Below are 47,053 nucleotides of genomic sequence, written 5' to 3'. Positions count from 1 at the left end.
ACGCCCGGTCCCATTCCGAACCCGGAAGCTAAGCCTGACTGCGCCGATGGTACTGCAACCGAAGGGTTGTGGGAGAGTAGGACACCGCCGAACACCCTTTCCGTAGGGCCCGTTAGGATAGCCGATTGGCTCGCCTAACGGGCCCTACGTGTGTCTGATGAAGATTTTTCATGGCAGGAGGCCAGGTGTCCGAGTTCGGTCGACGTGACTCAGAGGATGATGGCGCGTCCGGCCGGTCGGGACGGCGGGACCACGGGTCCCGCGCTGGCCGGTCCGGGGCGCCGCAGGGCGATCGGCGTGGCGGCAGGCCGGATCGCGGCGGCCGCGACGGTGGTTATCAGGGCCGTCCGCGGCGGGACGACCGAGGCTCTCGCGGGGCGGGCGGCTACGCGGGTAAGCCATCGCGTGGTGACAGCCCCCGTGAGCAGCGCCGCGACTTCGGCGGGAAGCGCTCCAACGAGGGCGAACGCGGCGGTCGCTGGGAGGACCGCTCGGGCGAGCGGCGTAGTGGCGGTGACCGGTCCGACAGCCGTGGCGACCGGCGATTCGGCGGCAGGCCGGACGAGCGCTCGGGCGGCCGCTACGAGAAGCGGTCCGAGGGCGGGAGCGGTGGGCGCTTCGACGATCGTCGTTCGGGCTCGGGTCGTCCGCAGGGCAAATCGTCCTACGGCGGCCGGCCGGATGGTCCGCGGAAATGGGAGGACCGTCCTCGCCGGGACGACGATCGTGGCGGCTACAAGGGCCGTGATGACCGCGGTCGTTCCGGTGGCGGCTCCGATCGCCCCCGTCGTGACGACGATCGTGGTGGTTATCAGAAGCGTGACGACCGCGGCGGCTATCGGGGTCGCGACGACCGCGGCGGTTCGAGCGGTGGCTTCGACAGGGGCCGTCGCGACGACAACCGCGGTTACCAGAAGCGCGACGACCGCAGTGGCTTCGACCGGCCTCGCCGGGACGACGACCGCGGCGGCTACAAGGGCCGCGATGACCGCGGCCGTTCCGGCGGCTTCGACCGCTCTCGCCGTGACGATGACCGTGGTGGTTACCAGAAGCGCGACGATCGGGGCGGCTCGCGCGGTGGCTACGACAAGCCGCGCCGTGACGACGACCGTGGCGGCTACAAGGGCCGCGATGACCGCGGCGGTTCGAGCGGTGGCTTCGACAGGGGCCGTCGCGACGACAACCGCGGCTATCAGAAGCGCGACGACCGTGGCAGCTACGAGCGCAAGGACGAGCGTCGCGACGATCGCGGGCAGGGCCCGCGACGCGAGGACCGTCCGGCTCGCGAGCGTCAGCCGCGTCGCGACCCGAGGCCCGCGTACTCCGCCAGGTCCGACGCGCCGCTCGACGACGAGGCGATGGCCCGCGAACTGCTCGAAGCCCCCGAACTGCCGGAGGACATCGAGTACTCCGACCTCGACGAGGAAGCCCGTCGCGAACTCCGCACGCTGCCGAAGGGACTCGCCGAGACCGTCGGGAAGCACCTGGTGGCTGCCGGCGGGCTGATCGACAGCGATCCCGAAGCCGCGCTGGAGCACGCGAAGTACGCGAAGGCCAAGGCGTCGCGGGTGCCGATCGTGCGGGAGGCCCTCGGCCTCGTCGCCTATCACGCTGGCAAGTGGGCGGAGGCACTCTCCGAACTGCGCGCGGTGCGGCGGATGACGCGCAGCGACGAGCACATCGCCATCATCGCCGACGCCGAGCGCGCGCTGGGCAGGCCCGAGCGTGCGCTGGACCTGGCGAAGGAGGCCGACAGCTCGAAGCTCGCGAAGGGCACGCAGGTCGAGCTCGCCATCGTCGCCGCGGGTGCGCGCCGCGACCTCGGGCAGCTCGACGCGGCGGTGGTTTCGCTGCAGGGCGACGATCTCCAGCCCGGCAAACGCGACCCGTGGAGCGCGCGGCTTTTCTACGCCTACGCGGACAATCTCGTCGCGGCAGGGCGGCAGGAGGAGGCGCTGCGCTGGTTCCTGAACGCCGCCGAGGCCGACGAGGACGACGAGACCGGCGCAGCCGAGCGTGCTGCGGAACTCGCGAACGAGGCGAACGAGCCGAAACAGTCGAACGAGCCGAACGAGTCCGATGAGTGACGCGCTGCTCGCGGCCTATGACGCGGTGCTGTTCGACCTCGACGGCACGGTCTACCACGGCACGCGGGTCATCCCAGGCGCGCCGGAGACGCTGAAGGCGGTGCGGGATCACGGCACCGCCGTCCGGTTCGTCACGAACAACGCCTCGAAGGCGCCGGAGGACGTGGTCGCGCACCTCGCCGGCCTCGGCATGCCCGCCGAAGCCGGCGAGGTGCACACCAGCGCCCAGGCCGCGGCGGTCCTGCTGAAGGAGCGTCTGGAGCAGGGGGCCGCGGTCCTGGTCGTCGGCACGGAGTCGCTCGCGGCACTGGTCGCCTCGGCCGGGCTGCGGCCGGTGCGCAGGATCGCCGACGCCGACGGCATCGCCGGCGTGGTGCAGGGGCATTCCCCGGACAACACGTGGGCGGACCTCGCCGAGGCGTGTCTCGCGATCCGCGCGGGCGCGCTGTGGGTGGCCAGCAACGTCGACGTGACGCTGCCGTCGGAACGGGGTCTGCTGCCCGGGAACGGGTCCATGGTGGCCGCGTTGCGTGCCGCCACCGACGTCGAGCCGCTCGTCGCGGGCAAACCGGCGCCGCTGCTGTTCGACACGGCGGCGCGGACGGCGGGGGCGAGCAGGCCCCTGGTCGTCGGCGACCGGCTCGACACGGACATCGCGGGCGCGGTCGCGGCGGGTGCCGACTCGCTCGCGGTGCTGTCCGGGGTGACCGTCCCGGCGACTTTGCTCGCCGCGAGCGCGGCCGAGCGGCCGACCTACGTCGCCGCCGATCTGAGCGCGCTGGAGCAGCGTGCCGACCTGCTCGCGGTCGGGCCGCAATCCGGCTGGCAGGTCACCCACAGTGATGACGTGCTTGCGGTGTCCGGCGAGGGTGATCCGCTTGCTCTCCTGCGTGCGTTGTGCCCGGTGGCCTGGGCGTCCGGTACGACCACCGTGCGCGGGGAGACCGACACGGCGCGTGCGGCGCTCGCGGAACTCGGACTGGCCTAACCGGCTTCCCGGCGGTATGGGCGCCAGGGGGTATTTTGAGTGCGTGCAGGATTACCCCAACAACCCCGTCCCGCGGCCCGTTCCGGGTCCGCCGCCCGGCCCCGGCCAGTCGGTGCCGCAGGAGATCGACCCGCGGGCCGGTATCGACGAGGCCGTGGCCGGTCTCGACGGCCTCGACGCGCTTCCGCTGGTCGAGCACGTCGATCGCTTCGACGCCGTGCATACCGAGCTGACTGTCGCGTTGTCCAGCATCGACAGGGTCTGACCGGGTGGCGAAACGGGCCCGCCTCGACGCGGAGCTGGTGCGGCGCGGCCTCGCGCGATCACGGGAGCAGGCTTCCGCGCTGATCGCGGACGGCAAGGTCACGGTGCGTGGCATGGTGGCCACCAAACCCGCCACCGGCGTCGAGTCGGGCGCACCGATCGTCGTCCGCGACGAGGACGACCCCGGCTGGGCCTCGCGCGGCGCGCACAAGCTGCTCGGCGCCCTCGCGGCGTTCACCCCGCTCGGGCTCTCCGTGGACGGCAAACGCTGCCTGGACGCCGGCGCGTCGACCGGGGGCTTCACCGACGTGCTGCTCCGCAACGGCGCCAAGACGGTCGTGGCGGCCGACGTCGGCCGCGGGCTGCTGGACTGGCGGCTGCGCACCGACGACCGGGTCGTCGTGTTGGACAAGACCAATGTGCGGAATCTGACCACCGAACAGCTCGGCGGGCAGGTCGACCTCGTCGTGGGCGACCTCTCGTTCATCTCGCTCGAGCTCGTCCTGCCCGCGCTCGCGGAGTGCGCGCGTGAGGGCGCCGATCTGGTGCCGATGGTGAAACCGCAGTTCGAGGTCGGCAAGGACCGGCTGGGCAGCGGTGGCGTCGTGCGCGATCCCGGCCTGCGGGCCGAGTCGGTGCTCGAGGTCATCGGGCACGCCACCGGGCTCGGCCTCGAACTGCGCGGAGTCGTCGCGAGCCCGCTCCCCGGGCCCTCGGGCAACGTCGAGTACTTCGTCTGGCTGCGCAAGGCAGTGGCCGGGTCCACAGTGGACGGGGTAGACAGGGCGGAGGCCGAGCGGCTCGTCCGAACCGCGGTCCAGGAAGGGCCTCAATGACCACCGAACGTGAGGTGCTGCTCGTCGTGCACCCGGACCGGGACGCCACCCGGGAGGCCGCGCGCGAGGTGTCCGCGCGGCTGGCCAAGGCGGGGATCCGGCTGCGGGTCATCGAGGAGGACGTGCGGCATCTGATCGACCCGGACGGCGGCGTCGGCTCGATGTGCACCGTGCTGGCCCCCGAGGGCGACCCGGCCGCGGGCACCGAGCTGGTGCTGGTGCTCGGCGGCGACGGCACGTTGCTGCGGGCCGCCGAGCTCGCCCGGCCCGCGGGGGTGCCCGTCCTCGGGATGAACCTCGGCAGGGTCGGCTTCCTCGCCGAGGCCGATTCCGACGCGCTCGCGGACACCGTGCAGCGCGTGGTCGACCGCGACTACCACGTCGAAGAGCGGATGACCGTGGACGTCTCGGTGACCGTGCACGGCGTCGAAGTCGCCCGCACCTGGGCGCTGAACGAGGCCAGCGTGGAGAAAAGCACCCGGGAGCGGGTGCTGGACGCGCTCATCGAGGTCGACGGCAGGCCGGTGTCGGCCTTCGGCTGCGACGGTGTGTTGTGCGCGACACCCACCGGCTCGACCGCGTACGCGTTCTCGGCGGGCGGCCCGATCATCTGGCCGGACGTCGAGGCGCTGCTGGTCGTGCCGAGCAACGCGCACGCGATGTTCGCCCGCCCGCTGGTGGTTTCGCGGGATTCGGTGATCACCGTCGGCATCGACCCCGACGGCTCCTCGGCCGTGCTGACCTGCGACGGGACCCGGCATCTCGATCTGCCGCCCGGGGCGCGGGTGACGGTCGTGTGCGGGCGGGTCCCGGTGCGGCTGGTGCGGCTGTGGGACGGCCCGTTCACCGACCGGCTGGTGCACAAGTTCTCCCTGCCGGTCAAGAGCTGGCGGGAACGCCACGACCGCTGACTCCGCCGCTCGCGGCGCGCGAACGGAGTTTTCCCCGCTTTTTTCGCAAGGAATTCGCCGTTCATGGCGAGCGAGCGCGCACGTGGCCGGTGCGTGCCGCTACGGTAGGCGTCGTGCTGGCCGAGATGCGCATCCAGGGCCTCGGAGTGATCGAGGACGCCCTGCTGGAACTGCACCCGGGCTTCACCGTCGTCACCGGTGAGACGGGTGCGGGCAAGACCATGGTGGTGACCGGGCTGCACCTGCTCTCCGGCGGCCGGGCCGAGGTCTCGAAGGTGCGGACGGGCACGCTCAAGGCGTTCGTGGAGGGCAGGTTCACCCTCACCGGCGCCGAGGCGGCGAGCCGGATCGTGACCGACGCCGGTGCCGACATCGACGAGGACGGCAGCGTCATCGCGCTGCGGTCGGTCGCGGTCGACGGGCGCTCCCGCGCCCACCTCGGCGGGCGGTCGGTGCCGGTCGGGGTGCTCGCGGACCTGTCCGAGCAGGTGATCGCCGTGCACGGGCAGAACGACCAGCTCCGGCTGCTGCGCCCGGCCGAGCAGCGCGCGGTGATCGACCGGTTCGCCGGGGACGCCGTCGCCGAACCGCTCCAGACCTACCGGGAGATCCGGGACGAGTGGCTCGCGGTGATCACCGAGCTGGCGGAGCGGTCGAGCCGGTCGCGGGAGCTGGCGCAGCAGGCCGACCTGCTCCGCCACGGGCTCACCGAGATCGACGCCGTCGCGCCGGAGCCGGGGGAGGACGTCGAGCTCACCGAGCAGATCAAGCGGCTGGCCGCGGTCGACGAACTCCGCGCGTCGGCCACCGAAGCACACAACGCGGTGTCGGGCTCGGCGGACGGCGATCCGGACGCGCCCGGTGCGCTCGGGCTGGTGGGCGAGGCGGTCCGCCGCCTGTCCACGGCCGAGGACGCGGTACTGCGCGACCTGGTGCCGCGGCTCGAAGAGGCATCGGTGCTGCTGTCCGACGCCGGGGCCGAGCTGGGTGGCTACATCGAGTCGCTCGACGCCGATCCGGCGTTGCTGGAGAAGGTGCTCGCCCGGCAGGCCGACCTCAAACGGCTCACCCGCAAGTACGCCGCGGACGTCGACGGCGTGCTCGCCTGGGCCGAGGACGCCCGGCTGCGGCTGTCCACGATGGACACTTCGGAGGAGGCGCTGGCCGAACTGGCCGCCCGCCGGGACGAACTGGCCCAGAAACTGACGGGATACGCGGCGGAGGTGTCCGCCGCGCGCGGCAAGGCGGCGGCCGAACTCGCCACCGCCATCACCGCCGAACTGTCCGGCCTCGCGATGGGCCAGGCCGAGATCGAGGTGACCGTCGAGCAGCGTCCCGCCGAGCACGGCGACCGCCAGGCACTGACGCTCGACGGCCGCGCGGTGCACGCCGGGCCCGATGGCATCGACGACGTCGAGCTGCTGCTGCGCGCGCACGACGGTGCTCCGGCGCTGCCGGTGCACAAGGCGGCGTCCGGCGGCGAGCTGTCCCGGGTCATGCTCGCCATCGAGGTGGTGCTCGCGCACGCGGACACCGTGCAGACGCTGGTGTTCGACGAGGTCGACGCCGGGGTCGGCGGCCGCGCCGCGGTCGAGATCGGCCGCAGGCTCGCCCGGCTCGCGCGGACCCACCAGGTCCTCGTGGTCACGCACCTGCCGCAGGTCGCGGCCTACGCCGATCAGCACCTGGTCGTCGACAAGGGCACCAGTGGCGGCGTCACCCGCAGCGGGGTGAAAACGCTCGAGCAGCCCGAGCGGGTCCGGGAACTGGCGCGGATGCTCGCCGGAATGGACGGGACCGAGACCGGCCGCGCCCACGCGGAGGAACTCCTCGCGGCCGCGGAATCCGATAAGAAGGCACCGGTGAAACGGCCGAAGCGCGGCGGAAAGAAGAACAAAACGAACGGGTGACCCAGCCCCGCCTGGGGCTTTCGTTTGCTGAAGAAGTTGCCATCCTCACCGCAATGAGTCATGCCTGTTACGGCGTGGCGTGCGACGTCTCACGCGCAAATTTGTCACCATCGGCAACATGAAGCTCACCGGTCTGCTCACGCGGAACAACGAGGCCCTTCCCGGGATCACCGGCGTCGCACGGGTCGACCGCCGCACCCGGGAGCTGCTGCGCCGGATCAGCCCCGGCGACATCGTCGTGCTCGACCAGCTCGACCTCGACCGCGCGACGGCCGACGCGCTGGTGGAGGCCGAGGTCGCCGGTGTGGTCAACGCCTCGCCCTCGATCTCCGGCAGGTTCCCCAACCTCGGCCCGGAGATCCTGCTCGGCGCGGGGATCCCGCTCATCGACTCCGTCGGTGGCGATCTGCTGCGCTCGGTCAAGGACGGCACCAAGCTCCGGCTGCACGACGGCGTCGTCTACATCGGCGAGCGCCAGGTGGCCTCCGGGATCGAGCAGACGGCGGAAAGCGTCGCCGATCAGATGATCGAGGCCAAGGCCGGGATGTCGACGCAACTGGAAGCGTTTTCGGCGAACACCATCGAGTTCCTGCGCCGCGAACGCACCCTGATCCTGGACGGCGTGGGCGTCCCGGAGCTGCAGGTGCCGCTGCGCGACCGGCACGTCCTGGTGGTGGCGGGCGGCACCGGGCACGCCGAGGACCTCAAGCACCTCAAGAAGTACATCGCCGAGCACCGGCCCGCGCTGATCGGCGTCGACGCGGGGGCGGACACGCTGCGCGCGCAGGGCTACAAGCCGGACGTCATCGTCGGCGACCCGCACGGCATCGGCGCGGAAACGCTGCGCACCGGCGGCGAGGTCGTCGTGCCCGCGCAGCCGGACGGGCACGCTCCCGGCGTCGAGCGCATCCAGGATCTCGGCATCGGCGCGGTGACCTTCCCGGCGTCGGGCAATTCCGAGGATCTCGCGCTGCTGCTGGCCGACGCGCACGGCGCGAGTCTGGTCGTCACCGTGGGATTCCAGGCCACGCTGCGGGAATTCCTCGACCACGGCCGCTCGGGGTCCAACCCGTCGACGTTCCTCACCCGGCTCAAGCTGGGCACGAAACTGGTGGACGGCAAGGCGGTCGCCACCCTGCACCGCAGCCGGGTCTCGGTCGGGGCCATCGCGCTGCTCGTCCTCGCGGCCGTCGTGGTGGTGATCGCGGCGCTGCTCGTCTCCGATGTGGGCTCGGTCTACCTGGACTGGATCCGCCACACCTGGAACTCGTTCATCGGCTGGGTCAAGGGGCTCTTCACGTGATTTCGCTGCGGTACCACGTCGTTTCCATCGCCGCCTGCTTCCTGGCACTGGCCGTCGGGGTGGTGCTCGGTTCCACGGCGCTCAACGGCAGCCTGCTGTCGGGGCTTTCGGACCAGAAGCAGGATCTCGGCAAGCAGGTCTCCGACCTCGAGGCACAGCGCAACGCGCTCAACGCGCGGCTGGCCGACGCGGACGCGTTCGCGGGCGCGACCGGTGCGAAGGTCGTCGCCGGGGCGCTGGACAAGCGATCCGTGGTCCTGGTGACCACAGAGGACGCTCGTCCCGCCGACCGCGACGCGCTCAAGAAGCTCATCGGGGAGTCCGGCGCCTCGGTCACCGGCGAGGTCCAGCTGACCGGGATGTTCACCGACCCGGCGAAGACCGATCAGCTGCGCGACGTCGTCACGCGGCTGCAGCCGGCGGGCTCGAAGTTCCCGACCGCGGGCGACTCCGGCACGCTCGCCGGCGCCCTGCTCGGTTCGACGCTGCTGCTCGACAAGGCCAGCGCCAAGCCGCAGTCGACGCCCGCCGAACTGGCGGCCGCGCTCGGCGGGCTCACCGACGGCGGTTTCGTGAAGCCCAGCCAGGACGTCAAACCCGCTCAGCTCGCGGTGGTGCTCACCGGGGCGCAGGCCTCCGGCGACGGCGCGGGTGACCGCGCGGCCACGATCGCCCGTTTCGCCGCGCAGCTCGACCGTTCCGGCGCGGGCACGGTGCTGGCGGGCAACCCGGGGTCGGCCGAGGGCGCGGGCGCGCTCGGTGTCGCCAGGGCCGACACCGCCATCACGTCGATCCTGTCCACAGTGGACAACGCGGACTCGGCGGCGGGCCGGATCAGCACGATTCTCGCGCTGAAGGAACAGCTCGACGGCGGTTCCGGCCGGTACGGCATCGCGGGCAACGCCCAGGCACCCGCGCCCGGCGTGGGCAACGCCAGCGGCAACTAGGACTCCTTCACAGGAAAGTGGAAAGGCCGTCGAGAAGCCGGTCGACGTCGTCGGTGTTGTTGTACGGCGCCAACCCGACCCGCAATGCGGGAGCGGACAGCTTCAGCGCGGCGAAAGCTTCGGGCGAGTAGAACGACCCTGCCACGGCGATGACATTTCGCTCGGCGAGGTGCAGTTGCGCTGCCCGCTCGCGGCCGCCGAGGCCCATCAGGATGGTCGGGGTGCGGTCGTCCGCCTTCGAATGGACGGTGACCGCTCCTTCCCAGCCGCGGAGCGCTTTTTCCACCCTGGCACGTAGTTCGAGTTCGTGGTCGTGCACCGAGCGCAGCGAATGGGCCAGTCGTTCCCTCCGCGATCCGCCCGTGCCGGGGTCGATCCCGGCGAGGAAGTCCACCGCGGCGGTGGCGCCCGCCAGCATTTCGTACGGCAGCGTCCCGAACTCGAACCGCTCCGGCCCGGTGTCGGGTGACGGCGCCAGCTTGTCCGGACGGAGGGTTTCGAGGAGTGCGGGCGCCGCGGCGAGGACGCCGCAGTGCGGGCCGAGGAACTTGTACGGCGAGCAGACGAAAAAGTCCGCTCCCAGTGCCGGCACGTCCACCAGCTGGTGCGGCGTGTAATGCACTCCGTCGACGTACACCAGGGCACCGGCGTCGTGGGCCAGCTCGGCGATCCGGCGGACGGGCGGCTTGGTGCCGAGCAGGTTCGAAGCGGCGGTGACCGCGACCAGGCGTGTCCGGTCCGAGAGGACACGGACGAAGGAATCGAGGTCGAGTTCGGTGGTCTCGGCGTCGATCTCGATCCAGCGGACGAGCGCTCCGGCCCGCTCGGCTGCCTGGACCCACGGCCGGATGTTGGAGTCGTGGTCCAGACGGCTGAGGACGATCTCGTCCCCCGCGTGCCAGGTTTTGGCCAGGTGCCGGGAGAAGTCATAGGTCAGCTGGGTGGCGCTGCGACCGTGGACGATGCCCGCCGGCGAGACGTTGAGCAGGTCCGCGTAGGCGGCGCGGAAGCCCGCGACCGCGTTCTCGGCATTGAGCTCCGACGGGCTGCCTCCGCCGCCCAGGTTGGACAGCGGACCGGTCATCGTTGCGAAGATGGCCTCGGCGACGGGCCGGGGAGTCTGCGTTCCGCCGGGGCCGTCGAAGAAAGCGGCTCCCTTGGCGAGAGCGGGGAAGTGGGCTCGGAGGGCGTCGACGTCGAAGGTCATGCCTCGACTCTGGCATCCGGCACTTGAGTGCGTAAATGCTTCGCGGCCGGGACTGCCGCCGACGCCCTCCTGGCCTCACTTCGCCGGCAGATTGAGTGAGACGCAGGCCGGGCGTATCGGCCACAGGTCACCGCCCGGCGGCGCGGGGACCTGCTTCAGCGCCGCCGCCGCTTGCGCGTCGTGTCCCTGTTCCGCCGCGGCGTGCAGGATGTCCACCGCGATCCACTGGTCGAACGGGCCGATTTCCTCGTGCGGCCAAGCACTCTTCCCGTGGACCGCGCCGGGGATGAGGTAGTCGACGGCCTTGCGCAGGCTGCCACCGCCCGGCGCCTGATACGACCACAGGTCCACGCCGACGTGCCTGCCGATCTCGGCGAGCCTGCCCAGCGCCGTCAGGTTGAAGTTCGAGTAGTGCCAGGTCTTCGTACGGGACAGCTCCAGCGGCTGGCTGCCGTCGGCGGCGATCTGCTTGCCGATCCGTTCGGTCTTCGCGGTGTCCACTATGGACCTTGCGAGGTCCCGTTCGCCGATGTACAGGGCGATCGCGGCGTTCTGCATGTCGAGGAACGTGCCGTGGTTGTTGGTGGCGGCGAGTTCCTTCTTCGCCTGCGGACTGGTCCGCATCCAGTCGAGGTACCGGGTGAGCCACTTCATGATGCCCGCGCGGTCCTTGCCGAGCCAGCCGGGCGCACCGGCGTCGAGGACGGCGAACGCGTCGACGACCGACGTGAACGACTGCGTCGAGTCGATGATCCCGGTGCCGCGGACGTCGGTGCGACAGGGAATCAGCTGCGCGTAGGTCATGTTCGGGTTCATCCGGGTCGCCGGGTCGAGGAACCAGGCGCGCACGGCGGTCTCCGCGTGTTCGGCGTACTTCCGGTCGCCCGTGTAGTACCAGGCCAGCGCCAGCGCGGGGATGGCCTCGAAGGCCCGCCCGCGTTCGGTGTGATCGCTGATCGCGTCGGCCTCGGGATTGCGCTCGCCGTCGCGCTGGACGTACGGGCAGCCCTGCGGATTGTCGGGCGTCCGTGGCTTGCTCGCCCACCAGTACGGCGCCTGGCTGAGGTAGTCGTGCTTGTCGCCACTGGGCGGCGTCTGCTGCTTGTGGGTTACCGCCCACGGCGCGTCACCGAGGAAACCGTCCGCTTTGGACAGCAACCCCTTGAGCGCGTCCCGCTGAGCGGGAGTGGCCGTGCCGGTTCTGAGGCCGGATCTGATCTTGGCGAGCTGCACACCGTCCATGACCACCGTGCGGGGGATCGGGGCCGCTTCCGCTGTGCCGCTCACCGGCATCAGCGCGAGGCCCGCGGTGAGCACCGCCGTGCCCAGCGCCCGTAGCTGCTTTCGCACCTTTGACCGCCCTTTCCGTGTTCCGGGGACGCCGAAGTCCCCACGAGCAGCCGGGCGGCGAGCGGCTGTGGCGGAGGAATTCTGCGGTGCGCGCGGCCCGGGTGTCAATCGGCGGCGGGCGGCCAGACACGGCGTTTTTCGAGCGGCCGGGCGTACGAGCCCGCCCGGCTGGTCCGGAGTCCCAGCGCGACGAGGGACTCCGCGAGCCGGACCGCGGCGGCGACGCCGTCGATGACCGGGATGTCCAGCATGGCCCCGATCCTGCGGTCCAGCCCGGTCATCCCCGCGCAGCCGAGCACCAGCACCTCGGCCCCGGCGTCGCGGGCGCGGCGGCCGGCGGTGAGCAGCGCCGACTCGGTGCGGTGCTCGTCGGCCAGTTCGAGCACGCCGAGCCCGGCCCCGAAGACGGCGACGCAGTTCTGCGCCACCCCGGCCGCGTGCAGGCTGTCCTCGATCAGGCCGCACGTTCTGTCCAAAGTGGTCACCACGCCGTAGCGGCGGCCGAGCAGGCACGCGAGATGCGCGGCGGCCTCGGTGATGTCGACGACCGGGACGTCGAGCAGCTCGCGCGCGCCTTCCCGGCCGTGCTCGCCGAACCCCGCCAGCACGACGGCGTCGAACGGCTCCTCGATCCCGCGCAGCAGATCGAGGACCGCGGCGGCGGACAGGAAGCTGTCGAGCCATCCCTCGGCGGATTCCGGTCCCCAGCGCGGGGTTCTGGCCAGGATCTCGGTGCCGGGGCTCGCGGCGGCCCGTGCCCCGGCTTCGATCTCCTTCGTCATCGCCTCGGTCGTGTTGCAGTTGGTGACGAGGATGCGCATCAGTGCGCCCTGGAGACCGCGCGGTACAGCAGCGCGGCCGAAGCGGTGCCGATGAACCACGAGTACGGCGCGGCCGGGGCGAACGCGGGCACGAGCGCGATCACGGCGGACAGCGCGGCAGTCGGAAGGAACGTGACGAGCGCGCGCGGGTTGACGCCCCGGCGGTAGTGGTACGGCGAGGAGGAATCGGCGACGAACAACGCGTCGACGTCGACCTTGCCGCGCCGGATCAGGTAGTAGTCGACGATCATGATCCCGAACAGCGGGCCGAGGAACGCGCCGAGCCCGCCGAGGAAGTAGTTGACCACGGCGGGGGAGGAGTACAGCTTCCAGGGCAGGACGCACAGCGCGGCGACGGCGCTGATCATGCCGCCGACGGTGAAACTGATCCGCTTCGGCCAGATGTTGGCCAGATCGTAGGCGGGCGAGACGAAGTTGGCGACGATGTTGACGCCCATCGTGGCGACCGCGAACGTCAGCGCCCCGGCGATCAGCACCGGGGTGCTGTGCACCCTGGCCAGCAGCGCCGCCGGGTCGGTGATGGCCTCGCCGAACACCTGCAGGCTGCCGGCGGTGATGAACACCGAGAGCAGCGCGAACGCCGTCGAGTTGATCGGCAGGCCCCAGAAGTTCCCGCGCCGCACCGTTTTCTGGTCCGGGGCGAAGCGGGAGAAGTCGCAGAAGTTCAGCATCAGCGTGCCGTAGATGGACAGGATCAGCCCGACGGCGCCGAACCACTGCCGGAACTGCTCCCCTGTGGACAGTGCCTTCGGGTTGCTGGTGAGCGAAATGTTCCAGTGGCCCGCGGCGAGGATCCACACCGCGAGCGCGAGCATCACGACCCAGATCGCGGGCCCGCACCAGTCCTGGAACCGGCGCACCGACTCCATGCCCTTGGTCAGGATCAGCGCCTGGACGAGCCACAGCGCGAGGAAACAGGCCCAGCCGAGCGCGTGCAGGCCGAGGAAACCGTGTTCGGTCCAGGGTTTCAGGCCCGGATCGATGGCGAGCACCAGCACGGTGATGGCGACCGAGGCGAGGTAGGTCTGGATGCCGTACCAGAAGATCGCGATGACCGCGCGGATGAGCGCGGGCAGGTTGGCGCCGAACGTGCCGAAGCTGATCCGCGCGACGACGGGGAACGGGACGCCGGTGCGCTGCCCGATCCGGCCCATCAGGTTCATGCCGGCGTAGATCAGGACGAACCCGAACAGCAGCGCGGTGAACACCTGCCACGCCGAGAGCCCGAGCACGAACAGGCCCGCCGCGAAGGTGTAGTTGCCGAGGTTGTGCACGTCGGACATCCAGAGCGCGAAGATGTCGTACACCTTCCAGCGGCGTTCCTTCGCGGGTGCGAGGTCGGCGTTCCACAGGCGTGGATCGGGGGACGTCGGGGGCGGTCCGGCGGCGTGGGCGAGCGGGGCGGCGGTCATGGGTGCCTCCGATCGACGTGCGAGGACGGCGATTTGGTATCCCAAAAATTGGTATCCCAAATATCACCCCGTCGTTCCCGTCCGTCAAGACTCCCGGCGATAAACTCGTGTTACGACCGGTTACACGGGCGTTGACCGAGAGGGGCTGGATGAGCACGTCGGCGGGGATGCCGCAGCCGTTGGCCGCCACCCGGCAGCGGGTGCGCGACGAACTGCGCGAGCGGATCCTGACCGGCAGGCTCCGGCCGGGGGACCGGCTGGTGGAGCGCGAACTGGCCGAGGACCTCGGCGTGTCCCGGGTGCCGGTGCGCGAGGCGATCCGCAGCCTCGAAGCCGAGGGATTCCTGGCCGTCCAGTCCCCGCGGCGGGTGGTGGTGCGGCAGCTGGCGCGCGTCGACGTCGAGGAGCTGTTCGACGTCCGCGAGGCGCTCGAAGGACTCGCGGCCGGGCTGGCGGCGGAACGCGCGACCCCGGCGGACCTCAAACGGCTGGAGCGCGCGCTCGACGCCGCCGCGAAGGCCACCGTGCGCGGCGACGGCACGCGGATCGCCGCGCTGAACGTCCGGTTCCACGACGAGATCGTGGCGATCGCGGGCAACACACTGCTGTCGACGGTGCTTCAGCCGCTCGAAGGCCGGTTGCGCTGGCTGACGAGTCAGAACGAGCACTGGGCCGATCTGCTGGACGAACACCGGCGGCTGTACGAGGCCATCGCGTCCGGGGACGCCGAGCGCGCCAGGACGAGCGCGGCCGAGCACGTCCGGGTCAACCGGGAGGTCACCGTCGCGACGTTGTTCGCCGGCGAGGATCGTGTCACCGGCTGACCCGGACTCGCGTGATCGGACGCGGATCTCGCGTGATGGGGCGCGGATCTCGCGTGATTGAACGGAGATCTCGCGTGATCAGCCGAGCATCGTGGTCCAGGTGCTGGTGAACTCGGGGAAGGTTTTGCCCACGGTGGCGGGGTTTTCGACCTCGACGCCCTCTACGCGCAGGCCGAGGAGCGCGGCCGTCATCACCAGCCGGTGGTCCTCGTAGGTGTGGAACAGCCCGCCGTGCAAGGGCGCCGGGGTGATCCGCAGGCCGTCGTCCGTTTCGGACACCGAACCGCCGAGCGCGGACAGTTCGGTGGCGAGCGCGGTCAGCCGGTCGGTCTCGTGCCCGCGCAGGTGCGCGACGCCGGAGATCACCGACGGGCCCTCGGCGAAGCACAGCAGGGCCGCGATCACCGGGGTCAGCTCGCCGACCTCGTGCAGATGCAGTTCGACGCCGGGGATCGTCTCGCCGCCGGTGACCGTCAGGCCCGAGGCGTCGAGACGCACCGTCGCGCCGAGCGCGGGCAGCAGCGTGCGCAGCCAGTCGCCCGGCTGGGTCGTGTGCTCCGGCCAGCCCGCGAGGCGCAGGGTGCCGCCGGTCAGCAGCGGCGCGAGCACGAACGGCGCCGCCGTCGACAGGTCGGGCTCCACCACGTACCCCGGGCACGAGAGTTTCGTCGGCTCCACGCGGAATTCGGTGCCGTCGCGTTCCACCACCGCGCCGAAGCGGCGCAGCATGTCCATCGTCATCGCGATGTGCGGTTCGCTCGGCGGGGTGCCGCCGACGAGCCGGACCGTGACGCCCTGTTCGAAGGCGGGCGCGGCGAGCAGCAGCGCGGACAGGAACTGGCTCGACGCCGAGGAGTCGAGATTCACCGCGCCGCCCCGCAGGCCGCCCTCGCCGTGCACGGTGAACGGCGGCGCGCCGCGGCCGTCGTCCTCGATGCGGGCGCCGAGCGCGCGCAGCGCGTCCAGCAGCGGTCCGATCGGGCGCCGCCGGATGGCTTCGTCGCCGTCGAAGAGGACCGGGGCGAACCCGAGTGAGGCCAGCGCCGGGGTGAACCGCGCGACCGTGCCGGCGTTGCCCAGCGTGACCGTGACCGGCTCGCCGCGGCCCGAACCGCTCGCCGCGATCGGATGCACGAGGACGCCGTCGGTGGTCGCCTGGGAACGGGCGCCGAGCGCGGACAGCGCGCCGAGCATGAGCCGGGCGTCCCGCGAATCGAGCGGCTGCCGGATCCGGGTCGGCGCCCCGGCCAGCGCGGCGAGCACGTAGGCCCGGTTGGTGATCGACTTCGAGCCGGGGACGCGCACGTCGGCGTCCAGCGGGCCCTTGGCGATCGGTGCGGTCCACCGGTCTTCGGCTGCGTTCACGTCAGTCACGGTGGTGAGCTTAGTAGTCCCGACACGCGCGGTGACGACCCGATATGGGCTCTTCGCGCATGGCTGCCGAGCGGTTCGGCGGACGTGAGATAAGGTGGAGGCCCGTGGGACTTCAGTCGCGGGCAACCAAGTATGTCTTTGTCACCGGAGGCGTCGCCTCCTCTCTGGGTAAGGGACTCACGGCTTCCAGCCTGGGTCAGCTCCTTACCGCACGTGGGCTCCGGGTCACGATGCAGAAGCTGGATCCATACCTCAATGTGGACCCCGGCACGATGAACCCGTTCCAGCACGGTGAGGTGTTCGTCACCGACGACGGCGCCGAGACCGATCTGGACATCGGGCACTACGAACGTTTTCTCGACCGCGACCTCGACGGCAAGGCCAACGTCACGACCGGTCAGGTCTACTCCGAGGTGATCGCGAAGGAGCGTCGCGGCGAGTATCTCGGCGACACGGTGCAGGTCATCCCGCACATCACCGACGAGATCAAGTCCCGGATCACCGCGGCCGCGCAGGCCGACGAGTCCGGCCAGGCGCCGGACGTGGTGATCACCGAGGTCGGCGGCACGGTCGGCGACATCGAGTCGCTGCCGTTCCTCGAGGCGTGCCGCCAGGTCCGCCACGACGTCGGCCGCGACCAGTGCTTCTTCCTGCACGTCTCGCTGGTGCCGTACCTGGCGCCCTCGGGCGAGCTGAAGACCAAGCCGACCCAGCACTCGGTGGCCGCGCTGCGCAACATCGGTATCCAGCCCGACGCGCTGGTCTGCCGGGCCGACCGCGAGATCCCCGAGGACCTCAAGCGCAAGATCGGCCTGATGTGCGATGTGGACACCGAGGCCGTCATCGCCTGCCCCGACGCCCCGTCGATCTACGACATCCCGAAGGTGCTGCACAGCGAGGCGCTCGACGCCTACGTCGTGCGCCGGCTCGGCCTGCCGTTCCGCGACGTGGACTGGACGGTGTGGGGCGATCTGCTCGACCGCGTGCACAACCCGGCCGAGACCGTGCGGATCGCCGTGGTGGGCAAGTACATCGATCTGCCCGACGCGTACCTCTCGGTCACCGAGGCGCTGCGCGCCGGCGGATTCGCCCACCGTGCCAAGGTGGAGATCGTCTGGGTCGCCTCCGACGACGCGCAGACCGCGTCCGGCGCGGCTTCCGTGCTGTCCGATGTGGACGGCGTGCTGATCCCCGGCGGGTTCGGCATCCGGGGTATCGAGGGCAAGGTCGGCGCGGTCGAGTACGCGCGCAAGCACGGCCTGCCGCTGCTCGGGCTGTGCCTCGGCCTGCAGTGCATCGTGATCGAGGCGGCCCGGCACCTGGCGGGCATCGAGGGCGCGAACTCCGCCGAGTTCGACGAGAACACCACGCATCCGGTGATCTCGACCATGGCCGACCAGCGTGACGTCGTCGCGGGGGAGCGGGACATGGGCGGCACCATGCGGCTCGGCGCGTACCCGGCGAAGCTCAAGGCGGGCTCGCAGGTCGCGAAGGCGTACGGCAGCACGGAGGTCTCCGAGCGGCACCGCCACCGCTACGAGGTCAACAACGCTTACCGCAAGCGGCTTTCCGACGCGGGGCTGGTGTTCTCCGGCACCTCGCCCGACGATCACCTCGTCGAGTTCGTCGAGCTGCCCGCCGACGTGCACCCGTTCTTCGTCGGCACGCAGGCGCACCCCGAGCTGAAGAGCCGCCCGACCCGGCCGCATCCGCTGTTCGGCGCGTTCGTCAAGGCCGTGGTGGACCGCAAGGTCGCCGAGCGGCTGCCGGTCGAACTGCCGGAAACCCCGGTGGCGGCGCGGTGACCGAGCCCGGGACGCACGAGTTCACCGTCGCGGGCAGCCGTGATGTCCACATCGGACGCGTGGTGGGCCTGCGGATCGACGAGGTCGTGATGCCGGGCGGGACCCCCGCGACGCGCGAGGTGATCGAACACCTCGGCGCGGTCGCGGTGGTCGCGCTCGACGCGGACGGCGCGGTCACGCTCGTGCACCAGTACCGCCACCCGATCGGGCGGCGGCTGTGGGAGCTGCCCGCCGGGCTCATCGACCACGAAGGCGAGGACCCGGTCGGGACCGCGAAGCGCGAGCTGGTCGAGGAGGCCGGGCTCGCGGCGGCGGACTGGTCGACGCTGGTGGACATCGCGGCCTCGCCGGGGTTCACCGACGAGGTGGTGCGTGTCTTCCTGGCCCGCGATCTGTCCGAAGTGGACCGTGAGGTGCTCGGCGAGGAGGAGGCGGATCTGGTGATCCGCCGCTTCCCGCTGGCCGAGGCGGTGCGGATGGCGTTGTCCGGCGAACTGGTCAACGGGGCGACGGTCGGCGGGGTCCTCGCCGCGCACGCCGTCGTCACCGGGGCGGCCGCGCCCCGCCCGGCCGACGCGCCGTGGCGGGACCGCCCCACCCGCTTCGCCGCCCGTCGTAGCTGAAAGCTCAGTCCCGGAGGCGGCGGCCGTGGTTGTCGAAACCGCCGTTGGCGAGCATGACGATGCCGTCGATGATCGGCCAGAGCGCGCCGAAGCCCGCGGTGATGACGAACACGGCGAACTGCAGCACGGCGATCCCGACGTGCCCGGTGTAGAGGCGGCCGCTGCCGAAGGGGAGCACGATCTGCAGGATCCCGGCGACCATCCGGGACTTCGGCGAGTACGGCACCGGCGGCGGCTGCCACGGGACGGCGGCGGGCAGGCCGTTCGCCGCGGGTGGCGGGTACGGCAGCGGGTGGTCGATGCGCAGGGGCGGGGCGAGGAACGCCGGGTGCGGAGCGGGCAGATCGGTGAACAACGGGCGCAGTTCGGCCCGCGTGGTCGCCGCGTACGCGCCGGTCACCCGGGTTTCGTACTCGTCGGGCGTCAGCCTGCCCTGGCTGAAGTGCTCCGCGAGCAGCCGCGCCGACTCCTCGCGTTCGGCGGTGCCGATGCGCAGGTCGTCGTGGTCCATTCTTCACGGTACCTCGGGAAGGCTCCGGCCGGTCGGGGCCGGAACCGGCCAGGGGAGTCCTAAGGTGTCCCCGTGGCAGGCGCGGGGAGCAGGGCAGTGGCCGACGCGATCGCCGCGTATCTCGACCATCTGACCGTCGAGCGCGGCACCGCGCGCAACACGCTGGACAGCTACGCCCGCGACCTCCGCCGCTACGCCGCCCACCTCGACAACGCGGGCGTGACGGGGTTCGCCGACGTCACTTCGGCCCACATCACCGCGTTCGGCGCGGCGCTGCGGGAAGGCGACGAAGAACACCGTCCGCTGGCGGCGTCTTCGGCGGCGCGGGCGCTCGTCGCCGTCCGGGGGCTGCACAAGTTCGCCTACGCCGACGGCATCACCGAGCACGACCCGGCCCGCGAGGTCCGCCCGCCGACGCCGGCGAAGCGGCTGCCCAAGGCGCTGCCGGTCGCGGATGTGCTGCGGCTGCTGGAAACCCCGCCGCCGGACGGGGAGCGCCCGCTGCGGGACCGCGCGCTGCTGGAGCTGCTGTACTCCACCGGCGCCCGGATCTCGGAGGCGGTCGGGCTCGACGTCGACGACATCGACGAGGCCGAACGCACCGTGCTGCTCGACGGCAAGGGCGGGAAACAGCGGCTGGTGCCGATCGGCCGCCCCGCGCTCGCCGCCCTCGACGCCTACCTCGTGCGGGCCCGTCCCGCGTTGGCGGCACACGGCAGGGGGACGCCGGCGATGTTCCTCAATGCCCGGGGGAGCAGGCTGTCGCGGCAGAGCGCGTGGCAGGTGCTCAAGGACACCGCCGAGCGCGCGGGCATCTCGGCCGCCGTCTCGCCGCACACCCTGCGCCACTCGTTCGCCACGCATCTGCTGGAGGGCGGTGCCGACGTCCGGGTGGTCCAGGAGCTCCTCGGCCACGCCTCGGTGACCACGACGCAGGTCTACACGCTCGTCACGGTCAACACACTTCGCGAGGTCTACGCCACCGCGCATCCCCGCGCACTGGGCTGAACGGCGCAAAGGACTTCGCACGGTGCGGAAGAGATCGCCCCATCGCGGTCGGCGAGCCGCTTTGGCAGCGCCGCGAATTCCCGCATAGGCTGCCGAGGACTCTGCCGAACGAGGAGCTTTTTCGCTATGTCGACACCGAACCAGCCGGAGCGCCCGGCCGCGTCCGCCGGTTCGGTCGCGGCGAACCTCAGCCAGGTGACCATCGCGACCCCCGCCGAGCACGACGGCGACGAACCGTCGGAGACCCCGGTCCGGCCCAAGGGCCGCAAGGCCCGCGCCAAGAACCGGCTGAAGCCGCGCGAGGACGACGGGCTCGGCCCGACCGGGCGCCCGCGCCGCGAGATCCCCGAGCCGCCCCCACTGGAGAAGCACGGCCCGGCGCAGGTCATGGCCATGTGCAACCAGAAGGGCGGCGTCGGCAAGACGACCTCGACCATCAACCTCGGCGCCGCGCTCGCCGAATGCGGGCGCCGGGTGCTGCTGGTCGACTTCGACCCGCAGGGCGCGCTGTCGGTCGGCCTCGGCATTCAGCCGCACGAACTGGACCAGACGGTCTACAACGTCATCATGGAGCGGTCGGTGGTGATCACCGACGTCATCCGCAAAACCTCCGTAGACGGCGTTGACCTGCTGCCGAGCAACATCGACCTGTCCGCGGCGGAGGTCCAGCTTGTCGCTGAGGTAGGACGCGAGCACACGTTGTTACGGGTCCTTCGTCCGGTCATGAACGACTACGACTATGTTCTTGTCGACTGCCAGCCCTCGCTCGGCCTGCTCACGGTGAACGCACTGACCGCCGCGGACGGTGTGATCATCCCGCTGGAGTGCGAGTTCTTCAGTCTGCGAGGCGTAGCGCTCTTGATCGACACCATCGAGAAGGTGCAGGAACGCCTCAACCCCAAACTGGACATAACGGGGATTCTCGCCACCATGTACGACCCGAGAACCCTGCACTCGAAGGAGGTCATGGCTCGCGTGGTGGAGGCATTCGGCGACACCGTGTTCGACACGGTGATCAACCGCACCGTGCGGTTCCCGGAGACCACTGTGGCCGGGGAGCCGATCACGACCTGGGCTCCCAAATCCGCGGGCGCGGCGGCCTATCGCGCGCTCGCCCGCGAGGTGATCGCTCGGTGAGCAGGCGAGCTTCCCTGCCCGGAGCGTCGGAACTGTTCCGCATCACGACCAGCACCGCCAACCCTGCCCTCGACACCCCCGCCAAGCCGGTCTCCGCCGGGAACGGCGGCGGCAAGAACGGCGAGAGCGGTGGCGGCGCGGGGAACGGCAAGGCGAGCGGGAACGGGCACCAGGACCAGCTGTCCCGCAGCGGTGCCGCCCGGCGCGGATCCGGCCGGACCAAGCACGACGCGAAGATCACCGTGTACGTCTCCGGCGACGAACTGCTGGCGATGGAGCAGGCCCGGCTGAACCTGCGGGCGAAACACGGTCTGGTGCTCGACCGCGGCAGGCTGGTGCGGGAGGCCGTCGCCGTGCTGCTGGCCGATCTCGACCAGAACGGCGAGCAGTCGGTGCTGGTCCAGCGATTGCGGGCGCTCGGCGACGACGAGAGCGAAACCGAGGCCTGATGGACGAACCGGCATCGGCTGAGCAGGCGCCGGAGCCGGACGAGCAGCCCCCGCAGCCCAGCCAGGACGAACCGGCTCCGGTGCACGAGACCGTGCACGGGGGCACGATCCCGGAGGGGCTGGCCGCCGAGGAACTGAGCACGTCGAAGTTCAAGGTGCGGCTGGCGAACTTCGAGGGCCCGTTCGACCTGCTGCTGCAGCTGATCTCCCAGCACCAGCTCGATGTCACCGAGGTGGCGCTGCATCAGGTCACCGACGACTTCATCGCCTACACCCGGGAACTGGGCGAGGACTGGAACCTCGACGAGACGACCGAGTTCCTGGTCATCGCGGCGACCCTGCTCGACCTCAAGGCGGCACGCCTGCTGCCCGCCGCCGAGGTCGAGAGCGAGGACGACCTCGCGCTGCTGGAAGCCAGGGACCTGCTGTTCGCCCGGGTGCTGCAGTATCGCGCGTACAAGCAGGTGGCGGCGTTGTTCGGCGAGCTGGAAGCCGGTGCGCTGCGGCGGTATCCGCGTTCGGTCGCGCTGGAGGACCGCTTCGTCGGGCTGCTGCCCGAGGTGATGATCGGCGTCGACCCGGCGAAATTCGCCGAGATCGCGGTCGCGGTGTTCAAGCCGAAGCCGCCGCCGACGGTGTCGATCGCGCACATCCACATGGGCCGGGTGTCGGTGCGCGAGCACGCGGCGCTGCTGCGGCTGAAGCTGGCCGAGCGCGGGCAGGCGACGTTCGGCGAACTGGTCGACGACTGCGAGCACACGGTCGAGATCGTCGCGCGGTTCCTCGCGCTGCTGGAGCTGTACCGCGAGGCCTCGGTGCAGTTCGAACAGCTCGAGGCGCTGGCGGAACTGCATGTGCGGTGGACCGGCGGCAGCGTCGAGGAGGTGGTCGTCGCGGCCGAGCACGACCGGGCCACGGCTGAGGACGAGGAGTACGGGTGAGCAACGAGGAGAACGAACCGGACGTCGCCGAGGCTCCGGAACCGGAGGACTCGCGTACCGAGACGGTCGGCTCGAGTACCCAGCCAGTCGGCTCGCCATCCGACTCCCCAGGTACGCCGGACGACGCCTCGGGTACGCCGGACGACGCCTCGGGTACGCCGGACGACTCTGCGGGTACGCCGGACGACCTTCCGGGTACGGCCGAAGAGGGTGAGAAGCCCGAGGCCGACGAAGCCGCTTCGCCGGAGGAAACCCCGGATGGTCCGGCCGAACTGGATCCCGACGATCCGGAGTCCGGGCTGGTGGCCGCGGGGGACGCGAGCGACCTGCCCGACGTCACCTCCGACGAGGCGCTGGAGGCCGCGCTGGAGGCGTTGCTGCTGGTCATCGACTCCCCGGCGAGCGAGGAAACCCTTGCCGAGACGGTCGAACAGCCGGTGTCGCGGGTGACCGTCGCGCTGCGCACCATGGCGCAGAAGTTCACCGAGCGCAGCAGCGGGATCGACCTGCGGCGCGTCGGCGAGGGGTGGCGGTTCTACACTAGGGACGTCTATGCCCCGTTCGTGGAGAAGCTCCTGCTGGACGGCCAGCGGTCGAAGCTGACCAGGGCCGCGCTGGAGAGCCTCGCCGTGATCGCGTACCGGCAGCCGGTGACCAGGGCCAGGGTCGCCGCGGTGCGTGGCGTGAACGTGGACGGCGTGATCCGGACACTGCTCGCGCGCGGCCTCATCGAGGAGATGGGGACCGATCCCGAGACCACCGGCACGCTGTACGTGACGACCGAGTTGTTCCTGGAGCGGCTGGGGCTGTCGTCGCTGGCCGACCTGCCCCCCATCGCTCCCTTGCTACCCGAAGTGGACACGATCGATGACATCTAGCGAACATCCCGACGGAGTTCGTCTGCAGAAGGTGCTCTCCCAGGCGGGCGTGGCCTCGCGCCGCGCCGCCGAGGACCTGATCGTGGCGGGCCGGGTCGAGGTGAACGGTGAGGTGGTCACCGAGCTCGGCCGCCGGGTCGACCCGCTCGAATCGGTGATCCACGTCGACGGCACGCGGGTGAACCTGCGCGACGATCTGGTGTACCTCGCGTTCAACAAGCCCAAGGGCGTGCACTCGACGATGTCGGACGACCGCGGCCGCCCGTGCGTCGGCGACTACCTGCGCGGCCGGTACGAGGAGACGCCCGGGGTCGTGCACGTCGGCAGGCTCGACGAGAACACCGAGGGCCTGCTGCTGCTGACCAACGACGGCGATCTCGGGCACCGCCTGATGCATCCGTCGTTCAGCGTGCTGAAGACGTACCTGGCCGAGGTCGACGGGCTCGTGCCGCGCGGGCTCGGCAAGGAACTGCGCAAGGGCTGGGAGCTGCCGGACGGCATCGTCAAGGTGGACCAGTTCCGGGTCAAGGACATGCACTCCGGCAAGACACTGGTCGAGCTGGTGATCCACGAGGGCCGCAAGCACATCGTGCGGCGGCTGCTGAAGGACACCGGCCACCCGGTGCTCAAGCTCGTCCGCACAGCCGTCGGCGAGGTCCAGCTGGGCAACCAGCGGCCGGGTTCGATCCGCAGGCTGACCCGCGGCGAGGTCGGTTCGCTGTACCGCTCGGTCGATCTCTAGGCCGAACGGGCGGCCGCCGTCCGAATACCCACTTTCCGCTCTACCGGGCGAAGTTGGCAGCTTCTAGCTTGGCGGCCACGGATCCCGGGAGGCTGCTGTGCGGTTCGGTTCGGCGGGTGTGCTCGCGACGGTGGTGGCGGTGACGGTCGCGATGCTGGTGCCCAGCGGTGCGTCCGCGGCACCGCGCGTCAAGGGCACCGATCCGGTGTACGACTTCGCGGGCGCGATCCGCGAGACCGTCTGGGTGGACACCGGCCGCGACGGGGACGGCGACGGCAAACCGGACCGCGTCGCCGCGGACATCGTGCGCCCGAAGGAAACCGTGGCCAAGGGCATCAAGATCCCGGTGATCATGGATGCCAGCCCGTACTACTCGTGCTGCGGCCGCGGCAACGAAAGCGAGCGCAAGACCTACGACGCGAACGGCCGTCCGGTCGGTTTCCCGCTCTACTACGACAACTACTTCGTGCCGCGCGGGTACGCCGTCGTGCTGGTCGATCTCGCCGGGACGAACCGCTCCCAAGGCTGTGTCGACGTCGGTGGTGTCTCGGACGTGCAGTCGGCGAAGGCGGTCGTGGACTGGCTCAACGGCCGCGCGACGGGCTACAGCGCGAAAACCGGTGGCAGCGCGGTGCCGGCGAGCTGGAGCACCGGGAACGTCGGCATGATCGGCAAGTCCTACGACGGCACGATCGCCAACGGTGTCGCGTCGACCGGGGTCGCCGGGCTGAAGACCATCGTGCCGATCGCGGGGATCAGCTCCTGGTACGACTACTACCGGTCCGACGGCGCGACGTTCGGCTTCGACCCGGTCGGCCTGGCGCGGACCGTCGAACAGCGCAACAGCGGGCAGGACTGTTCGGCGCAGAACCGGAAACTGACCCAGGGCGCGACGGCGAACGGCGACTACGGGCCGTTCTGGGCCGAGCGTGACTACTACGCGGCCAAGGCGAAGAACATCCGCGCGAGCGTGCTGCTTTCCCACGGGGTGAACGATCTCAACGTCAAGACCATCCACTTCGGACAGTGGTGGGACGCGCTCGCGGTGAACGGCGTCGAGCGGAAGATCTGGCTGGCACAGACCGGGCACGTCGATCCGTTCGACTACCGGCGCGCGGACTGGGCCGACCTGCTGCACCGCTGGTTCGACCACTACCTGATGGGCATCGACAACGGCGTCGAACGCGGCCCGATGGCGAGTGTCGAACGGCAGCCCGACCAGTGGGCCGACCAGTCCGCGTGGCCCGCGGCGAACGCGTCGCCGACGGTGTTGCGGGCCAAGGCGGGCGGTGTGCCGGGACTCGGCTCGCTGACCCCCGGCGCGTCATCGGGCACCGCCGCGTTCACCGACGATCCGTCGCAGGGCGAGAGCGACTGGGCGGCGAATCCCGGCACCGCGTCGGGCTCGCGATTGCTGTACAGCACCGGGAAACTCGAGAACGACCTCCAGGTGTCCGGCACCGGTTCGATCAGCGTGACCGCGACGCCGAGCACGTCGTCGGCCCGGCTGTCCGCGGTGCTCGTCGACTACGGGCCGGCGACGATCCGGAACTTCGCGGGCCGGGGCGAGGGCATCAACACCGGGACGTCGGAGACGTGCTGGGGAGCGAACGCGCCAGGTGACGATGCCTGCTACAAGGTGACCACGGCCGACACGACGAACGTGGACTACACCATCATCAGCCGGGGCTGGGCGGATCTGGCGAACTACCGCTCGCTGTCGAAGGAGGAGCCGCTCGTCCCGGGCACGGCGTACACGATGACGTTCCGGCTGGCGAGCACCGACCACGTCGTGCCGCGCGGGCACACCCTGGCACTGATCATCGGCGGCACCGACCGCGGCTTCATCTCGGCACCCGCGAGGGCGCCGAAGCTGACGATCGACCTGGCCAAGACGGCGGTCACCTTGCCGCTGTCCGGCACGCCTTCGGCGTTCTCCGGTGAAGGCGTCCCGGCCGCTCCCGGGCCGCTCGCGCACGTCGACGCGGCGCCGCAGGGTCGGCTCGACCTGCCCTGAGCACTACCCTGGGGCGCCATGACCGAGTTCGGTGAGCACTACGCCCTGCGCGGCGGTGTGTCCAGCGTCCGGTCGCCCGACGGGAAGACGAGCCTGCTCTGCGACCGGTACGCGGAGACGATCGGCGTGCTCGACGACGCCGCCCTCGCGATCCTGGCGGCATTGGCCGAGCGCCCGCACACGCCCGAGGAACTCGCGAGCCCCGAGGGTGAGCGGCTGCTCCGGGTGCTGCGCGACGGCGGGTGGCTGGTGCTCACGGTGACCAGCGGCGGGACGGATCTGTACCGGATGCAGCCGTTGCGCCCGCCGCCGGTACTCGGTGATCCGGGTGACGGGGAGCAGCGGCTGTCCCGGTTCGCGGTGATCCGGGCGGGAACGGACGGGATGGTCGTCGAATCCCCGGTGGCCTGGTGCGACGTCGAGGTCCGCGATCCGGCGGTGCTCGCCGAAATCGGCGGGTACGCGGGAAAACCGGGCGTCTCCGCTTTCCCGGACGGCCTGCGGGCTCGCCTCCGGCGGGACCTGTGGTGGGCCGGGCTGCTCGTGGACGCGGGCGCGGAGAACGACCTCCGGACCCGGCAGTGGAGCCCGCACGAGCTGTGGTTCCACGCACGCAGCAAACGTGACGAGCGGGGTCAGCTCGGCGAGGGATTCGCCGGGACGTACTGGGCGAAGGGGATCCACGATCCGCTCCCGGCGCGCCCCGAGCCGTACCCCGGCCCCGCGGTCGCGCTGCCGGAGCCGGACGCGGAAGCGATGTCCCGCACCGATCCCGGGCTGACCGCGGTGCTGGCCCGCCGGAGCAGTGTCCGCGAGCACGACGACGACCATCCGCTGACGGTGGCCCAGCTGGGGGAGTTCCTGCATCGCTGCGCCCGGGTCCAGGGCACCGCGGAGGCCGACGGGGTCGAGCACGTGCGGAAGCCGTATCCGAGCGGAGGTGCCTCCCACGAGCTGGAGGTGTACCCGATCGTGTCCACTGTGGACGGTGTTGTGCCCGGCATGTACCACTACGACGCTTTCGAGCACGTCCTGCGGCCGGTGGCGTGCCCCGGCGTCCCGGCGGTGCGTCGGCTCGTTCGGCACGCTCAGCAGGCGGCAGGAGGACTGATCACGGTGCCGCAGGTGGTGTTCGTCGTCTCGGCGCGGGTGGGCCGGGTGATGTGGAAGTACGAGCGGATGGCGTACGCGCTCACGCTCAAGCACGTCGGTGTGCTCTACCAGACCATGTACTGCGTGGCGACCGCGATGGAGCTCGCGCCCTGCGCCCTCGGCGTCGCCGAACCGGCGGCGTTCGCCGAGGCCAGCGGACGGGACCCGCTGGCGGAAACCGCGGTCGGCGGGTTCCTGCTCGGCACCCGGCGTTAGGGCGCTCCCGAGGAGGACGCGGCGGCGGCCTTCGCCGCTGTCTTGCGGCCCAGTGCCCTCGCGATCGGCTCGACGACCCTGGCCGTGATCGGACCGAGGATCGCCATGAGCAGCACGTACGCCGTCGCGAGCGCGGCGAGCTCGCCCGTGACGGCGCCCGCGGACACCGCGAGACCCGCGATGACGATCGAGAACTCGCCGCGGGCGACCAAGGCGGCACCCGCGCGGGCCCGGCCGAGCTTCCCGACGCCCTGTCTTCGCGCGGCCCACCAGCCGGTGCCGACCTTCGTCAGCGTCGTCACCACCGCGAGCACCACCGCCCAGCCGAGCACCGGCGGGATCGACGCCGGGTTGGTGTTGAGCCCGAACACCACGAAGAACACCGCGGCGAACAGGTCGCGCAGCGGTTCGAGCAGGTGTGTCGCGTTCTCCGCGGTGGAGCCGGAGATCGCGATGCCGAGCAGGAACGCGCCGACCGCCGCCGAGACCTGCATCGCCGAGGCCAGCCCGGCCACCAGCAGCGCGGCGCCGAGCACCTTGAGCAGGAACACCTCGCGGTCCGGGCTGTCCACCGCGGCGGACACGTACCGGCCGAACTTCAGTGCGATCACCAGCACCACGGTGATCACCAGCAGCGAGATCCCGACGGCCTTCATCCCGCCGAGCAGGCTGACCCCGCCGAGCACCGCGGTCAGGATCGGCAGGTACAGCGCCATCACGAGGTCCTCGAACACGAGGATCGACAGCACCACTGGTGTTTCGCGGTTACCGAGCCTGCCGAGGTCGCCCAGTACCTTCGCGATGATCCCGGACGAGGAGATGTAGGTGACGCCGGCGAGCACGATCGCGCCGATCGGGCCCCAGCCGAGGATCAGCGCGACGATCGCGCCCGGCGCCGCGTTGAGCACGATGTCGAGCAGCCCCGCCATCCACGACCGGCGCAGGCCGGTGAACAGCTCGGCCGCCGAGTACTCCAAGCCCAGCAGGAGCAGCAGCAGGACGACGCCGATTTCGCTGGCCAGATGGGTGAAGCCGCCGATGTCGGTGAGCGGGATGAGCCCGCCCTGGCCGAAACACAGGCCGCCGAGCAGGTACAGCGGGATGGGGGAGAGACCGATCTTCCCGGCGAGGCGCCCGAGGGCGCCCAGCACGAAGAAGACCGCCCCGAGTTCGATCAGGGACAGTGCGGTGTGGTCCATCCCGGGATCAGCCGAACTTGAGTATCTTCGCGGCGGCCTCGAGCCCCTCGGACGTGCCGACGGCGACGAGCAAGTCGCCCGCGGTGAAGGTGAAATCCGGCGCCGGTGACGGGTGCACCTGCCCGGCCCGCATCACCGCGACCACGGAAACGCTGGTGCGGGTGCGCATCGCGGTGTCCCCGAGCGTCCGGCCGTCGAACGGCGACGCCGTCTTGATCGGCAGCTGCCGGGTGTTTATGCCCGGCAGGTCCCGGTGTTCCTCGGTGAGCTGGGCGACCAGCTGCGGCGCGCCGAGCAGGTTCGCCAGCGCCCCGGCCTCCTCCGCGGTGAGCGGGAGCGAGGCGAGGCAGGCGTCCGGATCGTCGGTCTTGGACACGATCAGCTCGATCTGCCCGTCCCGCTGGGTGACGACACCGATGCGGCGGCCGTTGCGGGTGGCGAAATCCTTGCGGACGCCGATTCCGGGCAGAGGGGTCACTTCGACGTTCACTCCTCCACGGTAACCCACTGTCCGATTCGTGCTTGATCACCCGAGCAGCAGCAGGACGAATGCGACGACCATCACCACCGCGGTCGCGCCGTGGACGCCGAACGCGACGGCCTTCTTTCCCTTGTGCCGCAAGATGACCAGCATGTCGCCGAACGGTATGAACGCCTCGGCGAGGATGACCCAGGCGAGTGCGTGCGGGTCGCCGTAGAGCATCAGTGCGATCGGGACGAGGCCGCTCCCGATGTCGCGTACGCCCTTGATGTTGTAGTAGCCCTCGCCGTTCTGCGGGAGTGTCCGGAACCCGAAGCCCTCGGCGATCTTGGCGGGCGCGAAGACGTAGTTCAGGCCGACGTAGATGATCATGGCCGCGACGAGTCCGACGAGGATGTAGCCGGTGACGAGCATGGGTCCCTCCAGTTTGGCTTTGAGCAGCACTGTCTAGCAGCGCTAGGATTGCTAGCAACGCTAATCTAGCGACGCTAGTTTGTCTAGCGGTGCTAGCATCGGGCGCATGACCCAGCAGCTGCGCCGAGCGCGCGACCGTGCCGAACGGGAACGGCGGATCGTCGCCGCCGCCCGTGAACTCGCCGAGGCCGAGGGCTGGGACGCGGTCACCACCCGGCGGCTCGCGGCCAAGATCGAGTACAGCCAGCCGGTGCTGTACAGCCACTTCTCGGGCAAGGACGCGATCATGGCGGCGGCCGCGGTCGAGGGCTGCGCGGAACTCGCCGAGCAACTCGGCACCGCCGCGTTCGAGCCGTCTCCGCTGGCCGCGGTCGCCGAGGCCTACGTCGCGTTCGCCGACGCCAACCCAGCGCTCTACGACGCGATCTTCACTCTCCCCACGGAGCTGCCCTTCGCGACCGAGGAAGCGCCGGAAGCGCTACGGAACGCGTTCGGAGCGATCGAGGCCGCGGTGGCGCCGGTCGCCGGAAGGGACGCCACCGGGACGCTCGCCGAGACGTTCTGGTCCGCGCTGCACGGGCTCGTCACGCTCGATCGAGGTCGCCGGCTGAGTCCCGGTCACCGCGCGGAGCGGCTCGCGATCCTGGTCGCCCGCTTCGGAAGCGGGGCTTCGGGACCGGCCGACTGATCCGCGCCACCGGCCGCCGGGCAGAATGTACGGCGATCAGGTGCGGACGGAACGCGAGGAGAGTGCCGGTGTCGGGAGCCCTACGTGGTGTGGTCGCGCTGGACGGCCCGTCCGGGACCGGGAAGACCACCGTCGCGCGCAAACTCGCCGACCGGCTCAGCGCCGGGTACCTCGACACCGGCGCGATGTACCGGATGGTGACCCTCGCCGTGCTGCGCGCCGGGATCGACCCGGCCGACGCCGCCGCGGTGGCCGGGCTCGCCGACGGCGTCGACCTGGAGATCGGCACCAGCCCGCAGCGCCCCGGATTCCGGCTCGGCGGCGAGGACGTCTCCGCCGAGATCCGCGGTCCCGAGGTGACCAAGGCCGTCTCGCCGGTGTCCGCGGTGCCGCACGTGCGCGAGCTGCTCGTCGCCCGGCAGCGCCGGATCATCGCCGAGGTGCTCGGCGAGGTCGGCGGGATCGTCGTGGAAGGCCGTGACATCGGCACCGTCGTGGTGCCCGACTCGCCGCTCAAGGTGTTCCTCACCGCGTCGGCCGACGTCCGCGCCGCGCGCCGCAGCAGCCAGGACACCGCCGCCGGGCGGCAGTCCACGGTGGCCGACGCGCGTGAGTCCGTCGAACGCCGCGACCGGCTCGATTCGAGCCGGACCGCGTCCCCGTTGCGCGCCGCCGAGGACGCGGTGCCGGTCGACACCTCGGAGCTGTCCATCGATCAGGTGATCGTCGCGCTCTGCGAGCTGGCCAGCCACCGCGGTCTGCTGGCGGGGTGTTCGGCCGAGGCCGCTCGATGAGCAACGCTTGCGAGCGAATCATGGACATCATGCGCCAAAAGGGAATGGACACTGTCTCGCGAAGCGAGGCGATCGCATGAGCGCAGCCGGGCTGCCCGAGGGCGCCCGCGGGGGGCTGCACGACGCCGGGCGAGTGTTCGCGCGGTACCATCTGCGGTCGGCGTTCCGCATCCGGGTGCACGGGCGGGAGCGGATGCCCGCCACCGGTCCGGTGGTGGTGATCGCCAACCACAGTTCGTACATCGAACCGCAGCTGATCTTCGGAATGCTGCCGAGACGGTCGGCGTTCCTGGTCAAGGAGGAACTGTTCCACAGCCTCGGCGGGGCGGTGGGGCGGTTCCTGCTGGCGATCGGGCAGATCCCGGTCAAACGCGGGGAGGTCGACCGCAAACCGCTGATGACCGCCTCGTCGGTGCTGAAGGCGGGCGGTGTCGTCGGGATCTTCCCGGAGGGCACCCGCGGTGACGGCGACGTCGGCGCGGCGGAACGCGGTGCGGCCTGGCTGGTCCGGGCGTCCGGCGCCACCGTGCTGCCGGTCGCGACGCGGGGGACGTTGAAGCCCGCCGACGGGCGGCGGCGCTGGCGGCCACGGGTGGACATCCTGGTCGGCGAGCCGTTCACGTCGGCGATCGGCAAGGGACGGACCGGCCTCGACGAGGGCACCGAGCACCTGCGTGGCGAGCTGGCGGCGCTGGTGAAGACTTTGGACGAATGGCGCTCGGAACACGGGTTCTGAACGCGTACGGGAATGAGAACTGATGAGTGAGTTCGAGACGTCGGCGGGTGTCGGCGAGGTCGACGGGACCTGGTCCGACGAGGCGGAGTTCGCCGCACTCGACGCGCGGATCGAGGCCGAGGAGGCGGGCACCGAGGCCGACCTCGCGCAGCCGGTGCTCGCCGTGGTCGGCAGGCCGAACGTGGGCAAGTCCACTTTGGTCAACCGCATCCTCGGCCGCCGCGAGGCCGTCGTGCAGGACGTGCCGGGGGTGACCCGCGACCGGATCGCCTACGACGCGTTCTGGAGCGGCCGCCGGTTCACCCTGGTCGACACCGGCGGCTGGGAGCCCGGCGCCAGCGGGCTGCAGGCGTCGATCACCGCACAGGCCGAGATGGCGATGGCCACCGCCGACGCCGTCCTGCTCGTCGTCGACGCGTCCGTGGGCGCCACGACCACCGACGAGGCCGTCGCGCGGGTGCTGCGCCGGTCGAAGAAGCCGGTGCTGCTGGCCGCGAACAAGGTCGACGACGAGCGGCTGCTCGCCGACACCGCGTCGCTGTGGTCGCTGGGCCTCGGCGAGCCGTACCCGGTGAGCGCGCTGCACGGCCGCAACTCCGGCGACCTGCTCGACGCGGTCATCAAGGCGCTGCCCGCGGCCCCGCGCGAGCGCGAGACGATCACTTCCGGCCCGCGCCGGGTGGCGCTGGTCGGCAAGCCGAACGTCGGGAAGTCCAGTCTGCTCAACAAGTTGTCCGGGGAGCAGCGGTCCGTTGTGGACTCGGTGGCCGGGACCACTGTGGACCCGGTCGACTCGCTCGTCGAGCTGGACGGCGAGGTTTGGCGGTTCGTCGACACGGCCGGTCTGCGCAAGCGCGTCAACTCGGCCAACGGCGCCGAGTACTACGCGTCGCTGCGCACCAAGACCGCGATCGACGCGGCCGAGGTCGCGATCGTGCTGCTGGACGCGGCCGAGCCGATGTCCGAACAGGACCTCCGGGTGCTGACGATGGTGGTCGAGGCCGGGCGCGCGTGCGTGCTGGCGTTCAACAAGTGGGACCTCGTCGACGAGGACCGCCGCCACGCCATGGTCCGGGAGCTCGAACGCGGCCTGGTCCGGGTGCCGTGGGCGGAGAAGGTGAACATCTCGGCGCTGACCGGGCGTTCGGTGCGCAAGCTCGCGCCCGCGCTGCGGACGGCGCTGAAGTCGTGGGACCAGCGGGTCCCCACCGGTCAGCTCAACGGCTGGCTGTCGGACCTCATCGCGGCCACCCCGCCGCCGGTGCGCGGCGGCAAACAGCCCAAGGTGCTGTTCGCGACCCAGGCCGGGATCCGCCCGCCGACGCTGGTCCTGTTCACCACCGGCTTCCTCGAGGCGGGCTACCGCCGCTTCATCGAACGCAAGTTCCGTGAGCGGTTCGGCTTCGAAGGAAGCCCCGTTCGGGTGAATGTCCGCGTCCGGGAAAAGAAACCGAAGCCCGGCGCCGGTAAGAAACCCACCAAATCCCGGACCCGCTGAACGGGGATCTCGCGTGATTGGACAGAGATCTCGCGTGATGGAACGGAGATCTCGCGAAATCTCCGTCCAATCACGCGAAAACGCCGTCTGGACACGCGAGTTCGCTGGTGGGCGGTGACGTCCGACACTCGGGCGTGACCCAGGAGATACCTTTCGTTCATCTCCGGGTATCGTGGTCGGTCTGTTGCGGGCGCCTCAACTGGAGAGTGCAAGCCCGAATGACACTCGCGGAAGGTGAGTGATGGGCTTGCGCCCCCATATGTTGTTTCAGCACGCCTGCGTCCGGAACGTGGTGAGCGGCCGATGACGCTGACCGCCGATCACCGCCCGCTCGCGTGCGTTGCCGAGGTCACCCAGGCGCCCTCGCCCGCGCCGGTCGCCGACCGGGCCCTGTTCTGGTCCGGCCTCGGCACCAGCGAACGCACCCTGCTGGACATCCTCGCCGCCACCGCGGCCGAACACCCCAACGCCGCCGCGATCGACGACGGCAGCACGACGCTGTCCTACCGCAAGCTCGTCGACGAGATCGACGCCTACGGCCGCCGCCTGCGCGCGCACGGCGTCGGTGTCGGCGACCGCGTCGGCATCCGGATCTCCTCCGGCACGGCCGAGCTGTACATCGCCATCCTCGCCACGCTGTCGGTCGGCGCCGCGTACGTCCCGGTCGACGCCGACGACCCCGAGGAACGCGCCGAGCTGGTGTTCGGCGAGGCCGGCGTCGCCGCGATCGCCACCGACGGCGCCATCACCGTCCACGGCACGCCTGGAGGCCGCCAGGGCAACCCCGCCCCGGCCGACGACGCCTGGATCATCTTCACCTCCGGGTCCACCGGCAAGCCCAAGGGCGTCGCGGTCACGCACGCCTCCGCGGCCGCGTTCGTCGACGCCGAGGCGGAGCTGTTCCTCACCGAGGAGCCGATCGGTCCCGGCGACCGCGTGCTGGCGGGCCTGAGCGTCGCCTTCGACGCCTCGTGCGAGGAGATGTGGCTGGCCTGGCGGCACGGCGCCTGCCTCGTCCCGGCCCCGCGCGCGCTCGTCCGCACCGGCGTCGACCTCGGCCCGTGGCTGGTCGCGCAGCGCATCACCGTCGTCTCGACCGTCCCGACGCTCGCCGCGCTCTGGCCCGCCGACGCGCTGGAAGACGTCCGCCTGCTGATCTTCGGCGGTGAGGCGTGCCCGCCGGAGCTGGCCGAGCGCGTCGCCGTCGAGGGCCGCGAAGTCTGGAACACCTACGGCCCGACCGAGGCCACCGTCGTCGCCTGCGCCGCGCAGCTGACCGGCGAGGGGCCCGTCCGCATCGGCCTGCCGCTGGTCGGCTGGCAGCTCGCGGTCGTCAACGAGGCGGGTGAGCCGGTCGGCATGGGGGAGACCGGCGAGCTGGTCATCGGCGGCGCCGGGCTGGCCCGTTACCTCGATGCCGAGAAGGACGCCGAGAAGTTCGCGCCGCTGCCCGCGCTCGGCTGGCAGCGGGCTTACCGCAGCGGCGACATGGTCCGCGCGGAACCCGAGGGCCTGCTGTTCCTCGGCAGGCTCGACGAGCAGGTCAAGCTCGGCGGCCGCCGCATCGAGCTGGGCGAGGTCGACGCCGCGCTGCAGTCGCTGCCCGGCGTGCAGGGCGCCGCCGCCGCGATCCGCCGCACGAAGGCGGGCAATCAGGTCCTGGTCGGCTACGTCGTCCCGGCGCCGGACGCGGACCTCGATCTCGACGACGCCGCGACCCGCCTGCGCGAGCAGCTGCCCGCCGCGCTGGTGCCGCTGCTGGCCGTCATCGACGACCTGCCGACCCGCACCTCCGGCAAGGTCGACCGCGCCGCGCTGCCCTGGCCGCTGTCCACAGTGGACGCCAGTGCCGCCGGGCTGTCGGCCACCGAGACCTGGCTGGCCGAGGGCTGGGCGGAGATCCTCGGTGTGTCCGTGAAGGACCCGAAGGCGGACTTCTTCACGCACGGCGGCGGCAGCCTCACCGCGGCGCAGCTCATCGCGCGCATCCGCACCCGGCACCCGCAGGTGTCGGTGTCCGACATCTACCAGCACCCGAAGCTGGGCGCGCTCGCCGCGATGCTGGACGCGCTGAGCGGCCAGGAGACCGAGAGCCGCGAGATCGCGCCGACGCCGCGCCGGGCCGGGCTGATCCAGAGCGTGCTCATGGTCCCGCTGCTCGGCCTCGTCGGGCTGCGCTGGGCGACCGTCGCCGCCGCGTTGTCGAACGTGCTGGCGCTGCTCGGGTTCGGCTGGGCGCCGACGCTGAACTGGGGCTGGATCGGGCTGGCCTGGCTGGTGCTGTTCAGCCCGGCGGGCCGGATCGCGATCGCCGCGGGCGGCGCGCGCGTGCTGCTTTCCGGCGTACGCCCCGGTAGCTACCCCCGCGGCGGCAGTGTCCACTTGCGACTGTGGACGGCGGAGAAGCTCGCCGAGTTCAGCGGCGCGGACAGCGTCGCCGGGGCGTCCTGGATGGCGACCTACGCGAAGGCGCTCGGCGCGCGGATCGGCAAGGACGTCGACCTGCACTCGCCGCCGCCGGTCACCGGGCTGCTCAAGCTCGGCCGCGGTGCCGCGATCGAGCCCGAGGTCGATCTGTCCGGCCACTGGGTGGACGGCGATCTCGTGCACATCGGCAAGATCCGGATCGGCGCGGACGCGCGGATCGGCGCCCGCAGCACGCTGTTCCCCGGCGTGCGGATCGGCAAGGGCGCGGAGATCGCCGCCGGTTCGACCGTGCGTGGTGCGGTGCCCGCGGGTCAGCGCTGGGCGGGTTCGCCCGCCGCGCGTGTCGCCAAGGACGCGAAGGACGCGCTGAAGTGGCCGTCGAGCCGCCCGCCGCGTTCGCGGTTCTGGGCCGCCGTGTACGGCGCGACGTCGCTGGTGCTCGGGTTCCTGCCCGGCCTCGCCGCGCTGCCGGGCGTCGCGGTGCTCGGTTACGCCGTCGCGGGAGCGCCGACGCTGAGCGCGGCCGTCGTGAACGCGCTGGTGCTCTCGCCGCTCGCGACGATCGCGTACTTCCTGACGTACATGCTGCTCGTGCTCGCCGGCGTCCGGTCGCTGAGCATCGGCATGGTCGAGGGCTACCACCCGGTGCACGGCCGCGTCGCGTGGCAGGTGTGGGCGACCGAACGGCTGATGGGCATGGCCCGCGAGGGGCTGTTCCCGTTGTACGCCAGCCTGTTCACTCCGGTGTGGCTGCGGATGCTCGGCGCGAAGGTCGGCCGCAACGTCGAGGCGTCCACCGTGCTCGCGCTGCCCAAGATGACCAAAGTGGACAGTGGTGCGTTCCTCGCCGACGACACCATGGTCGCCACCTACGAGCTGGGCCACGGCTGGCTGCACGTCGCGCCGGCGCGGATCGGCAAGCAGGCGTTCCTCGGCAACTCGGGGATGGCCGCGCCGGGCCGGTCGGTACCCAAGCGTGGTCTGGTCGGCGTGCTGTCCTCGGCGCCGCTGAAGGCGAAGAAGGGCTCCTCGTACCTCGGGATGCCGCCGCTGCCGGTGCGCCGCGCGGTCGGCGAGGCGGACACCAGCCGCACCTACACCCCGGCGCTGCACCTCAAGGCCGCGCGGGCGCTGGTCGAGCTGTGCCGGATCGTGCCGGTCATGTGCGGCGTCGCGCTGACCGTGCTCGTCGCGGGCGGGTTCCTCGCGCTGGCCTCGGCCTACGGCTTCGCGGTCGCGGCGCTGCTGGGCGGCCCGCTGCTGCTCGCCGCCGGTGTCGTGGCCGCGTTGGTCGCGACGATCATGAAATGGCTGCTGGTCGGGAAGTTCCGCGACATCGAGCATCCGCTGTGGAGTTCGTTCGTATGGCGCAACGAGCTGGCCGACACGTTCGTCGAGGCGCTCGCGGTGCCGTGGCTGATCGGCTCGGTGGGCGGCACTCCGCTGCTGACCGCCTGGCTGCGCACCATGGGTGTCAAGATCGGGCGCGGGGTCTGGCTGGAGACGTACTGGCTGCCCGAGGCCGACCTGGTGCGGCTCGGCGACGGCGCGACGATCAACCGCGGCTGTGTCGTGCAGACGCACCTGTTCCACGACCGGATCATGAGCATGTCGCCGGTTACCCTGGACGAGGGCGCGACGCTCGGGCCGCACGGTATCGTGCTGCCTGGCGCGAGCATCGGCGCGCGGACGACCGTCGGACCCGGGTCGCTGGTGACCAGGGGCGACGCCGTTCCGGCCGGTTCGCGCTGGCTGGGCAATCCGATTTCGGCGTGGCGAGGGTGACGGACGAGTGATTTCGAGGGCTTCCGCTCCCGCGCCGGGGGCGGACACCTCCGGAGATTCCTACCTTCCCCGCCACGGCAACGGTGGCTATCGCGTCCGGCACTACGACCTGGACCTGGACTACCGGATCGGCCCGAACCGGCTGTCCGCGACGGCGGTGCTCACCTGCGCCGCGCAGCAAGCGCTCTCGCGATTCACTCTCGACCTGGGCGAGTTCCGGATCGGCAGGGTGCTCGTCGACGGCAAGCCGGCCAAGTACGTCCACCGTGGACAGAAGCTGCAGGTCAAACCGGCCAGGTCGATCCCGGCGGGTGTGGAGTTCCGGGTGGAGGTCCGGTACGTCGGCAACCCGCGCCCGGTGGCGAGCCGCTGGGGCGACATCGGCTGGGACGAGCTGACCGACGGCGCGCTCGTCGCGAGCCAGCCGGTCGGCGCGCCGTCGTGGTTCCCGTGCAACGATCACCCGGCGGACAAGGCGTCCTACCGCGTGACCGTGTCGACGTCCTCGCCGTATCTGGTCGCCGTCACGGGCAATCTCGTCTCGCGGTACGACTCGGCGAGCACGACGAAGTGGGTCTTCGAGCGTACGGAGCCGACGCCGACCTATCTCATGAGTGTCCAAATAGGACGCTATGAGGACGTGGAACTGGTGGCGGGCCCCGTTCCGCTGCGCGCCGCCGTCCCGCCGCGCCTGCGGAGGCCGTTCGAGCGGGACTTCGGGCGCCAGGGCACCATGATGGACCTGCTGCAGCAGTGGTTCGGGCCTTACCCGTTCGGGGAATACGTCGTCGTGGTCGCCGACGACGAGCTGGACGACCCGATCGAGGCGCAGGGCATGTCGATCTTCGGCGCCAACCACGTCGACGGCAGGCGCACCCACGAGCGGCTGGTGGTGCACGAGCTGGCGCACCAGTGGTTCGGCAACAGCCTGACGGTGGCCGACTGGCGGCACATCTGGCTCAACGAGGGCTTCGCGACCTACACCGAGTGGCTGTGGTCGGAGGAGTCCGGCGGCCAGGCCGTGCGGGCGCTCGCCGCGTCGTGGCACTCCCGGATGCGGGCCAAGCCGATGGACCTGCGGATCGCCGACCCCGGCGTGGCGAAGATGTTCGACGAGCGCGTCTACAAGCGGGGCGCGCTGACGCTGCACGCCCTGCGGCACCGGGTCGGCGACGCGGTGTTCTTCCCGCTGGTGCGGGCGTGGGCCACCGACCACCGGCACGGCACCGTGACGACGGCGCAGTTCACCGCGCTCGCGGAAGGGTATGCGGGAGAGTCACTGGCCGGGTTTTTCGCGACCTGGCTGGACAATCCGGTGCTGCCACCCTTGCCGGACGCCTGACCGCACCGTGGCGACGCCGCGAACGACGCGTTGGGGACGTTGATCGTCGCGTACGCGTCGTTCGCGACACGCGGCGGCGCGAACGGTCCAGCCGTGACAGTGAGCTGTCCACAGAATCGCTCCGGGTCTGGCGCGGGGTGGTGCGGCCGGTGACGATCACTGGGTGCGTAGGGGAGAGTGGGCGCGTGATCTGGATGCCCTGTACGAACAGAGCCGGCGCGGCGCGATCACCGTCGCCCGGCTGGAGCAGCTCGGCGTGCCGTCGCGGACGAGCTATCGGCGGTGCGCCCCCGGGCAGCCGTGGCGGAGGCTGCTGCCCGGTGTGGTGCTGCTGAGTTCCGCCGAACCGACGCGGAGGCAACTCGTCGAGGCGGCGCTGCTTTATGCGGGGCCGGAGGCGGTCGTCACGGGCGCCGAATCCTGCCGCCGGCAGGGAATGCGGAACCTGCGTGAGGACGAGCGCGTTCATCTGCTCGTACCGGAACCCTGCAAGGTCAGCAGCGCCGGGTACGTGCTCATCGAGCGCACGACCAGGATGCCCGAGCCGGTGGTGCGAGGTGATCTGCCGCTGGCCCCGTTGGCACGGGCGGTGCTCGACGAGTGCCGCCGGATGCGGCTGACGGCTCCGGTGGCCGCGTTGCTCACGGAGGTCGTGCAGCGCGGGAAGGTGAGTCCGTCCACTTTGGCCGATGAGCTCGCTTGCGGCAGTAGCCGCGGCTCGGCTCTGCCTCGTGCTCTGCTCGGGAAGGTCATGGAAGGCGCGCGATCGGTGGCCGAGGTGGACGCGATGCGGGTGTGGCGGCTGACCGGTCTTCCGCGGCCGACGTGGAACGTCGAGATCCAGGACTCCGAAGGCATGTACATTGCCATCCCGGACGGCTGGTGTGACGAGGTCGGGCTGGCGTGGGAGATCGATTCGCTGGAGTTCCACTACCGGCGCGAGGACTACGCGGCGACGTTGGAGCGCAACGCGCGGTACGCCGCGGCGGGGGTGATTGTCGTCCAGACGTTGCCCGGCCGATTGCGGACTGAGCCGCGCCGAGTCGCCGCGGAACTTGTCGCGGCCTATCGGGCCGCCGCCGTGCGACGCCGACCGGACGTCCGCCTCGCGGCGCCTTGTGCGGGAGAGGTCGAGGAGCGCCGGCGCACGTCGTGAACGACGCGTTCGGGACATCGGCTGGTGTCGCCAGGTGCGGCTGGCGCTGCGGAGAAGTCGGCCGTTCCGTCGCGAACGACGCGTACAGGACGTTCAGTGTCCCGTACGCGTCGTTCGCGACGTTCTGGGACGAGTTCCTTCGGCGTGACCCATGCCCTCAACGACGCGTTCGGGACGTTCAACGTCCGCAACGCGTCGTTCGCGACGGACGGGGGTGGGGCGGGGGCGTAGGGCGTTCACGACCTTGAATGGGTGCCGATCAGCGGGATACATCGGATGTCTGGGCTAGGCAGCTTCCGGGGAGGTCTGGAAATATGCCGTTCGTCGGGAGGTGACTCCGGCGAAACATTGTATGAATCCGGGAGGCGCTCCATGGTCGAGGTGTCCCGTCGTGCCTTGCTGCGCACGGCTTCCGTCGCTGCCGGGGCGGCCGCGCTCGGTGGGTTGTGGGCGCGGGCGGCACCGCCGGCGAGCGCGAGCGGAGGCGGCGGCGAAGGAGAGGCGGCAGGTCACGGGCGCCGGGACATCCATCGCGACGTCGCCACGGACGCCAATCTGCGCTGGGCTCGCCTCCCAGCCGGCTGGCAGGACGCGCCCTTCCTCGCCAACGGATATCTCGGCGCCCAGATCTACGGCGGCGCGACGCCGCAGACGCTCAAGCTGATGCTGAGTCACACCCAGGTCCAGGATCAGCGCGGTCAGTGGGAGGCCGGGATCGGGTTGTCGCGGTTGCCGGTCGGCTATCTCACGCTCACCTTCGCGGGCGCGATCACCGCCGTGGACTGGACGCTCGACATCTACAACGCCGAGCTTTCCGGCACCGTGACCACCACGCAGGGCTCGGTCGCGTTCTCCGCGCTGGTGCACAACGACCTCGGCGTCCTGCTCGTCTCCCTTTCGCCCAGCGCGGGCGAAGCGAATGCCGCGTGGGCCTTCCAGCCGCTCGTTTCGGCGACCACGCGCACGATCCGCAAGCCCCCGGAGTACGTCGCCAACCCGGCGCCGACCCTCGGGATCAGCGGCGGCGTCCAGTACGCCGAACAGCCGTTGCTTGCCGGGGGCGGGTACACGACCGCCTGGCGGGAGCGGAGATTCGGCACGCGAAGGCTGCTCGCCGCGACGATCGTCTACGGATTCCCGAAGCCGACGCACACCCGCGACGCGATCCGCGGCGTTCAGGAAGCGCTTTCCAGCAACCTCGACATCCTCGTCGCACGTCATCGCCACTGGTGGAATTCCTTCCACCACAAGAGCTTCGTCTCGGTGCCGGACAAGTGGATCCAGCGGTTCTACTGGATCCAGCTGTACAAGATCGCCGCGTCGACCCGGGCGGACGCGCCGGTGGTGTCCGAATGGGGACCATGGTTCCCCGAAGTCGGCAACAGCTGGACCGCGGTGTGGTGGAATCTCAACGTCCAGGTCACGTATCCGATCGTCAACAGCGCCAACCATCCGGAGCTCGACGCGGTCACCACGACGTTCCGCCGCGACCACGCGAACCTGGAACTCTCGGTGCCCCCGGCCTACCGTGACGGTGAGACGTACGCGCTGTCGCACCCGAGCGACTGGCGGCTGCGGCCCGGCGGCACCCGCACCGTCGGTGTCCCCGGCACGCCGAACAAGACCGACCAGACCGGAAACCTGTTGTGGGGCTTGCACAACGTCTGGCTCGCGTACCGGCACAGCATGGACGAGCGGGTGCTGCGCGAGCTGTACCCGGCGCTCGCCAAGGCGCTCAACTTCTACCGGCACTTCCTCACGCCCGGTGCCGACGGCCTCCTGCATCTGCCGCTGACCCGCTCACCGGAGTACGCCGACGCCGCCGACTGCACCTACGACCTCTCGCTGATCCGCTGGGCCGCGCGCACGCTCGTCGACACGGCCGCGAAACTGCGCATCAACGATCCGCGGATCAAGGCGTGGCAGGAGATCTCGGCGAAACTCGTGCCGTACCACCAGGGTGCGGACGGGGTACTGATCGGTGACGGCGTTCCGCTCGCCGACTCGCACCGGCACTTTTCGCACTTGTTGTGGCTCTACCCGCTGCGCGAAAAGCTGTGGGAGCGGCCGGGGGATCGCGACGTCATGCGCCGGACGTTCGATCACTGGACGTCGATGCAGTCCCTGTGGCACGGCTACAGCTACGCCGCGGCGTCCTCGATGTGCTCGGTGATGGACGCGCCGGAGGAAGCGCTGAAATTCCTCCAGGTCTTCCTGAACCGGACGATCGTCGGCGACACCCAGCTGACGCCGAACACGATGTACCGCGAGGGCGCGAACTTCGCGATCGAGAGCCCGATCACCGCGGCGCAGTCCATTGTGGACATGCAGGTGCAGGGCGCGAACGGGGTGCTCAAGGTGTTCCCGTCGGTGTCCGCGAGCTGGGCCGAGGCCTCGTTCGCCGGACTACGTACCGAAGGCGCCTTCGTCGTCGACGCCTCGCGTCGCGGCGGGGCGACCGACTGGATCCGCGTCCACAGCGAGGCGGGCGAGCCGCTCGTGCTCGAACACGGTATCCGGGGCGACATCGAAGTCCGTGACGGCTGGGGCCGTCCGGTGCCGTGGCGGGCCGAGGCGCCCGGCCGGATCGCCGTCCGGCTGCGTCGCGGCGGCACCGCGGTGATCGCCCGGCGCGGCGCGCGCCCCGACCTGGATCCGCGTGACGTCACGGCGCTCGGCACGGCACCGGCGTGGGGGCTGCCCGGCTGAGGCGAGGACACGGACAAGGAGGTCTGCGAATGGACATCAGCAGGAGAACGATGCTCGGCGGGACGCTGGCCGGGCTCGCCGCCGCCGGGCTCGCGGGCACCGGAACGACGGCGACGGCGGCCGAGTCCTTCGGCCGGGCGGACGTCGACTGGGCACGGTTCCTCGGCTCGGCCGACCTGCTCTGGCGCACCATGCCGAAGACCTGGTACGAGGGCCCGTTCCTGGGCAACGGTTTCCTCGGTTCGGGGATCTACGCCGAGCCCGGCCGCAACGCCGTGCGGTTCAACGTCCAGCACAGCCAGGTTCAGGATCACCGGCCGGAGTTCGGCTCGCTGTTCGGCCTCGCCCGGCTCCCGATCGGCTACTTCACGCTGGAGCCGGTCGGCGCGATCACCGCGATCGACTGGCGGATGGACCTGTGGAACGCCGAGCTGACCGGCACGATCACCACGGCGGCGGGCAGCCTCGCGCTGCGCGCGATCGTCCACAGTGAACAGTCGTTGCTCGCGATCGAGGTCCGGCCGACCGAGGGGGAGCGGGACTTCCGCTGGGTCTTCCACCCCGCCGAGGCCGTGAGCCCGAGAACCGACCCGAAGTTCGGGAAACCGCCGCCTGCCGGGTATGTCGCGAACCCGCCGGCGAGCACGGAGACGAGCGGGGACTGTCACCTCGCCGTCCAGGGCCTGCTCGCCGGCGGGGAGCACGTGACCGCATGGCGTGAGACGTCGTGGGGTTCGGCGCGCACGCTCTACGCCTCGGTCGCGTGGTCGCATCCACAAAGGACGGCCAAGGCGGTGGCGCTGCGCGCGGTCCGCCACGCGGAACCGTTCGGGTTGCTCACCTACGGGCACCGGCGGTGGTGGCACGACTACTACCGGCGCAGCTTCCTGTCCATTCCGGACACCCGGCTGCAGAGTTTCTACTGGATCCAGCTGTACAAGGTGGCGTCCGCCGCTCGCAGGGAGGCGCCGGTGATGGCGACTTCGGGGCCGTGGCTCGAACCGACACCGTGGCCCGCCACCTGGTGGAACCTCAACGTACAGCTCGAATACTGGCTCATCCACGGTTCGAACCACCTCGAACTGGACGCCGTCAGCTACGCGCTCGACAGGTACCGTGCCAACCTGTCGAATCAGCTCGCGGAGCCGTATCGCGCCGATTCGGCGGGCATCCCGCGCACCACCGACATGAGCCTGCTCAACGGGGCCGCCGGGACCACCAGTGGATACGCCGTCGGCATCCCCGGGCAGGACCCGCCGACGCCGGAGGTCGGCAACCTGACCTGGGCACTGCACAACGTGTGGCTGTCCTATCGGCACACCATGGACCGGAAGTTGTTGCGGGACACGCTGTTCCCGCTGCTGCGCCGGGCGATCAACTACTACCTGCACTTCCTGAAGGAGGGGCCGGACGGCCGGCTTCACCTGCCCGCGACGTTCTCGCCGGAGTACGGCGTCAACGCCCCGGACTGCACCTACGACTTGTCGCTGATCCGCTGGGGCTGCAGGACACTGCTCGACTCGGCGCGCGAACTCCGCATCGCCGACCCGCTCGCACCGCGCTGGCAGCAGGTACTGTCCACTTTGGCCGATTATCCGGCCGACGCCAACGGGTACATGATCGGCGCCGGCGTACCGTTCGCGAAATCGCACCGGCACTACTCGCACCTGCTCCAGATCTACCCGCTGTACGAGATCACCTGGGAACAGCCGGAACACCGGAAGATCATCGAAACGTCGCTTGATCACTGGGTCGGGTTCGAAGGCGCGCTGCAGGGCTACACGTTCACCGGCGCGGCGTCGATGTCGGCGCAGATGCTGCGCGGTGACAAGGCCGCGTACTACCTCGGCGAACTGCAGAAGCGGTTCATCCAGCCGAACACGATGTACAAGGAGTCCGGTCCGGTCATCGAGACGCCGTTGTCGGCCGCGCAGTCACTGCACGACATGCTCGTGCAGAGCTGGGGCGGGGTCATCCGGCTGTTCCCGGCCGTCCCGGCGAACTGGGGCGACGTCGCCGTGTCGGACTTCCGTACCCAGGGTGCCTTCCTGCTCAGCGCGTCGCGCGAGGGCGGGAAGACGCGGTGGCTCAGGATCCGGAGCGAGGCGGGCGCGCCGTGCGTGCTGCGGCCGGGCATCGACGGCGACCTCGTCGTGCGGGACACCTGGGGCAGGCCGAAGCGGTGGCGCGCGCTGCCGAACGGCGACCTCCAGCTCGAGCTGCGCGCGGGGGAGGAGGCGGTGGTGTACCGGAAGGGTGACCGGCCGGACTTCACCGTCCGCCCGGTTCCCGCGAACGGCGTCTCGACGCCGTGGGGCCTGCCCTGATCGTCCGGGTCGGCGTCACCCGGGGTGCCGACAGCGGTCACGCGGACGGCGGCTGCCCGGCGCGTCCCCACGCGGCAAGGTTGCTGCGATGGGGACCGGTGGGCGGCAACGGCATGTGAACCAGGCGCTCATGCGCATCCCACGACGCGCGGAGAGCACCGACAGAGCGACGCTGACCCAGACCTTCGTCACCGCGGGATCGTTTTCCGCGATGCTGCACTCGACCGATCATCAGATCATCTACGGCAGGCGTGGCACGGGGAAGACGCACGCGCTGCTCTACCTGAGTGACCTCGTCGACAACACCGGGGACATCGCGGTGTACCTCGACCTGCGGACGCTCGGCTCGGCGGGCGGGTTGTACGCCGACGGCTCGCTGAGCACCGCCGCGCGCGGGACGCACCTGCTGATCGACACGCTCGAGGCGATCCACGAGGAACTGCTCGCGGTCGCGGTCGACCGGGAACTCGGCGATCCCGAGGTGTTGCTGCCCGCACTGGACGCGCTGGCCGAGGCCGCGACCGCCGTCGAGGTGGTCGGCGAGGTGGAACGGGAGACCCGCGCGGGGCTGGCGGAGGAGGCCACGAACGGTGTCGAAGCGGGCGTGCCGCTGAGCCTGAAGATGTCGATGGGGCACCGGCGGTCGGTGAGCGGGGAGAGCAGGCTGCGGCGCACCGGGACCGAGCGCAGCCATCTGGTGTTCGGCCCGCTCAACCGCGCCATGCGGACGATCGCGGGCGCGCTGGAGGGGCGGCGGATCTGGCTGCTGCTGGACGAATGGAGCAGCCTTCCGCTGGAGTTGCAGCCGCTGCTCGCGGATCTGCTGCGGCGCTGTGTCCTGCCGACCGCGGGGATGACGGTGAAGATCGCCGCGATCGAGCGGCGGTCCCGGTTCCGCGAGCGCCTCGCCGACGGCGACCACCTCGGCATCGAGGTCGGCGCGGACGCGGCGTCGGCGGTGAGCCTGGACGACATCATGATCTTCGACGCCTCGCGGACGCGGGCGCAGGAGTTCTTCGCGCAGCTCTTCCACAATCACGCCGGATCGAGACTGGCGTCGATGATCTCCTCCTTCCTGCCGCCGGATCCGGCGAGCTTCGTGGCGGACGCCTTCCGCGGCACGGCCTTCGCCGAACTCGTCCGCGCCGCCGAAGGCGTGCCGCGCGACGCGATCAACATCGCGGCGCTCGCCGCGCAGTACGCGCACGACGGAACGATCGGCCTGCGCGACGTCCGGCTGGCCGCCAGGGACTGGTACCTGCGGGACAAGCAGACCGCGATCAGCGGGAACGGGGAAGCGCTGCGCCTGCTGCGGCTGCTCGTCGACGAGGTCGTCGGCAAACGCCGGTCCCGGACCTTCGTGCTCGATCAGCTTTCCGGGGCACGGCACGAGATGATCGAGGATCTCTACGACGCGCGGCTACTGCACGTGTTGCGGCGCGGGCTGGTGGATTCGCACCGTCCCGGCACGCTCTACGACGGTTACGCCATCGACTACGGCTGCTACGTCGCACTGCTGCTCGGCAAGGAGGCGCGGCGCACGCGTCCCCACGCCCGCGGCGCCTGGCTCACGTCGGCGAAGGGCGTTCCCCCGGACGGCTTCAGCCTCGTCAAGGAGGCAGTGGACCTGGATGCCTTGGGGCGCTTGGACTCCTGAGCAGCGGGGGGGGGGGCGCCCGGGGGGCGGCGGCGCGCCCCCGCCCCCCGGGGCGCGCCCCCCCGCCCCCTCGGCGCGGGTGGGGGGGCCGGCCGTGTCCCGCACC

Annotated in this window: 38 protein-coding genes and 1 rRNA gene; 30 read left to right on the top strand and 9 right to left on the bottom strand. The window is 71.0% G+C overall.

The window, feature by feature from the left end; all coding sequences use genetic code 11:
• The 9 genes from rrf to ACFWX1_RS35755 form a co-directional block, all read left to right on the top strand.
• Positions 1 to 93 (top strand): 5S ribosomal RNA (rrf, locus tag ACFWX1_RS35795); the annotation flags it as partial.
• 92 nt (positions 94 to 185) lie between these two features.
• Complete coding sequence (locus tag ACFWX1_RS35790; RefSeq protein WP_378394223.1) at positions 186 to 2,087, top strand: hypothetical protein; 1,902 nt, start codon at positions 186 to 188, stop codon at positions 2,085 to 2,087.
• Positions 2,080 to 3,075, top strand: a complete 996-nt coding sequence (locus tag ACFWX1_RS35785; protein WP_378394222.1) for an HAD-IIA family hydrolase — start codon at positions 2,080 to 2,082, stop codon at positions 3,073 to 3,075. The genes ACFWX1_RS35790 and ACFWX1_RS35785 overlap by 8 nt, the downstream gene beginning before the upstream one ends.
• Positions 3,076 to 3,118: 43 nt before the next feature.
• Positions 3,119 to 3,340 (top strand): hypothetical protein, encoded by a 222-nt coding sequence (locus ACFWX1_RS35780; protein ID WP_378394221.1) that lies wholly within the window; start codon positions 3,119 to 3,121, stop codon positions 3,338 to 3,340.
• 4 nt (positions 3,341 to 3,344) lie between these two features.
• The gene (locus ACFWX1_RS35775) at positions 3,345 to 4,175 is read left to right on the top strand and encodes a TlyA family RNA methyltransferase (RefSeq protein WP_378394220.1); all 831 of its coding nucleotides are present in this window, start codon (positions 3,345 to 3,347) and stop codon (positions 4,173 to 4,175) included.
• Complete coding sequence (locus ACFWX1_RS35770) at positions 4,172 to 5,086, top strand: NAD kinase (RefSeq protein ID WP_378324001.1); 915 nt, start codon at positions 4,172 to 4,174, stop codon at positions 5,084 to 5,086. Before ACFWX1_RS35775 ends, ACFWX1_RS35770 begins: the two co-directional genes overlap by 4 nt.
• Positions 5,087 to 5,199: 113 nt before the next feature.
• Positions 5,200 to 6,996: a DNA repair protein RecN gene (gene recN, locus ACFWX1_RS35765; protein WP_378394219.1), complete on the top strand. Its 1,797-nt coding sequence runs from the start codon at positions 5,200 to 5,202 to the stop codon at positions 6,994 to 6,996.
• Between the two features lie 118 nt (positions 6,997 to 7,114).
• A complete protein-coding gene (steA, locus tag ACFWX1_RS35760) occupies positions 7,115 to 8,299 on the top strand; it encodes a putative cytokinetic ring protein SteA (protein ID WP_378394218.1) in 1,185 nt (394 codons plus the stop codon).
• Positions 8,296 to 9,246 (top strand): copper transporter, encoded by a 951-nt coding sequence (locus ACFWX1_RS35755; protein WP_378394217.1) that lies wholly within the window; start codon positions 8,296 to 8,298, stop codon positions 9,244 to 9,246. The genes steA and ACFWX1_RS35755 overlap by 4 nt, the downstream gene beginning before the upstream one ends.
• Before the next feature lie 7 nt (positions 9,247 to 9,253).
• Here ACFWX1_RS35755 and ACFWX1_RS35750 read toward each other — a convergent pair whose 3' ends face one another.
• From ACFWX1_RS35750 to ACFWX1_RS35735, 4 genes are all read right to left on the bottom strand, one after another.
• A complete protein-coding gene (locus tag ACFWX1_RS35750) occupies positions 9,254 to 10,453 on the bottom strand; it encodes a cysteine desulfurase-like protein (protein ID WP_378394216.1) in 1,200 nt (399 codons plus the stop codon).
• A 75-nt stretch (positions 10,454 to 10,528) separates the two neighbouring features.
• Positions 10,529 to 11,803, bottom strand: coding sequence for an alginate lyase family protein (locus ACFWX1_RS35745; protein WP_378394215.1), 1,275 nt, complete (start codon positions 11,801 to 11,803; stop codon positions 10,529 to 10,531).
• A 104-nt stretch (positions 11,804 to 11,907) separates the two neighbouring features.
• A complete protein-coding gene (locus ACFWX1_RS35740) occupies positions 11,908 to 12,624 on the bottom strand; it encodes an aspartate/glutamate racemase family protein (RefSeq protein ID WP_378394214.1) in 717 nt (238 codons plus the stop codon).
• Positions 12,624 to 14,057, bottom strand: coding sequence for an NCS1 family nucleobase:cation symporter-1 (locus ACFWX1_RS35735; protein WP_378394213.1), 1,434 nt, complete (start codon positions 14,055 to 14,057; stop codon positions 12,624 to 12,626). The genes ACFWX1_RS35740 and ACFWX1_RS35735 overlap by 1 nt, the downstream gene beginning before the upstream one ends.
• Positions 14,058 to 14,206: 149 nt before the next feature.
• On the opposite strand from ACFWX1_RS35735, the gene ACFWX1_RS35730 reads away from it, so the two are divergent.
• Entirely contained in the window at positions 14,207 to 14,881 is a 675-nt protein-coding gene (locus ACFWX1_RS35730; protein WP_378394212.1) for a GntR family transcriptional regulator, read from the top strand.
• A 78-nt stretch (positions 14,882 to 14,959) separates the two neighbouring features.
• On the opposite strand, the gene aroA is transcribed toward ACFWX1_RS35730, so the two are convergent.
• Positions 14,960 to 16,255, bottom strand: a complete 1,296-nt coding sequence (aroA, locus tag ACFWX1_RS35725) for a 3-phosphoshikimate 1-carboxyvinyltransferase (protein WP_378394211.1) — start codon at positions 16,253 to 16,255, stop codon at positions 14,960 to 14,962.
• A 104-nt stretch (positions 16,256 to 16,359) separates the two neighbouring features.
• Between aroA and ACFWX1_RS35720 the strand changes: the two genes are divergently transcribed.
• Both ACFWX1_RS35720 and ACFWX1_RS35715 read left to right on the top strand, forming a co-directional pair.
• Entirely contained in the window at positions 16,360 to 18,060 is a 1,701-nt protein-coding gene (locus ACFWX1_RS35720; protein ID WP_378394210.1) for a CTP synthase, read from the top strand.
• Positions 18,057 to 18,683, top strand: coding sequence for an NUDIX domain-containing protein (locus ACFWX1_RS35715; protein ID WP_378394208.1), 627 nt, complete (start codon positions 18,057 to 18,059; stop codon positions 18,681 to 18,683). The genes ACFWX1_RS35720 and ACFWX1_RS35715 overlap by 4 nt, the downstream gene beginning before the upstream one ends.
• A gap of 4 nt (positions 18,684 to 18,687) precedes the next feature.
• Here the strand turns inward: ACFWX1_RS35715 and ACFWX1_RS35710 are convergent, their stop codons facing one another.
• Positions 18,688 to 19,194 (bottom strand): DUF1707 domain-containing protein, encoded by a 507-nt coding sequence (locus tag ACFWX1_RS35710; protein ID WP_378394207.1) that lies wholly within the window; start codon positions 19,192 to 19,194, stop codon positions 18,688 to 18,690.
• Positions 19,195 to 19,266: 72 nt separating this feature from the next.
• Here ACFWX1_RS35710 and xerD point away from each other — a divergent pair, with 72 nt between their 5' ends.
• The 8 genes from xerD to ACFWX1_RS35670 all read left to right on the top strand — a co-directional run bounded on the left by xerD (position 19,267) and on the right by ACFWX1_RS35670 (position 27,734).
• The gene (gene xerD / locus ACFWX1_RS35705) at positions 19,267 to 20,202 is read left to right on the top strand and encodes a site-specific tyrosine recombinase XerD (protein ID WP_378394206.1); all 936 of its coding nucleotides are present in this window, start codon (positions 19,267 to 19,269) and stop codon (positions 20,200 to 20,202) included.
• 126 nt (positions 20,203 to 20,328) lie between these two features.
• On the top strand, positions 20,329 to 21,339 hold the full coding sequence (locus ACFWX1_RS35700; protein WP_378394205.1) for a ParA family protein: 1,011 nt from the start codon (positions 20,329 to 20,331) through the stop codon (positions 21,337 to 21,339).
• Positions 21,336 to 21,788, top strand: coding sequence for a cobyrinic acid a,c-diamide synthase (locus ACFWX1_RS35695; RefSeq protein WP_378394204.1), 453 nt, complete (start codon positions 21,336 to 21,338; stop codon positions 21,786 to 21,788). Before ACFWX1_RS35700 ends, ACFWX1_RS35695 begins: the two co-directional genes overlap by 4 nt.
• Positions 21,788 to 22,729 (top strand): segregation and condensation protein A, encoded by a 942-nt coding sequence (locus ACFWX1_RS35690; protein ID WP_378394203.1) that lies wholly within the window; start codon positions 21,788 to 21,790, stop codon positions 22,727 to 22,729. Before ACFWX1_RS35695 ends, ACFWX1_RS35690 begins: the two co-directional genes overlap by 1 nt.
• Entirely contained in the window at positions 22,726 to 23,607 is an 882-nt protein-coding gene (scpB, locus tag ACFWX1_RS35685) for an SMC-Scp complex subunit ScpB (RefSeq protein WP_378394202.1), read from the top strand. The genes ACFWX1_RS35690 and scpB overlap by 4 nt, the downstream gene beginning before the upstream one ends.
• Positions 23,597 to 24,349, top strand: a complete 753-nt coding sequence (locus ACFWX1_RS35680) for a pseudouridine synthase (protein WP_378323982.1) — start codon at positions 23,597 to 23,599, stop codon at positions 24,347 to 24,349. Before scpB ends, ACFWX1_RS35680 begins: the two co-directional genes overlap by 11 nt.
• Positions 24,350 to 24,467: 118 nt before the next feature.
• The gene (locus ACFWX1_RS35675; protein WP_378394225.1) at positions 24,468 to 26,366 is read left to right on the top strand and encodes a Xaa-Pro dipeptidyl-peptidase; all 1,899 of its coding nucleotides are present in this window, start codon (positions 24,468 to 24,470) and stop codon (positions 26,364 to 26,366) included.
• A gap of 18 nt (positions 26,367 to 26,384) precedes the next feature.
• Positions 26,385 to 27,734, top strand: a complete 1,350-nt coding sequence (locus ACFWX1_RS35670; protein WP_378394201.1) for a SagB family peptide dehydrogenase — start codon at positions 26,385 to 26,387, stop codon at positions 27,732 to 27,734.
• Here ACFWX1_RS35670 and ACFWX1_RS35665 read toward each other — a convergent pair.
• The 3 genes from ACFWX1_RS35665 to ACFWX1_RS35655 are packed head-to-tail and all read right to left on the bottom strand — an operon-like array spanning position 27,731 to position 29,828.
• Positions 27,731 to 28,933, bottom strand: coding sequence for a cation:proton antiporter (locus tag ACFWX1_RS35665; protein ID WP_378394200.1), 1,203 nt, complete (start codon positions 28,931 to 28,933; stop codon positions 27,731 to 27,733). The genes ACFWX1_RS35670 and ACFWX1_RS35665 overlap by 4 nt on opposite strands.
• Before the next feature lie 7 nt (positions 28,934 to 28,940).
• A complete protein-coding gene (locus ACFWX1_RS35660) occupies positions 28,941 to 29,423 on the bottom strand; it encodes a cation:proton antiporter regulatory subunit (RefSeq protein WP_378394199.1) in 483 nt (160 codons plus the stop codon).
• A 36-nt stretch (positions 29,424 to 29,459) separates the two neighbouring features.
• On the bottom strand, positions 29,460 to 29,828 hold the full coding sequence (locus ACFWX1_RS35655; RefSeq protein ID WP_378394198.1) for a DUF4267 domain-containing protein: 369 nt from the start codon (positions 29,826 to 29,828) through the stop codon (positions 29,460 to 29,462).
• Positions 29,829 to 29,934: 106 nt separating this feature from the next.
• Between ACFWX1_RS35655 and ACFWX1_RS35650 the strand changes: the two genes are divergently transcribed.
• The 10 genes from ACFWX1_RS35650 (at position 29,935) to ACFWX1_RS35605 (ending at position 46,947) form a co-directional block, all read left to right on the top strand.
• Positions 29,935 to 30,516, top strand: coding sequence for a WHG domain-containing protein (locus tag ACFWX1_RS35650; RefSeq protein WP_378394197.1), 582 nt, complete (start codon positions 29,935 to 29,937; stop codon positions 30,514 to 30,516).
• An 89-nt stretch (positions 30,517 to 30,605) separates the two neighbouring features.
• Positions 30,606 to 31,310 (top strand): (d)CMP kinase, encoded by a 705-nt coding sequence (gene cmk, locus ACFWX1_RS35645; protein WP_378394224.1) that lies wholly within the window; start codon positions 30,606 to 30,608, stop codon positions 31,308 to 31,310.
• A 76-nt stretch (positions 31,311 to 31,386) separates the two neighbouring features.
• On the top strand, positions 31,387 to 32,046 hold the full coding sequence (locus ACFWX1_RS35640; RefSeq protein WP_378394196.1) for a lysophospholipid acyltransferase family protein: 660 nt from the start codon (positions 31,387 to 31,389) through the stop codon (positions 32,044 to 32,046).
• A 22-nt stretch (positions 32,047 to 32,068) separates the two neighbouring features.
• Entirely contained in the window at positions 32,069 to 33,544 is a 1,476-nt protein-coding gene (gene der / locus ACFWX1_RS35635; protein WP_378394195.1) for a ribosome biogenesis GTPase Der, read from the top strand.
• 303 nt (positions 33,545 to 33,847) lie between these two features.
• Positions 33,848 to 37,756, top strand: a complete 3,909-nt coding sequence (locus tag ACFWX1_RS35630; protein ID WP_378394194.1) for a Pls/PosA family non-ribosomal peptide synthetase — start codon at positions 33,848 to 33,850, stop codon at positions 37,754 to 37,756.
• Positions 37,757 to 37,763: 7 nt separating this feature from the next.
• A complete protein-coding gene (locus ACFWX1_RS35625; protein WP_378394193.1) occupies positions 37,764 to 39,098 on the top strand; it encodes a M1 family metallopeptidase in 1,335 nt (444 codons plus the stop codon).
• A 163-nt stretch (positions 39,099 to 39,261) separates the two neighbouring features.
• A complete protein-coding gene (locus tag ACFWX1_RS35620; RefSeq protein ID WP_378394192.1) occupies positions 39,262 to 40,254 on the top strand; it encodes a hypothetical protein in 993 nt (330 codons plus the stop codon).
• Positions 40,255 to 40,626: 372 nt separating this feature from the next.
• A complete protein-coding gene (locus ACFWX1_RS35615) occupies positions 40,627 to 42,963 on the top strand; it encodes a hypothetical protein (protein ID WP_378394191.1) in 2,337 nt (778 codons plus the stop codon).
• A 29-nt stretch (positions 42,964 to 42,992) separates the two neighbouring features.
• A complete protein-coding gene (locus tag ACFWX1_RS35610; RefSeq protein WP_378394190.1) occupies positions 42,993 to 45,290 on the top strand; it encodes a Tat pathway signal sequence domain protein in 2,298 nt (765 codons plus the stop codon).
• 88 nt (positions 45,291 to 45,378) lie between these two features.
• Entirely contained in the window at positions 45,379 to 46,947 is a 1,569-nt protein-coding gene (locus tag ACFWX1_RS35605) for a hypothetical protein (RefSeq protein WP_378394189.1), read from the top strand.
• Positions 46,948 to 47,053 lie beyond the last annotated feature (106 nt).

Origin of the sequence: Amycolatopsis sp. NPDC059021 (assembly GCF_042739895.1) — a bacterium.
Taxonomy (GTDB): domain Bacteria; phylum Actinomycetota; class Actinomycetes; order Mycobacteriales; family Pseudonocardiaceae; genus Amycolatopsis.
This window is presented reverse-complemented; position numbering and strand designations above follow the sequence as displayed.

Excerpts from the sequence above, each read along its gene's own strand:
- ACFWX1_RS35785 (WP_378394222.1), top strand. The coding sequence starts at position 2,080 with ATGAGTGACGCGCTGCTCGCGGCCTATGACGCGGTGCTGTTCGACCTC.
- ACFWX1_RS35770 (WP_378324001.1), top strand. The coding sequence starts at position 4,172 with ATGACCACCGAACGTGAGGTGCTGCTCGTCGTGCACCCGGACCGGGAC.
- steA (WP_378394218.1), top strand. The coding sequence starts at position 7,115 with ATGAAGCTCACCGGTCTGCTCACGCGGAACAACGAGGCCCTTCCCGGG.
- ACFWX1_RS35750 (WP_378394216.1), bottom strand. The coding sequence starts at position 10,453 with ATGACCTTCGACGTCGACGCCCTCCGAGCCCACTTCCCCGCTCTCGCC.
- ACFWX1_RS35740 (WP_378394214.1), bottom strand. The coding sequence starts at position 12,624 with ATGCGCATCCTCGTCACCAACTGCAACACGACCGAGGCGATGACGAAG.
- ACFWX1_RS35735 (WP_378394213.1), bottom strand. The coding sequence starts at position 14,057 with ATGACCGCCGCCCCGCTCGCCCACGCCGCCGGACCGCCCCCGACGTCC.
- ACFWX1_RS35730 (WP_378394212.1), top strand. The coding sequence starts at position 14,207 with ATGAGCACGTCGGCGGGGATGCCGCAGCCGTTGGCCGCCACCCGGCAG.
- ACFWX1_RS35710 (WP_378394207.1), bottom strand. The coding sequence starts at position 19,194 with ATGGACCACGACGACCTGCGCATCGGCACCGCCGAACGCGAGGAGTCG.
- ACFWX1_RS35700 (WP_378394205.1), top strand. The coding sequence starts at position 20,329 with ATGTCGACACCGAACCAGCCGGAGCGCCCGGCCGCGTCCGCCGGTTCG.
- ACFWX1_RS35690 (WP_378394203.1), top strand. The coding sequence starts at position 21,788 with ATGGACGAACCGGCATCGGCTGAGCAGGCGCCGGAGCCGGACGAGCAG.
- ACFWX1_RS35680 (WP_378323982.1), top strand. The coding sequence starts at position 23,597 with ATGACATCTAGCGAACATCCCGACGGAGTTCGTCTGCAGAAGGTGCTC.
- ACFWX1_RS35670 (WP_378394201.1), top strand. The coding sequence starts at position 26,385 with ATGACCGAGTTCGGTGAGCACTACGCCCTGCGCGGCGGTGTGTCCAGC.
- ACFWX1_RS35665 (WP_378394200.1), bottom strand. The coding sequence starts at position 28,933 with ATGGACCACACCGCACTGTCCCTGATCGAACTCGGGGCGGTCTTCTTC.
- ACFWX1_RS35655 (WP_378394198.1), bottom strand. The coding sequence starts at position 29,828 with ATGCTCGTCACCGGCTACATCCTCGTCGGACTCGTCGCGGCCATGATC.
- ACFWX1_RS35650 (WP_378394197.1), top strand. The coding sequence starts at position 29,935 with ATGACCCAGCAGCTGCGCCGAGCGCGCGACCGTGCCGAACGGGAACGG.
- ACFWX1_RS35640 (WP_378394196.1), top strand. The coding sequence starts at position 31,387 with ATGAGCGCAGCCGGGCTGCCCGAGGGCGCCCGCGGGGGGCTGCACGAC.
- der (WP_378394195.1), top strand. The coding sequence starts at position 32,069 with ATGAGTGAGTTCGAGACGTCGGCGGGTGTCGGCGAGGTCGACGGGACC.
- ACFWX1_RS35630 (WP_378394194.1), top strand. The coding sequence starts at position 33,848 with ATGACGCTGACCGCCGATCACCGCCCGCTCGCGTGCGTTGCCGAGGTC.
- ACFWX1_RS35615 (WP_378394191.1), top strand. The coding sequence starts at position 40,627 with ATGGTCGAGGTGTCCCGTCGTGCCTTGCTGCGCACGGCTTCCGTCGCT.
- ACFWX1_RS35610 (WP_378394190.1), top strand. The coding sequence starts at position 42,993 with ATGGACATCAGCAGGAGAACGATGCTCGGCGGGACGCTGGCCGGGCTC.
- ACFWX1_RS35605 (WP_378394189.1), top strand. The coding sequence starts at position 45,379 with ATGGGGACCGGTGGGCGGCAACGGCATGTGAACCAGGCGCTCATGCGC.